We start from the raw sequence: 54724 nt of genomic DNA on the forward strand, positions 1-54724 counted from the left end.
TATTAATTACGCATGGCAAAATGGTAAAATCACAAATGCTAGCGGCAAGGAAAAAAACGACTTTGATATACCAAAACATTTGTTACATACCGGCATTGAGTATAATAAAAACAAATTCAATGCTATTTTAGACGCACAATATGTCAGCGAACGGCAAGCCCCTGATACAAGTACGGGAGAATACGGCTCAGAGGATGCTTTCTTCGTGATGAATACTTACTTCAATTATAAAGTAACACCTAATACGACATTACAATTTAGTATCCAAAACCTTTTTGACAAGGAATTTTATGCTAGTGAAGCAACCTCTGGAAGAACGTATAGCGTAAGTGTGCGCTATCAATTTTAATGTTCTTAAAAGTTAGTACGATGAGTTACGATAAGATAGGCATCAAATTGATGTCAGTTAGCAGCGTCGTCCACTCATATAAAAGGTAGACGACTTTCTTGTGGATAAACCTGTTAATAACATGTGAATGGTTGTTGATAACTTTCATTGCGTTCCTCTCGCGTTATAAACAGCTCATTTAAAGTTTTATGAGATTATAAGTAAAGAGTGAATATTAACAAAAAAATAAGCCATGCATAGGATGTTTCTTCCTAAACATAGCTTCAAGACATATTGTTATACATCAATACATTCATTTAATCATGGAATCCTGTTTTCTGCATGATTTCGCCCTGTCGTTTTAATTCTTCAATAATGAAAGCACCTATTTTCTTTAATATTGTCATAATTATCACTCCTTTAGTTTTACCAGTTATTATTCTTGATGTAAATATATTTCAATCAATAATCATTGTCAATTAAAAAGTTTATTCTATTAAAAAACGCAATTATGTAAATTATAAATATTAAATATTGCTGGAATTGTTTGTAAATACTAAAATCGTCTCACCCGAAGGCAAGACGATTAAATTTCTTCATCCCCTTAAAACACAATTGGAAAGTCTTTCTTTAGTCGCTTTACCTTTAATTCATCTACAGCAGTGTATTTTTCTTCGGCTACTTCTCGAATCTTTTCCTCGATTACCAATTGAAAAAGAGCAGATTCTACATCTTCATGCTCACTTCCCAATACTGAGTTTATTTCTTCTGCTGTCATTTCGCCGTAGTCATATAATAAACATAGGATATCAGCTTGTAGAAATTCTAGATACTCCATAAAATCTCTCCTGCTCAATTATTTATTATTTAGTATATCCCAATTCATCTATCAATAAATATGGCTTAAAATACGGAATGAGAAACACCTCAAAATGTATCTGAAATCTAACAAATCCTTAAGCACTTAGGCCTAAGGAATTATTTTACACACTCTCCCTTACGAAATTATAATGGAACCAATTGAACTTATTTCATTTATATTGATTGCAATCAGTTCTCCCACGACATACGATCCAACAGCAATTGTTAATTGGATAAACAGAAATTGCAGGCCAGGTCCATTAGTATCATTACAATGACGCACCTCTAAAGAGTTCCTACGTATACTACACCTGAGTTCGTAATAACCGACACGATGGCCCCCAAAGGAAATGTAAATGAATCAATATTAGACATTGATTTCTTCTCCTTCCTTTCTGCTGAATATAACTATCCGCATATTATTTTATGCATGATCACCATTAAAGGTTACATAGCGTGTTAATCTCTCTATCAGAATAAAAATCACCAATATGACGCCCAATCAACTTCGACAACTATTCCGCTCATATAAAGCATAAGATAATTTGCATAAAAAAAATAACCAGAACTAAAAAATCCTGGTCATAAGAAAATATAAAAATATGAAAACAACGCCTTCGTCTCATTTAAAATTATAACTACAATATGCCTCTTATTATTTTACTTTCACATTTTTTAACTCTTCGCAAAAAGCAGGTCTGCGCATGTATTCGAACATCAAGTGCTTAACCAAATCAGCCGCAATATGATTGCCGCCGATTTTTACTAATAATCGTAAATGAGAACAGACATTTTTGTAATGAGATCGTTTCGAACTACGAGCTGCGTCCTGAAGGATCTCTTCTTTAAAGAGCTCATAGACCTGCTCCGGGTATTTTGCTAGTAACGGACGGTAGAAATCCACAATACGATGGGGATTCTTTTGAACATACTCTAAAAGCTTTTCCCATTCCTGCTCTTCAATAATAGCAGACGTATAATTGTGCATATATCCGGATTGTTTTGCAAACTCCACCAAAATACCAGGATAAATTTGCGCCCACTCAGCCGAATCATACATAGTCTTTAATTTCTGATAGTAGGTAAATTCACCGGATAATGCCAACTCACGGCTCACTTCCCGCATTTTATCCAATTGCTTAGTTAGTCTATACACCTCAACGCGAAACTCTTTCCACTTTTTTATCAGCCCTGGCAACTTGTGATCGTGCTCTTCACCTTCCAATGCTAACATCTCTACCCTATCATAATCTTGTACTGCCAGTGCCTCCTGTATCGCTAATTCTCGAAAGCGGGAAAAATTTCGATGTGCATAAAGAAAATCTACAGCAGCTTTTTTACCATCAAATTTATCAATCAGTTCATATTGCAAAAGGGCAATCGCTTCAGATTCATATTCGTGAAAAAAAGCGTCTTGATCCTTTTCTTCCATTTCCAGAGAAATTTTCCTCAGGTATTGTTCGAATTGCTCTCGCTGCCTAGGATTTGTGATCACCGCAATGCAAAAATGCAGCAAGTCCATTCTCCATTCGGACCAGTCATGATAACGTCTTTGACCCGCTTCGTGAAGAATTTTGAGAAAGCACTTTTCTGCCTTTGGTCCTGGGGGAACCGTATCAGTAATTTGCACTAATACATCCTGTACTTCATAGATAATTGTGCCCACATCTCCTGCTGAATCATCAGCAAACTGCAGCATACCAGTCATTTCACCCATCACACATAATGCCAAATCCGCAGCAAGTTCATATTCTTGTTCATCACATGCTCTCCGTGCCCGCGCCACCACTTTGTAAGCTCCTTCAACAGCACGCTGGCAATTCCGGTAACTAATAAAACCATTATCATCTTTTGCTTCCTCAATATAGCGCCGCATTAAGCGAATCCACTTTTCTTTTTCGTCACTTCCAGAGTTAAACTCTGCTTTGATCTCATCGGCAATGGTCAAATCATTTTCCGCTATGTCCAGAAGTAAATTAATGAGTTTTTCCTTCGGTTGGCGAGACAGGCTGCTTTTAAGCTGTTCCCTAAGACTTGTCTTCACTGGTAAAACGGTTCCTGTTTTTTTCTCAGAGCTTACCTTTTTAGCAGCCACAGTGTGCACTTCTTCTTTGCGCAATGCTAAAAGGGCAGCTACCATATGCTTGCAGTACGGGCCTCCAGTATAAGGGCAGTTGCACCCTACTTCTACTATTGTTTCTTGCTCATCCAGCTGTACGGCAACCAAATAATCGTCACTGCCGGTGACAGCAACCACATATCGATGATCCTGTTGGTTCTCAATAATCCCAGTTCTTTTCTCTTGATAATACTGCCGCCCACGCTCCATAATAATGTCATCCACATATTGCTCAAAATCATTTAATTTCATCAATGCACCTCTGATCTCAATTATTCCTATATAAAGCTGTCCTCATTTTAATCTCATCGGCAATTTCCTTAGGCAGTTCCTCATACGCAATAATATTCTTATACAACGCATAAGGTAAAACCAGCTCTGGTGATAACATTGTGTACCGTTTATAAAGCTCTCTCGCTGCACCATTATGAAACTGATGGATTGCCTCTTCCAAGTCCCAAATACCCAGTTCATTCTCCTGCCATAGTGTAAATTTCCCTGCTAAATTCTCCAATTCTTTTCTCAGCTCTCGCTCATAAGCTTGATTGGACAATTCTCTCATTTTCTTAGAAATTCCTTTTGTATGTCGCAAAAAAATCACTCCCACTTGAATGTAATGTTTGGCAAATTCTTGCGAGTTATTTGGTATATATTGTGTTTATTTACTATTAAAACACAATCTCCTGCAAAAAGTAAATCCACTTTGCAAAACCTAAAGAAGATACCCCTAGTCATAAACTAGATTAGGGGTATCTTCGCTTTATTGAGAGTATTGTAAACATGATTTTACCAATACAGGGGTATGTGAGTGAAAATCAAGCTTATATCTTTTTAACAAATTCAGATTTTAATTTCATGGCCCCAAAACCTTCAATTTGACAATCAATATTATGATCGCCATCAACCAAACGTATATTTTTTACTTTTGTACCTATTTTTAAAGCCGATGAGCTTCCTTTTACCTTAAGGTCCTTAATAATTGTTACAGAATCACCATCGTTTAAAGCATTTCCGTTTGCATCTTTGATAATCTTTTTTTCTTCACTGTTTTCGCCTTCTAAAGTCCACTCATGACTGCATTCTGGACAGATCAGAAGACTTCCATCTTCATAAGTATACTCTGAATTACATTTTGGGCAATTTGGCAAATCCATCATAATTTCATTTCTCCATTCATTATTGCTCATGTATTGATATAAGAATTACTTTTAATTTTCTTTTTATTTCGTAAAAATAGCAATTACGAGTTTGTAAATTTATGAAAACGTAGCAATCTCCTTATACGCAAATATACTATCATAGTTTTCTGGGATTGACAAACCTTCCTATCGTCTTTTTTGAAACGCGAAGACGGAAAGGAGTCTATTTGTTAAATCTTTTTCTATACCCGCATTTTCTGCACAGTTCTTCCACCACATGAGTATTGCAAAAACCAAGCCTTATATTTTCTGCTCTTTTTGCGTGTATAATATCAGAAAATTGATTTTCATGAATATTACCTAAGTTAATGGTCCCTTCCCCATCAAGACAGCAGGGTACTACTGTGCCATCAACTAAAATAGCAACTTGATTCCTTAAACCAAAGCAAGAGCCTGGTGTGAAATCCTCTTCCTCGTTTAAATCAGGCCATTTAAACTCATAATCCTGATTGAGATATACTCGCTCTCTTAATTTCAACGCTTTGGCTTCAGACAAATTTCCCTGTATTTTATAAGACAGTTTAAAATTCTCTTCAATTTTATAAAGGATCTCTACATTTCTTTTTCTTTGATCCGCTGTCAGCAACGCTTCATCCAAGTTCCATAATCGTAAGGATATAATTATGTTCGACTCTGCTGCTGCCTTGTTAGAAAAATTTAAAATGTTATCAATATACTCATCCTTCGATATGGACTTCTGATTTCCATCAAAACTATGAAGTGAAAAATTGATTTGTCTCACTGCAGGTTTTTGAATCAAGGTTTCTGCTACGGCAGCGATTAAAGTACCGTTTGTTGTAATGTTTACTTTAAACCCCTTTTCGTGACTTATATCGAGAAGACGTCCTAATTTAGGATGCAATAAAGGCTCCCCCATTACATGTAAGTAGATATAATCTGCAAAAGGTTTAATCTGATCCAGAATTTCTTTAAATGCAGCTTCTGACATACATTCAGGTTTCCTTTTGGTTTCAGGACAAAAATCACATGTTAGGTTACAAACATTTGTTATTTCTACATATATTCTTTTATATTTTTTCATAAGTTGTAAGCTCCAATTCTTTCTCAATGCAATCCAAGTAAATCACTAACGCTGTTAGATTATGACTAGTGTATCCTATTCACTATACTATAGTAAAGCTGAGTCTGTCATTTGATTTCTCCTGCAGCCTGTGGTGCAGCAAGCCGATTAGCCTGACGCATAATGTGTCAGGCTAATCGGCTTGCTTCTGCATCTAACTATTGATTTGACTGCATTTGGAAGATTTTAATATTCCTCCTTAGCTATTTTGACCACTAAGTGAGCTATTAATTAAGAAGTATGTACCTCATAATTATTTATCTAAATCTTACTTCAAAAATAGCGCTAGGTATATTCAGAATATCTTATAGATTGCATTAGTATTTTAAATACTTGCCGCTGATGATCCCTCTTGTATCATGCCAATCATTTCTTTAATCAAATCCCTCGCTAATAATGCATTCATTAGGTGATCTTGCGCATGGACTACTAACAAGTTCATTTCTTGCTTTTCACCTTTTGCTTCCGTTTGCAATAGATTCGTTTGCAAGGTATGTGCTTTTTGTAATTCTTTAGTTGACTCTTTGAGGCATTCAAAAGCCTCTTTATGTTTTCCGATTCGCGCAAAGCTTAGAGCCTCGAAACAATAGCTGCGTGCATTTCCTGCATGTAAGATAAGAGTGAAAGCAATGTGTTCCATTTCCACGCTGCACCTCCCATATTTGGTTATACCGAGAATCTAATTAAGAATATCATCTTGGTTTACTCAGAAAAATTAACCTCATTATCCTTATTTCGCGGCATTCCCATATGTACTTTATACCAAGCTGCATACATGGTCGGCAATACTAACAGTGTTAATATGGTAGCAACAAATAATCCAGCAGCAATCGCCACTGCCATTGGTCCCCAAAATACACTGGAGAACAGGGGAATCATTGCTAAGATTGCTGCTGCTGCCGTCAATAAGATAGGACGGCAGCGAATGACTGTCGCATCAATAACTGCATCCCACATGGATTCTCCATTTGAAACCAGTTGTTCAATTTGGTCTATCAAGATTACTGAATTACGCATAATAATCCCGGATAAGGACAAAATCCCCAGCTGGACAACAAAACCAATTGGATGTCCCGTAAGTAAAAGCCCCATAACTACACCAATGATGCCAAGAGGTGCTGTTAATAATGTCAGTACCATTTTAGGTATATTTTGCAATTGAATCATCAAGAGGATCATGATTGCTCCCACCATCATAGGTATGGGCTCAGACATAAATCTCGCCGCTTTTATACTATCTTCCAGTGATCCGTCTACTTCAATGGTGTAACCAAAAGGTAAATCAGCACGTAACTCTTTAAGAGTATCATAAACCTCTTGCGTAACGTCATTTCCCATAAATCCTGGGTTTACTTCTGCCTGGATGATAACCATAGACTTCAAACCTCGTCTCCACAGAATTCCATCTTCCGAATCATAACTTATTTTTGCTATTTGATCCACTGGGACATATTTTCCGTTACCGATATGAACATTTAAGTCTTTAATACGAGAAATGTCATTTCTATCTTGCAGGGCACCTTTAAATACCATACTAATGGTTCTATCCTCAACACGAAAATCTGCAATGGATGCACCAGATAATTGTGTTTGCAGCGAAGACGCTAATGACTGTGTATCGACTCCAAGTTTTCTTGCCTTATCCTGATCAATCTCAAAGTGTATAACTTTACTTTTCTCATCCCAGTTAAAGTTTATATTCCTTACACCTGGATGTGCTGCCATGGTATCTCGCATTTTCTGGGCTATTACTCTGACTTTTTCAGGATCATAGCCTCGAACTCGTATCATAACAGGATAGTCTGCCGAAGGGCCGTTGGCAATCACTTTCATATGCCCCCGTACGCTAGTCATCTTTTCATTTAATATAGTATTGACTTTCTGGGATAATGCCTCACGAGCCTTAGCATCTTTGGCAACAATAATAAACTCCGCAAAATTTGTTTTATTAAAAGTAGGTTCAAAGCTTAAGACAAAGCGAGGAGCGCCTTCACCTACATGATATGTATAGTAATCAATAGCAGGATCACCCTCTATGCGTTTGGCAAATTCTTCAGCAACTTCTTCCGTAGCTTTCAAAGAAGCTCCTTCCTGCAGCTTCATTTGAACAATTAGCTCTGGCCTGGTAGATGCAGGAAAGAACTCCTGTTTAATCAGACTCATTGCTAACACCGCACCAAGAAAGCACGCCACGGTTCCTAATAACACTTGTTTTTTATGATTTAAACACCAAATTAGAATTCCTTTAAAGTATCGGTAAAATTTAGTATCATAAATATCGTGTTCCTTTCCTTCGGCACCAGCTGATTCCACCTTAATGAACAGATAACCTAATAAAGGTGTTACTGTGCCGGCAGCGACCCAAGATAGCAATAATGCCAATACCACTACTGTGAAAATACTGCCGCAATACTCAGCGGCACTTCCTTTTGCAAAAGCAACAGGAACAAAACCGGCACAAGTAACCAGGGCACCTGTTAACCGAGGATAGGCTGTTGCAGTATAAGCATAGCAAGCAGCATTAAATCGTGTCCAGCCTTGTTCTAATTTTACAGACATCGTTTCAATTGTGATGATGGCATCATCAACTAAAAGCCCCAATGCAATAATGAGAGCACCTAGGGATATTTTCTGCAGATCAATCCCCATAAAATTCATAAAGGTAAAAACGGCTGCAATCACTAAGGGAATACAAAGAGCTACGATGACACCTGAACGCACCCCCAGGCTAAGAAAGCTTACAATTAATACAATAACCACTGCTTCTCCTAAGGATTTTACAAATTCATCAATGGATGTTTCTACAATCTTCGGCTGATTCACGGTCTGATTTAGCTCTAACCCCACTGGCAGCTCTTTTTTGATTTGTTCAATGGCATTTTCTAAATTCTTGCCTAGGGTCAGTATATTCCCTCCCGGCTCCATAGCCAAAGAAATTCCAATAGCAGGCTGTCCGTTATAAAACATTTTAGGGTCAGAAGGTTCTGCATAACTGCGTCTGATTTTGGCTATATCCCCTAAGCGAAACGTATTGCCATTAGCTTGAATCGGTACATTGCGAATGGCCTCCACATCTTCAAACATTCCTGTAACGCGTAAATAAACATTGTCGGAAGCTGTTTCATACATTCCTGAAGCAGTCATAGCATTTTGTGCTTGGAGCGTAGAAGCGATGATACTTGGATCAATTCCCAATTGAGACAGTTTGTTATTTTCTATCTCAATATATATTTTTTCGGTTTGCACTCCAAGGAGTACAATCTTTTTTACGCTAGGAATATCTAGGAGCAGGCGGCGAATCCTTTCTGCCTTTTGCCGCATTTCCTCATAGGTATAGCCATCACCTGTAAGAGTATAGACTACACCATATACTTCATCAAATCGATCATTAAAATTGGGAGCCAAAGCACCTTCAGGAAGGGTGCTTTTCATATCATTTATCATATTACGAGCTTCCAGCCATGTGGACCGGACATCTTTCTTGAGAACCGTATCTTTTAAAAATACGTAAGTAATGGTTTGCCCCGGAGTAGAATAGCTTTTTACATAGTCAAGGCCAGGCAAATCCTGCAGTTTTTTTTCAATTTTATCAGTGACCTGCTCTTCCATCTGACGAGCAGTAGCTCCTGGCCAACTCACTTGAACAATCATTTGTTTTATCGTAAAATCAGGATCTTCCATACGCCCCAGTTTGTTATAAGAGACGATCCCCATAATAAAGAATAAGACAATAAAGAAATAAATAAATTGCTTATGATGAAGAGACCATTCCGTAAGATTAAAATTCTTCATAACGTATCACCGCTAATACGAACTTTTTGCCCTTCTTTTAATTTATGCACTCCTGCTGTAACAATCACATCTCCATTTTGGAGACCTTCCAGTACTTGGACCTTTCCGTCACCAAAGGCACCAATTTTAATGTGACGCAACGTTACACTTTCATTATGTAGCACCCAAACTCCAGGAACATCACCATTTTGATAAATTGCGGTTAGGGGAATATAAACTGCGGCTTGCCGATTCCCCCCATTAGCTGCCGTTACCGTAGACGTCATCCCCAATTTTACTTCTTGAGGAGGATTCAGCAGACTTACCCGGACTTTATAGGTTCGAGATACAGCATCAGCCATAGGAGCAATTTCTCTAACAGCAGCATCGACACTAACGGCAGGCAATGCCCAAAAAGAAACGTTAAGCTGTCCCATGTTACGAAATTCATCAATACGATTTTCAGGAACACTAATTTCAACTTCCCGCTCTCCATCCTGTACGATAGTAACTACAGATTGTCCTGCTGCAACAACCTGCCCTGCTTCTGCTGTTATACTAGATATAACGCCTGCTTTATCAGCATATAAAACACTATAATCCAATTGATTAGACCCTTGAGCATATTGGGCAGAAGCCTGACGCAGGCTTGCAACAGCCACATCATAGGCACTTTTGTATTGATCAAGTTGAGCTGCACTAATCGCTCCACCTTCGTATAATTTTTGGTAGCGATTAAGATTACTTTCCGCCAACTTTACTTGAGACTCAGCGGAATAGACTTGCGCTGCATTACTGTTGACCGTCTGCTTAACATCTTTGGCGTCTATTTCCATAAGCACATCTCCAGCATTTACAACACTACCTAGCTGTACATGCCGTTTTACTATTTTCCCGCCAACTTGAAAAGACAGCTGACTTTCAAAGCGCCCCTTAACTTCACCGGAATAGATATAATTTTGAGCATCGACCGCAGCACCAACAACTGCAGTACGAACCAAGGCCACCTCTTCCATAACTACAGCAGATTTAGAATGTCCTTTGACCATAATTCCCGCTGCTACAGCTGCCAAAAGAATACCTGCAGCCAGACCATAATATGTTTTCTTACTTAACTTCTGCATCTTTCCACTCCTTTATATAAGTACAACTAAGGTTAAATATTATTTTAAATTAAACATTTATTTAATAAATTCTAAAAAAAAGAATTTATTAAAAGACTTTTTTTATGCATAGTTACTTAAAACACCTCTGAGAAACATTTCGATTGCTTCTGCTATGTAATATTCAGCCTTATCCTTTTTTGTCTCCAAAAATTCATCAGCAAGATGATTCGTCATAAAATAAAAATGTAAAAGGCTTCCTAACAGTACATTAGCGCAATCAGGCTTAACATCTGACCGGATTTGCCCATTATTTATTCCTTCTTGAATACATTCCGTTAAGAAATCATGATGGCGCAGAATGCCCGGCTTTACAATACTTTCATAGCAGTTTGTAGAATTTATGATTTCTCCATAAATTAGACGATGATTATAAGGATAGGATTTATGTAACTTTACAAATTTTTGTGAAAAACGTCTGATCTTTTCGATGGGACAATTTTCTTCATTGCGAATTGAAAATATTATATTATCTATTAAGTCAAACTGAGCTTCCAGTATAGCAGCATAAAGCTTCTCTTTTCCACCAAAATAATATGAAATTAGAGCAATATTTACTTCGGCAGCCTCTGCAAGTTCTTTTACAGATACTGCAGAAAATCCTTTTTGTGCGAACAAAGGAGCTGCTGCAGTCATTATTTTATGAACTGCTGGCTTATCTGTCATTATTTCCTTTTTCACTTTTTCCCCCATATTCTTTCAACTTCAATCCATATTAAATGATCATTTAATATGGATTATACTTCCTATTCATAAATTTGTCTAGTAAGAAAGTTTTTCTGGCATTGATATTAAATGCAGGAAATTTATAGTTATTTATGGAAGATAGCGTTTTACGATATTAAATTTTATACGGGGTGTAGCAGATGAGTAGTATTAAACCTCAAAAAACACATAAAATTATCGAACAAAAAATCGAGTTCTTAGTACCGGGCATGGAATTAGCTCGGGATGCCTGCACAAGTGACGGTAAAATATTAGCAAGTGAAAGCACGATTATTAGTAAAGCTTTAATAAAAAATCTACAAAACTGGGATATTGACAAGGTATCAATCATTGCTGAAATAACAGCAAATCCCATAACCGATCCTAATATTCAAAAATTCATGAACAGCTATAATCAATCCGTAACAACTGTTCAAAAGACTTTTGAAGACATTCGTCAAACGCAGGAAGTTCCCATTGAAACATTTACAAATACTGCTGATGATATTGTTGAAAATATATCTGCCACGGGCAATGCGATTGACCAATTATATAATTTACCCCAATGTGATGATTATACTTTTCGTCATAGTGTTAATGTAAGTGCAATTGCAGCCCTTATCGCCACATGGCTCAAATTTCCGCCTGAAAGCGTTAGTGCCATTGCTTTAGCTGGACTTCTGCATGATGTAGGAAAATCGCAGCTGCCGACAGAGATATTAAATAAATCCCATCGCCTTGCACCTAAGGACTATGAATTGTATAAAACTCATACTACCCTTGGATATGATCTAGTAAGCAAGATACCAAATATGGCACAAAGCGTACTTTCTGGTATATTAGATCATCATGAAAGAGAAGATGGTAATGGTTATCCCAATAAACTAACTTCAGAAGATATCCATCCTTATGCTAAGATTATAGCGGTTGCTGATTTATTTGATGAATCCTTGACGATTAATTGTGACACCCCTGGTGCGTTAAGCCCTTATTCCAGTTTGGATAAATTGCGCCAGGATATTTACTCCATTGATGCCAAAACATGTATTACTTTTACTGAAAATATGATGAACTTTCTCTCTGGTAATCTAGTCGCTCTCACAAATGGTGAACAGGCACGAGTCGTTTTCGTGAATAAAGATAAGCCTTCCAACTCAATTGTGCAGCAATCTGATGGTAATGTCATTGATTTATCTGAGACCGCTGATCTTTGCATTCATTACATTATCAGGTAGTTAGATTTCATACACGCCATGAAAAGCCATAAGCCAATTAGCCTGACGCATAATTATGTGTTGGACTAATCGGCTTTGTTTAAGTGATTATTTCTGCTAAACTACCGGTATAATAATTCCGCCGGACGGCTTCTTGCAAAAGGCCTATCAAATCTGCAAAAATAATAAAGTGCTCAAGAGATACTCAGTCTGTTTAATCCTGTATCTCACGGATCAACCTTTGGCGGCAATCCCCTCGCTTGCGCAGTTGCCATGGCCGCTATTGTCGATTGGGCATTGGAGCGCCTTATTGCCTGTTTTGTTAAATAACTCAACATTTCAAGTTAAGTGTTAAAGCGGTTCTATCAAGCAAGCGCCTATGCTTACATCATCAGAAAAATGAGCTGTCTCAAAATAGGTATTTTCGAACCTATGAGAGACAGCCCCATTCTATTTTAATCAAAAGCATCTGGCGTAGTAGTGCCTACCTCCTATTTCCAAACCCACTTTTTATAATTCACTAAGTTTTGAAAGATGGATATTTTCTCTTCCATACTGGCCAATGGATTCATGATTGAAATATACGCATCAATGGCCTGAGGAGATAGTACCAATGGCTTTAACGCAAGGGAATCCTGGCAGACTTGATCTGGAGCCAGGGTTTCATTACTTAACAAGTACGTCCAGTAATTATTTCGAGCAAACGCCAATTTAGAGTACAAATCAATACAATATCGATCAGTGGTTGTTGTATTTGCTACATTCAGAAACGCAGCGGGTTGAACGGAAGATTTTGCGTAAACGATAAGGGAACGAGCTAGATGAGCTACAACCAATGAAAGATGATTCCAGGGATTCTCTGAATTGGCGGTTAGTAAGTCACCGAGGCTTTTCTGAACCTGCCTATGCTTTAAATAACAAGCAGCCAACTCACTAAAGCCTTTTTTGATTTCCTCCAATTTATGGTGGCAAATTTCAAAAGCCACCAAGTCTAAGTTTAGAGCGTTGACCAGATCAAAAATTAGATGCTTCACGTCACCTTCCGGGTATTTTTGTACCCTTTGAATCACCCGATGGTAGGGCAATCCGTAAATGGGGCCATTCAGTATGTAGGTCAAGACGTAACGAATGGATGGAGATTGATATTGCCCCAGTTCATAAATGGCCTCTATAAAATTAAAATAACAGGTGTCCATTACCAGTAAATCGATAAAGTGCCCACCTTCTTGGCAGGCTAGGTGAATGGCCTGGCTCATTTCAGGCAGCCCCATCAGATAAGGTATCTCTTGACTGTAATCCGTCATAGAGCCAGCAAACTGGCAGCCGTGCCCACCAAGTACCAGCATAGTTTGCTGAGCAGGGTAGTGTTGCCTTCCCCATTTGATAAAATCATAGAGACTCAGGGGATCCGCCATATTTTGATTCCCCAAGTCCCCAAGTAAGATCGATTGATCTTTCATTAAAAAGTAACGTCTTACACCAACCCAATTTTCATTGGTGCCAGGTAATGGAATAAAGGGTCTTATGATTCCGACAAGGCTTCTTTCCGCTCTTCCGATCTGAATAATAACATTGGTATCATCATTAGAGCCGATACTTTGAGCCTCTAAAAAGGTTCGCCACATTTCCGGCTCCAGGTCATTGTTACCGTTGGCGTAGATTAAAATCGTCCACTTTTTTTGTATGTTCCCTTGCATCTCTCTCACCTGCCACGCCACCAAATTTGCTTATGAATATTTTTTCCTGCAAAGCTTTGAACTTGAAGGTAGCCTCTGTCTTAGTAAATTTCCTTCCTGTGACAACTTTCTACCACAAGGGGATCCCGCGCTGGGGTATGATTGCCGACACAGGAATGAAGCACGTAAATTGATCGGTGCCGCTTAATACTCCAATGCCAGCGTCTACATTTGTGATCACTCCACCTCGTATTGGCGCCGCCAAGATCGTAAAAGTCGCAGTCAACACTCTTGTTGACAAAGCGGGGATCGTCAATCCGGTCCAAATAATCAATACGTTGGTATCTGAGTATGGTCCGATCGGCGGCCCAATTAAGGAATTCACTGGATTCGTTGTTATACTGCTGATCTGCACATTCGCAGGTATGTTAATAGCATCCACTACTGTAACGCCGGTGGCATTGGTAGAAGCACTGTTAATAACCGCAAGAGTAATGGTTACGGTTTCTCCGACAGTGAAACTGGTGTTTGGAGGAGTGGGAGTGGGACATACCTTGATAAGGTTTAGCAAAACCCCAGTTGACACAGGGATGGTGCACGTGAATAGATTGGTGCCGCTTAAGACTTCAATGCCGGCATCCACATTTGTGATCACATTTCCTTGCGATGGGGCGGCCAAGATCGTAAAGGTCACAGTCAACACTTGCGATGAGAAAGCGGGTATGGTCAATCCGGTCCAGGTAATCAGTATGTCGGTATTCGAGTATGGCCCCGTAGGCGGGCTGATTAAGGCTGCTAATGGATTCGTTGTTAAACTGCTGATCTGCACATTCAAAGGTATGCGAATCTGATCCACGACCGTAACGCCAATGGCATCGGTAGATTCACTGTTGATAACCGTAAGATTAATGGTTACCGTGTCTCCGACAGTAAAGCTGGTGTTTGGAAAAATGGGAGCGGGGCATACCTTGGTAAGGCTCAGGAAAACCCCAGTTGACACAGGGATAGTGCACGCGAATAGATTGGTGCCGCTTAAGACTTCGATGCCTGCATCCAAATTTGTGATCACATTACCTAGCGATGGGGCGGCCAAGATCGTAAAAGTCACAGTCAACACTCTTGTTGAAAGAGCGGGTATGGTCAATCCCGTCCAGGTAATCAGTATGTCGGTATTCGAGTATGGTCCCGTAGGCGGGCTGATTAAGGTTGCCAATGGATTCGTTGTTAAACTGCTGATCTGCACATTTGCAGGTATGTGAATCTGATCTACGACCGTAACGCCGGTGGCATCGGTAGAGTCGGTGTTGGCAACAAAAAGATTAATGGTTACCGTGTCGCCGACAGTAAAGTGGGTGTTCGGAAGAATGGGAGTGGGGCATACCTTGGTAAGGCTCAGGAAAACCCCAGTTGACACAGGGATGGTGCACGTGAATAGATTGGTGCCGCTTAATCCTCCAATGCCTGCATCCAGATTTGTGATCACGTTACCTAGTGCCGGGGCGGCCAATATTGTAAAGGTCACAGTTAACACTTGCGATGAGAAAGCGGGTATGGTCAATCCGGTCCAGGTAATCAGTATGTCGGTATTCGAGTATGGCCCCGTAGGCGGGCTGATTAAGGTTGCCAATGGATTCGTTGTTAAACTGCTGATCTGCACATTTGCAGGTATGCGAATCTGATCCACGACCGTAACGCCGGTGGCAACAACAGCGTCGCTGTTGGTAACTGTAAGAGTAATAGTTACCGTGTCTCCGACAGTAAAGCTGGTATTTGGAGGAGTGGGAGTGGGGCATACTTTGGTAAGACTCAGGAAAACCCCGGTTGACACAGGAATGGTGCACGTAAATAGAGGGGTTCCACTTAATACTCCGATGCCGGCGTCCAAATTTGTGATCACGCCACCTAGCGTTGGGGCGGCCAAGATCGTAAAGGTCACAGTCAGCACTTGTGATGAAAAAGCGGGTATGGTCAATCCGGTCCAGGTAATCAGTATGTTGGTATTCGAGTATGGTCCTGCAGGCGGGGCAATTAAGGTTGCCAATGGATTCGTTGTTAAACTGCTGATCTGTACATTTGCAGGTATGTTAATCTGATCCAGGACCGTAACGTCGGTGGCAGCAGTAGAGCCGCTGTTGGTAACTGTAAGAGTGATGGTTACCGTATCCCCGACAGTAAAGCTGGTGTTTGGAGGAGTGGGAATGGGACATACCTTGGTAAGGCTCAGGGAAACTGCACATGTTGATATTGTGATAGTGTTAGTGTCCAATGTAACAGCACCAACGCTAGCCAGCAATCTACCATCCACTGTTGCGGCGGTCGTCGCTGTGATGGATGCCAAAGCCAGGATATTTCCCCTGAAGGTAGAGCCTGTTCCCAGAGTCGCAGAACTGCCAACTTGCCAAAATATATTGCAAGACTGGGCGCCATTGATGAGATTCACGCTGCTGCCCGATGCTGTGGTGAGTGTAGAACCCATCTGGAAGATGAAGACAGCATTAGGATCGCCCTGGGCATCGAGCGTGAGAATACCTGTTATCCCAAGTGAGGACGTAGATTTGTAGACTCCGGGGACAAGGGTTAACCCGCCAAGATCCCCGGCCACGACGATCGCAGGTATTCGTCCGGCAGCATCGTTATATGCGGTGGTCAAGTCAGTTTTTGCCTGCTGAGTGACAGCGTCCCCCCCATGGTTCGTACCGATCAATGTGACAGAGCCAAAGCCAGTTTCTGATGTAATTGGGAACGTACCCACATCGCCGATAATCGTGGTTGGACCAGTGTTGGTAATCCCAGCTCCGGCCAGAACTGCGAAACTGGTGGCCGTCCCAAGGTTTACTGATGGTTGAGGCATAGGAAAAGCACCCCCTTTTTAATCGTTACATTATCATATGCAAGTGGCATATAATTGTTACTGAAATATAATGACGAAACTGTACTCAGAAGATTTGTTTTAGAAGTGCACGCAGACCAATGTCCTTGATACCTCAACAGAAAAATCAAGGACATTGCAATTTAAACAGTATTCATGCTGAATTTTAACATTGGAGGATACCCATTAGTTGCATTTATAAGCAGTTACCTGCACGCTCACCTCAAATAATATCTAATAAAAAAAAGCTACCTCACTATTTTAAGAGTAAGGCAACCTTTGTGGATAGCTATATTATGCGGATGAATTGGATTTTAGCATGTAGTGCTGCAATCGTCTTCAAAGCCGCAGAACAACAAAAGAATAATAATTATGACGATGACAAACCAACAGCCGCCACTACCACCGCCAAATCCCATATTTATTCCTCCTTTTCAACATAATTGGTTTACATTATATTTTATGTTTTTTGAGGATTTTTGGTTACAGGTTGGATATTCAATAAATAAGAAAAAGAGCCGTCCACCTAATTTAAATGTCCCCTATAAAGTAGACTTTTTAATGTCTACTTTATAGGGGACATTTTAAATTGAGACAAGACAGTGTTTTCGTGTGGATAAAGCTGTTAGTAACACACATTTTTGTGGATAACTTTACCATATATGTAATATATATGCCATTTATTAAGATCCAAAACTATTGCAGATCATCGTCAAATGAGCGACCTAATCATCAAGAACATCAAATACTTACAAATTCACGTGTGCTCTTAGAATTCTTAAGAGTACTTATAAGAAATTGTACTATAAATGGCGGGTTGCCTTAGTCATGCTGATATTCTGGGAAACAGACCTATTAAAGATTATTATAAGAAATGACAAAATGCAGCATGGTTAAAGAGGAAGAGGGGTTGGCATATTTATGTGGACGATCCCCTTTGAAACGAATGGAATCGTAATCATCCAAATGATGAGCCTCGCCGTCTACTTCCACCGTCAATTGACCAGACATGACGGTAACAAATTCCATCACCCCCGGTTGGTGTGCCTCTGACAGATACTCCCCTCGAGGTTGTAAGTATCCCCGATAAAGCTCAATCAAACCATGGGAACGAAACAAAGGCTCAGCGACAAATACATCATTTGAACTGATCAGCTTCATCCCATCTTTCTTCCGACTGATGGAGACATCCGATTCGATAGACAATAGAGCGGTTATTGGGATTTTTAGGCCATTTGCGATTTTCCAAATTACGGACAACGTAGGATTGGCTTCTCCACGTTCGATATTGAGTAATGTTAATTTACTAACCCCGATTTGTTTGGCCAAAACATCTATACTAATTCCTTTATTCGCTCGGAACTGCCGCAGATTGATGCCAATATACTTCCCCACATCCCTTTCACCCCAAGGCTTTTCGATGTTCATTTTTTCCTCCCTCGATCAAAAGACCAGCTTTTTCTAAGTCTTTTTTATAATATAATAAACCAAAAGTAAAATTTAATATACCAATTCAATGTTTATTATATTATAATAATCTATATGTAAATTTTATTATACCATTTTAGTACCTATTTTACACCATTGCCTTTTTCGCTTTTGATCAGAGAGATCCCATTAGTATGAATTATTTTTATTCGAGCAGTTAATGTAATGCATGATAAAACAAGGAGCTGTTGTTAATATGGACGAAAAAAAAGTAACCATAAGAACTGGTTTTACCGAAGCTTTACCATTAGCAATCGCTATTGCAGCATATGGTTTATCTTATGGTGTGCTGGCAACTCAAGCTAATTTTAGTTTAGCGGGCACCGTAGCAATGTCCTTGTTAGTGTTTTCCGGCTCCGTACAAATGGTAGCGGTTGCAATGTTAACGACGGGTGCAAGTCTAGCCAGTGTGCTTTTCACCTCCATTTTGTTGAACTTGCGCAATTTGTTATACGGAGCTGCCCTAGCTGAAGGTCTTGCACCTGCTAAAAATTGGAAGTGGCTGTTAGCTTTTGGTGTTTCAGATGAACCTTTTGTTTTAGGAGTTTCAAGGTTTACAAAATATGGACCGGACCCTCTTTATTTTGGAACAATTACTGGTACTTTTTATGCAGCTTGGACCCTCTCTTCGCTCATAGGGGCTTTAATTGGAAACCAAATTGATCCTCAAAGATGGGGATTAGACTTAGCGTTTCCGATTACTTTTATCGCTCTTATTATCCCCAGTCTTAAAGGAAAACCGGTAATTGCAACAGCACTCACTGCAGTAGTAATAGCGTCTGGACTTGAATATTCAATGCCGGGTAATGAATTTACAATTATCATTACCGGTATTTTGTCACCACTTGCGGGTCTTTATTTAAATAGGAGGTCTCAAAATGCTTAATTACTGGATTCTTATCGGATTGTTAGCAGCTTCTACCTATATATCACGCATCATAGGCATCGAAATCATGGCAGGGCGAGAGATGAATGCTACCTTGCGATTATATTTTAATTATGTTCCTATTGGAATTATTTCAGCACTTATCATCAAACAAATCTTAGTACCAATGGATGGTCAACTAGTTATTTCATTTCCGGTTCTTATAGGGTGTCTTTCCACAGCAATAACAATTAAGGTACTAAAAATGTTTCTTCCCTCTGTTATGATTGGAGCAAGTCTTGGATGGTTAGCTCGTTATTGTATGAGTTAAATTGATTCGCCATCTTCAGCAGTATGTCGGAATTCCTGACATACTGCGTTTTCGTCAATTTCACCTGTCTCAAAAGTATTTTGCAGATATTCGGCAATTATACTGCACCCCTTTTTCAAAAAGAACGCTTGCATTCTTAGTTATTTTTTTCTCAAATTCTAAATTCCTTCTATAAAATGAATAGCAGTCTATCGCCCATTCCGGGCTGCAGACTGCTATTTCTTACTATTTTAAAATTCGCTGTTTGATCCAAACGGCGAATCTTTTACAGAATTGGCAAATTCATTGAATGGATCAGAGTAAAATTATGCGCCTTCCTTATAATGACTAATATAATATATAATACCACTGATTATAAGGGCGGCACTACTAAATTAGCTAAATGTAAGTGCCAAGGAGATAAGTATTACAGTCGTGTTCAAATCATTGGAAAGCGGCTCAAAGCCAATTCGACTATTTAATACGAAATTGATTTTGAAAAAAGAGCAAGGGAATATCATAAATCCTTTGCGTCTTTTTTCAAATGAAGAGCCCCCTATCGTAAAATGCTACGATTAGGGGGCTTGGTCTGTTATTTAATTGCTAATATTTGATATATCTTTCCAGGATGACACCAGTCTCCGGATTAATCTCCATTTCGCCACGAATCGAACCATTTGCAAATTTAACTTCATATTTCCGATATCCATCATCTGATTCCAGCTTTACCTGACCAATTTGTGAGCCGGGAAACTCACTCAGTACGATTGCTGCAACATCACTCTCATTCAGCTTTACGGTTAAGCTCCCCCTCTTAGTTTAGTTTTTACTTCTGCTACCATTGCAGTATTTTTATTGCTATTATTTGGAAACAACAACATATGATGTTGTAATTCTGGATTGGATGCTGCCCAAACTGGACGGAATTTCCCTGCTAAAAAAGCTTCGCCGGCAAAAAGAAAGTCCGCCAGTTCTTTTATTGACCGCTAAAGACAGCATTGAGAACCGGGTTGAAGGCCTGGATGCCGGTGCCGACGATTACCTGATAAAACCGTTTGCTTTTGAAGAACTGCTGGCAAGGCTGCGTGTACTAGTACGCCGGCAGACAGATATTCAATGTGATACTATCTCGGTTGCTGATCTAATTGTAAATTTCAGTACCCGCAAAGTAATCAGAGGTGGAAAACAAATCATTTTATCCGGCAGGGAATTCGCCATTCTGGAGTATATGCTTCACAACAAAGGTATCATTCTATCCCGGGATAAAATCGAGCAACACATCTGGAGCTACGATTTCGAAGGTGCTTCCAATGTAGTCAATGTATATATTCGTTATTTACGTCAAAAGATTGATGACGGCTTTGAGCAGAAGTTAATTCATACCGTACGCGGATCGGGTTATGTTCTGCAGGAGAACTTATGAAACCACTGTCAATTAAAACTAAAATCACTGTTTGGTATACGGGGCTGATTGTTTTAATTCTCTGCATTATCTTAGGCATTCTCGCATTTAGCACCGATAGAATTCTGGTTTTTGAATTGCAGCGTGAGCTAGAGGATGAAGTCTATGATATCGTTGAAGACATTCAGTATGTAAATGGAACCTTCGACTTCCATAAATTAAAATATTTTGATGACGGTATCAGCATCTCTATTTATAACAGGGAGCAAGTTCTAATTAAAGGATTATTACCGTCTGGATTTTCTTCATCTGTGCCATTGCACAACAACCAGATCCAAACCATTCAATCAGGTGAAGTCCATTGGCTGGTCTATGACCTTTACGTCAGTACTAACTGGCCGGAAGCATTATGGATCCGGGGAATCGTCTCTCTTAATGCAAGTTATGAGACACGCACTTATATTTTATTAATTTGCGTAATTCTATTTCCGTTTCTAGCCCTATTAGCTGCTTTTGGCGGCTGGCTGATTACCCAAAAAGCGTTTCAGCCAGTCAGCCTGATCAGAAAAACGGCAGCAGATATTGAGAATAGCGGCGACCTGTCCAAGCGCATCCAGCTAAGCGGCAGCAAAGACGAAATTGATGACCTAGCACAAACCTTTGACCATATGCTGGATCAGTTAGAGCTCTCTTTTCAAAAAGAACGTCAGTTTACCTCTGATGCTTCCCACGAACTCAGAACACCACTTTCTGTTATCCTGGCCCACACGGAATATGGCCTGACCCAGAGAGACAACCCCGCCGAAACAGCGGACGCCCTGCAGGTGATTCAACAGCAAGCAAAAAAAATGATGGCTTTAGTATCTTCTTTACTGTTACTCGCCCGTACAGACCATCAATCGGCACAGCTTGATTTTGAGACCGTCAACCTGAGTGAAATAGCCAATATGGTCATCGATGAACTCATGATAACTGCTCAATCAAAGAATATCACCATCCATACCGCAATTGACGACAACCTTATCATTGTTGCCGACCAAACCTCGATCATGCGTCTATTATTAATATTACAAAATGCCATACGTTACGGGCGGCAAAATGGCTGGATTAAAGTTGAGCTCCACCAGCTCAAAGAAGACGTGCTCGGCAGCATTGAAGATAATGGCATTGGCATTGCCTCTGATGACCTGCCTCAAATTTGGAACAGGTTCTATCAGGTTGATCCCTCCCGAAAAAGCGTGGAAGATACCAGTGCAGGGCTCGGCCTTTCTATCGTTAAATGGATTATCGAAAGTCATGGCGGCCAAATTTCTGTGGAAAGCCTTCCGGGACAGGGTACACTATTTCGCTTCTCACTGCCTAACCGGTCCAGACATTACACAAACAAGACTTTAAAACGCACTTAATATTTGTCCACTTTACATGAACAGCAGCTTGCCGCCTATTTCAGGTGGCAAGCTGCTGTTTCTTCCAGCAAAAAGACCTGCTCCGCTGCTTTTCACATGCTCTGCCGTCTCCTGGGTTTGATTCCTTGCTCTAACAATTCCTTATCTAATCGTGCATAGGTAATGTCTCTATATTCTTCGAATGAAATTTCGTGAACTATTTCAGTGATTTTTCCAACCAGTGAAAGATGATATATAGCATCTTCTTTTTGCTTCTTGACTATCACATACTCTTTCCCATCCAAATCTGTAATCAATTTAAACGTAATGTCAGTGCTCTCTGTTTCCACACCCATAATCGTGTCTTTCGTTGTTCTGTAGGTTCTGTACATTTACAGTATCCTCATTTTCCCAGGAATCGCGTCTTTTGCTTCGTAAATGGAACGAAGATCTCCCCTTCGTTGTGGCGAGGAGGAGTCCCCGCCACGCGCTGGTACGGTGCTTTTACCCCAACTGTATACTCTTGTCTTACCTTGGATTGCTACCAATTTATATCCCCCCATCTTCATCCTGTAGGAGGTTTCTTCTATCCGCAGTTCAGGATAGAAGAAACCAGCATACAGTTTGTTTCAGGGGAAATTAAAAAAACGCATATGCGAGGTCTTTTCAACCTACACATGCGCTTTGCTTCGTCTTGACTGCGCGCAGACGCTAAGCCTCTGCCAAAACTCACAATATTACTATTCCGAATAATGCATCCCTTGTTTTCAAGGAAAGATCACGGTATAATAAATTGTCGTCGTAGACAGCTAGCTGTTACGTGTAGGTGCTACCACACCTGCTCGTGCCTGGGAGTGCTTGCAACACTCTCAGGACACGGCGACTTTTTTAATTTCCACCTATTCCTAATTATATTACTTTTTTTAGGGATTGCAAGCAAAAGTAAAGTGAAAAATGAGTTCTGATTTCATTTTTTTTGCTTCGTCATATCCCTATTCGATTCATTTAGTTCTTTTGAAAATGGTTCCGAACCTTCCTGCGCTTTTAGTCTTAACGGCGCTTCAATTCTTCGTAGATTATCTCAAAACCCTTGTTAATAGCAGCTTTATTGGTACGCGCAATGCTCAGTCGGATTCCTTTTTCACGCCAAGAGTTATCGATGTAAAAAGAGTAATTACTTCCGCCAGCGATGAGAATATGACGCTTTTTTAGATTCTCAATAAACCGATTCTCATTTATATAATCTGGCAGCTTCAAATAAGAATAATAGCCCGTTTTGCCACCGATACATTCTATATTATAGGTAGCCAAGTTACGAAAATTGTTATCTAGACATTTCAATCTCTCGGAGAGCTCTTTTTTTATTGATTGGACATGTTTTTTTAGTATATTACTGCGAATATAAATTTCTAACGTGGCTTGTGATATCAAAGAAGCTGAAAAATAGGAATAATAATAGGAGAAACGTGTATGTTCTGTAAAGATATTTAAAAGATCAGTGGGGATAACTACAATTCCCACTCGAATCCAGGGGAGTATTTTAGAAAAATTTTTCAAGTAGATGTGATGATGATGGTCACCATACGCATAGATGGGATCGTATTTGGGATCGAAAGAGATATCTCCGAAATAGTCATCCTCCACAATATATACATCATATCGAGCGGCTAGTTCGGCAATGGCCTTTCGTTGTGCTTTTGGATAGGTTGTACCTAATGGATTGTGGTTACGAGGAACAGTATAAAAAAATTTGATAGGTTCTTTTTTGAAAAGTTCCTCCAATCGATTTAGATCAATTCCTTGCTCGTCTCTGCGAATTCCAAGCACCTGGGCACCAGAAAATTTCAGAAAGTCGATAAAGTATTTATAGGTTGGCTGTTCGATCAAGATCGCATTCTTGCCATTAGGAAAAGGCATTTGTGCCAAAATACTGAGTGCTGGTTGAATACCTAAATTAATAAAGACGTTATTCATCGGAGTAAATACTTGAAAATCAGCTAAGTACTTGACGGATAATTTTCGTAATGATTCTACACCATAGACAGTATGTGATAAGGATAGATCCTGGTATATATCCGTAGCTCTATTCAAGCAATGGTTAAGGTCAGGTATATGCATATCACGCATTAATAAATTACCTGTAGAGAAGTCTACGATCGCAGTATCAATGTTCTCAGTTTTAATGACATTCTCCACAATATAATAACCGCTTTGCGGTAGAGAATAGATGAGATGCTTATTTTTCAGTGTTTCATATGCCTTAATAACAGTACCTTGTGAGCAGCTGTATTTTTCAGACAAGTCTCTGACAGAGGGGAGTTTTTTATGGAGTTGATAGTCCCCGACCTGGATACTCTTTTCAATATCCATGGCTATTCGTACATAGATCGTATTCATACTAACACCCTTTCAACTGTACTAGTGCAGTTCTATTTTATCACAATTGCACCGCTCTTTCGTATGAATATATAATGAATTATGCAAAGAAGAAAGTTCGCATGGTGAAGAGAGTGAAATGAAATTTTGCTCCGAGGAATGAATGCCTTTAAGTATATTGAAAAATATAAATACACTTCTAAATATAAAAAGGAGAATAACGTATATGAGATTTCCTAAAGATTTTCTGTTTGGAGCAGCTTCCGCATCGTATCAGGTTGAAGGCGCATGGAATGAAGATGGTAAAGGAGTATCCAATTGGGACTTGTTTTCTAAAATTCCCGGCAAGACATTTGAGGCAACGAATGGTGATGTAGCAGTAGATCACTATCATCGGTATAAAGAAGATGTAAAACTCATGGCAGAAATGGGATTGGAATCGTATCGTTTTTCAGTATCATGGGCAAGAATTATTCCCGACGGTGATGGTGAAATCAATCCCAAAGGTATCGAATTCTATAATAATCTGATTGATGAATGTTTACATTATGGGATTGTCCCCTTTGTAACCTTGTATCACTGGGATTTACCCCAACCCCTAGAAGCGAATGGGGGCTGGACGAATAAACGGACAACGGATGCATTTGTAAAGTATGCCAATGTTTGTTTCAAAGCATTTGGCGATAGGGTAAAGCACTGGATTACTTTCAATGAAACAGTAATATTTTGTGGTCATGGCTATCTGTTAGGAGCACATCCACCAGGGATATTGAGCGATCCTAAGAAATATTTTCAAGCGACGCATAATGTCTTTACAGCTCATGCTAGAGCGGTCAGTGATTATAAGAAAATGAAGCAATTTGGTGAAATCGGTATTACGCATGTATTTAATCCAGCATTCAGCATCGACAATAATGCTGAAAACGAAAAAGCTACCTATCATGCTAATCAATATTCCACGGCTTGGTATTATGACCCTATTTTGCTAGGAACGTATCCAGAGTATGTTGTAAAGCAATTGGCAGAGAAGGGGTGGACCCCAGAATGGACAGCAGAAGAATTAGATATCCTAAAGGTCGCTGCACCACAAAATGATTTTATTGGACTGAATTATTACCAACCACAGAGAGTCGCGAAGAATGATGTGCAGGAAGACTCCACGCCTAAAAGTCGAGAACAGTCAACAGGTGCACCTGGTAATGCATCTTTTGATGGTGTGTATAAAACCGTAAAAATGGCGGATAAAGTATATACTAAATGGGGTTGGGAAATTTCCGCTGAAGGCTTTTTAGAGGGACTACGGATGTTAAAAGTGGCATACGGTGATGTTAAAATGTATATTACTGAAAATGGTATAGGTGATGAGGATCCGATTATTCAAGATGAAATTGTCGATATACCTAGAATTAAGTATATTGAAGAACATTTAAAAGCTGTAAAAAAAGGTATTTTAGAAGGCATTAATCTGAAAGGTTATTATGCTTGGTCAGTCATTGATTTATTGAGCTGGTTGAATGGCTATAAGAAACAATATGGTTTTATTTATGTAGATCATACTAATAATTTAGCACGAAAGAAAAAATTATCTTTCCATTGGTATAAGCAAATGATTGCTACTCGGGGAGAAGAATTGTAAGCAGGCTAATTGCCAAGGCTCTGCCAAACAGCTATTTAGTGGTGTTTGATACTGCTGGGCGCACTAAACCAAAGCACTATTTGTCAGTAAAATGACAAATAGTGCTTATTTATACTTAATAGAAATTTATTCCGGATTCACTTCAAGTATTTCTTGATTGTAAGTTGCTGTGTCAATCTCATTCATTATTTTACTAGTAGCAACGCCAGCGACCATGGCTCCACTTACGTTCAGCGCAGTTCTTCCCATATCAATTAACGGTTCAATGGCTATCAGCAAACCGACGATCCCCACTGGCAAACCCATTGTGGAAAGCACGATCAGAGCTGCAAAGGTAGCACCGCCGCCAACACCAGCAATTCCAAAAGAACCGATAGCAACAATAATCACAAGCTTAACCAGGAAAGCGAGATCAAGAGGATTAATTCCCACTGTAGGAGCAACCATCACTGCCAGCATTGCTGGGTATATGCCAGCACAGCCATTCTGCCCAATGCTTACTCCGAAAGAAGCCGATAAATTTGCATAACCTGAAGGAACCCCCAACTTATTGATCAGTGCTTGGATAGTCAGCGGAAGTGTCCCCGCACTTGTCCGTGATGTAAAGGCAAAAACCAGCACAGGTAGGACCTTTTTGACATAAGTAACGGGATTGAATCCCATTAAAGAGAGTATTATCAGATGCACTATAAACATAATAATAAGTGCTACATAAGAAGCAATTACAAACTGAATTAATTGGTAAATATCGGCATAATTACTTGTAGATACAAATTTAGTCATCAACGCCAACACTCCATAGGGCGTCAATATCAATACAAAATCTACAAGCTGCATCACGATATCATTCGCTGTCTTTATCGCATTCACAAAAAATTCCGCTGATTGAGGCTTCGCTTTCTTAATGGCCAACACAGCAATACCAATCAAGGTTGAGAAGAAAACTACCGATAATGTATCCGCACTGCCTTGACCTGTCATAGCATAAAAAGGATTAGTCGGAATGATTTCTATCAACTGCTGCTGCACAGGTTTTGTCTTAAATGAGGTAAATTTTCCTTCGACGCTTTTCGTAGCCCCCAGCTCAGCTTCACCTACCTGCAACCCCTCCGCCGTCAAATGAAATGCTAAGGAAGACCCTGCTCCAATAGCACCCGCAATAGCAGTGGTGAATAACAGTATCCCGATGATTAGCCCTCCGGCTTTACTAAGGATTTTAATATCCTTCAGGTTCGTGATAGCCGATGTGATCGAAACGATAATCAACGGCATAACAATCATCTTGAGCAACCGTACATAACCCGATCCTATTACATCAAACCAACTATTTGATTGTTTGATAACGTCTGATGAACCACCAAAAGTATTCTGCAATACACCGCCAAATAGAACGCCAAATATAAGTCCTGCCATGACTCGTACCCCAAAACTCACATGCTTACGTTGCATATAATATAAGATATACACGATTCCAAGTATTGCTAAGATATTGATGCTTACTGCTAAATAATTACTCATATTTCTCCTACCTTTCGTAAATAATACATCCGCGATTAAATTAGATTTCGCAATGACTTTTTAAAATACTATTGTTGATACGTATCTTTCATGCATAGATAACAACTAATTTGCTCTTTTCCCCTTCGATTATCTACCTTCTCCGTAAAAAGAAAAATAAAAAGGCCAAGGAAACGCTTAAGCGTTTTTTCCTTAGCCTTCAGTTTTCTGATCAGCCAATATATATTTTACTCACGTAGTATAACATAATCTTTTATCTATGCCAATATTTTGAGGGGAACTTTTTTGTGTTTAGCTTTAAAGCTCAACCTTTATTACCATCATGTGAATTCAAAATTAAAAAGGCCTTAATCCCTGATCTTTCAAGGATTAAGGCCCTTTTTTGCCATTACCAATGATATAGTTCTCCGTATCATTTATAGCTGCTAAAGCTTTAATTTAAAGTTTTGGAGGACAAACTCCTTTTCTTTTACCACAACGACCGAGCAGCAACATTTGCTAGCTCAGCTAATGGCCCAGGGTATATACCAATAAACAATGTTGCAATCAAACTAATCAGAGCCACAATACGCAGTGATACACTAGCAGTAAACTCCTGCTCATTCTTTGCTTCCTTACTGTACATCACTTTGACCACAAGCATGTAATAATACACCGAAACCATCGACATTACAAGCCCTAACATAGCAATCCAGAAGTAACCTTTATCTGTAATTGCCATAAATATATACATCTTACCGACGAAACCTGCCATTGGCGGAAGGCCTGCCATAGACAACAATGATACCGTCATAACCACCGCCAAGAACGGCGACTTTTGGGACAACCCAGAAAGATCGTCAATCTTATCTGAACCGTATTGGTTATTAACGGCAGTAGTGACAGCAAAGGCACCAACATTGGCCACCATATACAGCACAGCATAAAATAACATTCCCTTGACTCCGGCTGCATCAGCAGCCAAGAGACCCGATAAAATGTAACCAGCTTGCGCTACGGAGGAATAGGCCAACATTCGCTTGGTATTAGTCTGCCATATCGCGACTATAATACCTACAATCATACTTAGGCCAGCCAATAGACTGACAATAGTCAACCAATAGGCTTGTAAATCAGCAAATGCTACTAAGAAAACCCGCAGTAATACCGCAACTCCAGCAGCTTTTGATGCCATCGCCAACATGGCAGTAACAGGAATCGGCGCACCTTCATAAACATCGGGAGCCCACATATGAAAAGGAACAATAGACAATTTAAAACAGAAACCGGCAAGCATAAGTCCTAATCCCAGCAACATAGCCGGACTAGCAGTAAGATGAGCAGCGATTTCACTCAGCACAATGCTACCGGTAAAGCCATATACCCAGCTCATACCATACAGTAAAACTGCGCTTGCTGCCGAACCAAGAATCAAATACTTTGTGCCAGCTTCACTTGACTTACTACTTCTTAAATCAAAGCCAACTAGAATATAAAAAATAATGGTCATCAATTCCAAGCCAACAAACACCGTTAATAAATCATTTGCGGACGCCATAACCATCATACCCACTAAACTTAAGAGTAATAATGCATAAAATTCTCCAGTATTGTGAGTCAGTCCTTCTATATAATCAAAGGAAAACAACAGTGTTAAGATCGTCGCCACGATGAACAACTGCTTGAAAAACAAAGCAAATTTATCGACGACAAAAAAACCATGATACACCGTAGCTGAAGCTCCATGTTGGTTAAAAGTATAAACTAGAATCCCCAATAGACCACAAACTGCAAAATACCCTAAACTACGGCGAGCTTCTTGACGCGGCATCAATAAATCAAAGACGATGATGAGCAAAGCAAGAATTACAACGGCTATCTCACTGGTCAACAGCGCAATATTCATTGAAAAACACCTCCCAGCAAGGTCGGCGTAACATGCAGCTTAACTAGTAACGCCATTACCGGCTCCATGCCACTATTAACCATACCCATTAATAATTGTGGGAAAACACCAACTACTACTAAAACAGTCCCCAGTAATACAAGGGATACTAATTCAACTCCAGAAGCATCACGGCAAGTATCAAATTCTTCACGCCGCGGACCAAATAGCACATTTGCCAGCACGCGCAATATATAAAGCGCAGTGAAAACAATACCGGAAATGGCCAGAAGAGTATGAAGCGGGTAAACTTTAAATGCACCCACAAAGGTCGTAAACTCGGGGATGAATCCGGCTAACCCCGGAAGCCCTAACGAGCTCATACCAGCTAACATAAAGCCAGTAGCTACACGTGGCATTTGATGTGCTAACCCACCAAGACTTAGAACCTGCCGAGTATTTGTTTTGTCATAAACAAGACCAATCATTGCAAAAAATAAGGCGCTCATTATCCCATGGGCAAACATATTTGCAATCGCACCATCAATGCTGATAACATTTAAAGCTGCAAAGCCAATCAGTATATATCCCATATGGGATATTGACGAATACCCCACAATATATTTTAAGTCTTTTTGCGCTATGGTAACAAACGCAGCATACAAAACATTAACCACCGCAAAAAATGCAATAAACGGCGCCCAGAATTTAACCCCTAGCGGTAAAATGAGCAACCCAATTCGAATCAAACCATAGCCGCCGATTTTCTTTAACACTCCAGCATGGAGCATAGATACTCCTGTCGGAGCTGCCGCATAACCGTCCGGTGCCCAACTATAAAAGGGCCACATTGATAAAGTAGAACCAAAGCCAAGCAGCAATAAGAAAAATGTGAAGACTTGAACATCTTCTGATAAATTCCCCATCATATGAGCCTGAGCTAGAACTTGCATACTGAATGTTCGCATCCCTGCCGGAAACGCATTCACATATAACGCGATAACCCCGGCAAGCATGAAGGCTGAACCTAATAACAAGTAAATTGTCAGCTTCATCGCCGCATATTCTTTACTCACTCTTTCCGAAGAACCCCAAACAACTACCATAATGTAACTTGGTATGATCCCTAGTTCGTAAAACAATAAGAATATGAACAAATCCTGGGATACAAACGTTCCGATTGCACCGACTACCAAGAGCAGCAATTGAATAAAGAATTCTTTAGAGCGATTCTCCACATTCCAAGAAACAAAGATAGTGGAAAAACCAACCAGCATAGTTAATAGCAGCAGCGGCAAGGAAATTCCATCCACACCTAAAGCGTACGATACTCCAAGCTCGGTAATCCAAGGGACATTCTCTATATATTGCAGCCCGCCCAAGCTAACATCATAGGCCCAGTAAGCATACAAAGTTAAGCCGAGAGCGATTGCCATCGTTACAGCTGATATCATTTTTATCGTTTTGTCAGCTTCACGCGGCATAAAGGACAATACCAGTATCCCCCAGATAGGCGTTAGTAAAATTGCCGTTAATAATGGAAAATCAACCATTTTAGTAATCACCTCCCGATAAAACACCCTTAAATAGTGGGCTAAGCATTACTAACCATACTACAACGATTAGCATCGCTCCAAACATGATTAAGCCGTATCGCTGCAGCTTACCAGTCTGGCCTTTGCGCACTAAATCGCCAAGCCCAACGGGTAAACCAGCTATTCCATTTACAATACCTTCAACAAAATGAAGCTCCAACCAATACAAAATCTTGCCTAAGCCATCAACAAAGGTGTGATTGAGCCACAGGTAAAACTCATCAATATAATATTTGTGGAAACTCAGCTTATATAAAGTGCTGAAACGTCTGGACAGTTTATGAGGTGAAACCTTGCCCGAACCGTATATAAACCAAGCCAAGGAAATCGCTAGTATAGACAATACCGTCGACGTTGCTGCGATACCCCAATGTAAACCTTCGTGTGAGGCCGAACCGAAACGAACCCATTCACCAAAGTGGTTAGCATAAGGTATATACCCGCCAACAACAGCAAGAACGCCAAGCACTACCAATGGTATTCGCATGGACATTGATGCCTCATGGGGATGGTTGTCTGGTTTTTCCGATCCACAAAAGACGACAATCAGCAATCTTGCCATATAAAACGCTGTCATAAAGGAAGTCACTACGGCAATGGTGTATAACGGCATACTAACCTGGGAAACCGCCAATAGAATTTCATCCTTTGAAAAGAATCCAGCAAATGGCGGAATACCAGATATAGCGAGTACCCCAATCGTCATAGCGGCAAAAGTAACTGGCATTTTATGACGCAAGCCGCCCATCTCAAAAATGTCATTTTTATTTGGCAAACCGTGCAATACCGCGCCGGCTGCTAAGAACATCAATGCTTTGAAAAAGGCATGTGTCATAAGATGAAACATGGAGGCCGTAACACTGCCTACCCCAAGCGCTAACATCATATAACCTAACTGGCTGACAGTAGAATACGCTAAAATGCGTTTAATGTCCCGCTGGGTAAAGGCGATACTAGCAGCAAAGCAAGCTGTAAACGCCCCGATCCAGGCTATTACCTCCATTGCATTTGGCAAAACACTGAATAAGAAAAAAGCTCTAGCTACCAAATACACCCCAGCTACTACCATAGTAGCGGCATGAATGAGGGCTGATACCGGTGTCGGACCCTCCATCGCATCAGGCAGCCACACATGCAGCGGAAATTGTCCAGATTTTCCAATAGGACCAAGGAATAAGAGGAGTGCTACTATCGTCAGCAAATTTGTGCCATGCTCTGCAACATATGGAGGCACATTCGATGCTATCTGCTGAAAATCCAACGTACCAAATAAAATCTGCAAAAACAAGATTCCGACCAGCAACCCGAAATCACCAATGCGCGTAGTAATGAAGGCTTTTTTAGCAGCTTCCCGCGCAGAAACTTTGTGGAAATAGTAGCCAATTAAAAGATAAGAACATAACCCAACTAATTCCCAAAAAACAAACAACTGTACAAAGTTAACCGCAATCACTAATCCTAACATAGCAGATGCAAATAATGACAAGTACGCAAAAAAACGTCCAAATCCGGCATCACCACGCATATATCCAATAGAATAGATTTGCACCATCAGGGCTACCAATGTAACTATGAACAGCATCATAGCCGATATAGGATCAATATATACCCCCATATCAACAGTGAGTCCCGATATAGAAAACCAAGGTATTCTTTGAATCAACGGATTATCCACCGTGATATTATGAGTTATCACACCATACCCTACCCCTAAGGACAAGGCAAAGCTGATTAAGCTCATGCAAACAGACACCGTCGCCGCCAATACAGGGAGACGGCGCAGAAAGAATCCCACTATTATAAAGCTTATTGCCGGTAACAACGGAATAAGCACAGCATGAGACAATGCATATTGGTTAAACAAATTCTTCACCTACTCTCTAATGCAATTTTACCAGCGCATCTCATCAAGTCTCGCAGCATGCACCGTGTTCCGATCATAATATACTCGAAAGATCATTGCCATTCCAACTGCTACTTCAGCAGCCGCTACTGTAATCGTAAATATGGCAAATATTTGTCCGGTTAAAACCTCCGGTGTTATAAAGCGTGAAAAGGCAATTAAATTTATATTAACCGCATTCAGCATCAGCTCAATGCTCATTAAAATACCGACGATCGTTCTCTTGCTCAATACCCCATACAAACCAATCGCAAATACGATCGCTGCTACTGTTAAAAAATGAACCAATCCAATCATTCTTCCACTCCCTTTGCCAAAACAATTGCACCAATCATAGCTGCCAGCAAGAGCACTGCCGCTGCTTCCATTACCACCATATAATCGGTCAGTATTAACTGAGCAAGGAGCGACGGGGTATCTTCAACAATCACACTGCTGGAATAATGCCAGGGTGTGGTAGCTATGACTCCCAAGGTAACAACGACAAACAAGCCGCTTACCAGTGTAACTACGCGGGACGGAATATTTACTTCCGTATCATTCGTCCCATGCCTCTGACTACGCCTAGTAAGCATCGTCCCAAGAACAAAAACAATAGCAATTGCCCCATTGTAGATCAGAATTTGGACTGCTGCCAAAAAGTCCGCCTGCAAGAGCACATACAAACCGCTTACGCCGATAAAACATAAAGCCAGCAGTAATGCACTGTGTACAAGATTGCTTTTTGTCACAACTCCAAAGGCAGCTGCTACTGTAATCGCTGCAAATATATAAAACGCGACAGTGTAGATCAGCTCATTCATTCCTGCTCCCTCCTCGTAAGGGTATCCTCTTGCTCAGCATTGGACTTGTCCGTTTGGGCTACGTCTACTGTTGTCAACCCTGACTTTTGCTTTGCAATCGCTAAACAATCAACATCCAATTCATCTTTAAAATACCGTGAATTCTCATAATTTTTGTCCCAGCAAATAGCGTTTGTCGGACATGCTTCAATACAAAAGTTACAATACAGGCACAATCCTGAATGATATAGATATGACTTTAAGTGCCGTTTTTTCTGCTCATCAATGCCTGTAGTCATCTCAATAACATGATTAGGGCATGCCCTTGCGCACAGTCCGCACGCGATGCATTTTTTATTGTCTAACTCCAGCTCACCGCCACGAAAACGATCGGGCATGGTTAGCTTTATTTCGGGATACTGCAGCGTTTCCTTTTTGTTAAAAAAAGCTTTTAAGGTTACGCGCATGCCTTCTAATAATCCTTTACCAACCATAGCTTCCCCTCCTAACTAAAAAACTCGTAAATATACATGCCAATACCGGTAACAATGATGTTAAGTAGCGCCAATGGTAGTAACACTTTCCATCCGAAAGACATAAGTTGATCAATGCGCAGCCTGGGAAACGTCCAGCGAAACCACATAAATAGGAAAATCATTCCGCCGACTTTAAGAAAAAACCATACCCAGCCCGGAAGCCATGGTCCACTCCAACCACCCAAAAACAATGTGGTTGCAATCGCTGAAACCGCCAATAGATTTGCATATTCCGCCAAAAAGAACAGAGCCCATCGCATGCCAGTATATTCGGTAAATGGCCCAGCAACAATCTCTGACTCACCTTCGACTAAGTCAAATGGCGCTCGATTAATTTCTGCTGTTGCCGTAATAACATAAACCACAAAGGCAATAGGTTGTAAAAGGATAAACCAAGTATTCTGTTGCGCGGCTACTATCGAGCTCATCCGCATCGAGCCCGCCAGCATCACGACTCCTAGAATCGAAAGCACCATTGGAACCTCATAACTAAGCATTTGGGCGACCGTCCTCATACCGCCTACCAAAGAATACTTGTTATTAGAGGCCCACCCTGCCATCAAAAACGGTAAAACCGACTGGGAGGACATCGCTATAAAATAAAAAATACCAATATTTAAATCCGCAAAAATAGCCTTATTATCAAAGGGAAACACTACAAAAACTAGAGCTGCGGGGATAAACAAGAGCATCGGCGCCAAAACCCACATCCATTTGTCAGCGCCAGCTGGCATAATATCCTCTTTTGCCATTAGCTTAATCATATCCGCTACCGACTGCAGCGTACCCCCTGGACCGACGCGGTTAGGACCTGACCGTCTCTGCATGAAGGCACTTACCTTTCGTTCCGTGTAAACCAATACAACTGCCGTCAAGGAAATAATCGTGAAAATAGCCCCAATATTTATTAAACTCATGCAGATATCTACTAACTGTGGGTTAGGTAGAAAGCGTCCTAAAATATCTCTTAGTATTTCTGCAATTTTAAACAATCCTGTTATCTCTTGCATGCGTTATGACTCCTCTTAACAAAGTTTTAGCAATCCACTTCCCCCATCAATGAATCTAATGTCGCCAGTACAGCTACAACATCACCGATAAGCAAGCCTTGGCAGGTTTCATTCAGTACCTGCAGATTAATAAAGGAAGGGCGACGCACATGAAGGCGATAGGGGGTAGTTCCGCCATCGCTAACGATATAATACCCAAGCTCGCCGCGCGGGTTTTCAATAGAGTGATACACCTCACCAGCCGGTGGCTTCAACACTTTAGGAATAGTAGCCATAACCGTACCCTCAGGCATTTGCTCCAGCGCCTGCGTAACAATACTGGCGCTCTGCTTCATTTCTTCCATTCGGACGATATAGCGGTCCCAGCAATCACCAACTTGGCCTAGTGGCACACTAAAATCAAAACGGTCATAAATACCATATGGCTCCACTTTTCGAATATCATAGTCAACGCCTGAGGCCCGCAAGGCAGGTCCAGTCAAACCAATTTCTAATGCTCTTTGACCACTAATCACGCCAGTATTTTTTAAACGGTGATACAGAATTTCATTGCCTGTCAATAAACGGTGATATTCATCAAGCATAGCAGGAAAATCTGCCAAAAATTGCTGTAGTGCTGGGATAAATTCTGACGGTATATCAGCTGAGACACCGCCAAATCGTATATAGGTATAGGTCTGCCTAGCACCGCAGGCCATATCAAACAAATCCAAAATCCGCTCACGACTGCGAAAACCAAACATCATTCCGGTAGAAGCGCCAAGGTCAATTGCCAGCGACCCCATAAAAATCAGATGACTGGCAATTCGATTTAATTCAGTCATTATGATTCGCAAGTATTCCGCACGTTCGGGTACCGTAATGCCCATCATCTTTTCTACCGTCTGACAATATCCTAAGTTATTTCCCATGGATGAAACATAGTCCAAACGATCCGTATAGGGGATAAATTGGGCATAAGTTCGACTTTCCGCCAGCTTTTCAATACCACGATGCAGATAACCCATATTCGGAATCGCTTGCACTACTGTTTCGCCATCCAATTCCAGTACGACTTGTAATACACCATGCGTACTAGGATGCTGCGGTCCCATATTCAAAGTAAAGGTTTCTGTCTTTAACATGAACTCTTACCTCCTTCCCCTGCATTACCAGTATTGTACGTTTTGCGCAATGGATGTCCATCAAACTCATCCCGCAGTAAAATACGCCGCAAATCAGGATGCCCGGTAAATCTTACGCCTAGCAAATCATAAATTTCCCGCTCCTGAAAATTTGCAGAAGGCCAAATAACGGTGGCTGATGGAATTTGAGAATCTTCCATATCACAACGGGTCTTTACTGTAATCGCCTGCCGCAGCGGCAAGGAATATAAATGATAAACAACTTCTATATATTCCAAATAATCGACTGCCGTCAGATTACGCAGCATGTTACATTGATACAACTCGTTCGTTTTAAGAAACTCGAGTATATCTAGCAAACGATGTGGCTCTACAAGTAAAGCTGTCTGCGCTTCCTCGCCAATAATTTTTACGTCCTCTACATATCGAGCTTGTAGCTCAGCCAATGAATTATTTATGTCTCGGCTGCTCATGACTTTCTCCTCGCAATCTCGGGATTCTTAATCTTGCGCTTTAATTCCAACATTCCGTGAATCAAAGCCTCCGGCCGGGGCGGGCAACCGGGAATATACACATCGACTGGTAAAATCTTGTCCACTCCGGGAACAACCGAATATGAATCGGCAAAGGGGCCTCCAGAATTTGCACAACTGCCCATGGCGATGACATATTTGGGTTCAGGCATCTGCTCATACAAACGCTTTAATGGACCAGCCATCGCCCAAGTCACGGTACCCGCCACAATGAGCAAATCAGCTTGTCTTGGTGAAGCACGGAAAACCTCATACCCAAACCTTGACAAATCAAACCGCGCAGCGGCAGCCGACATCATTTCTATTGCACAACAAGCAAGCCCCGAGGACAATGGCCACAGTGAATTGCTTCGCGCCCATTTTAATACGGTATCCAAACTTGTTAAAATTATATTTTTCTGCAACAAATCATTGTCTTGCTCTTCTTGTGACTCTAGTTTAGTTACTTCCATTCCAATGCTCCTTTCTTCCAGGCATAGCCTAGCCCTACCAATAAAATGCTAAGGAAAATAAACATTTCAATAAAGGCAAACTTCCCTAACTGCTGAAACTTAATCGCCCAAAGATATAGAAAAACAGTTTCAATATCAAAAGCGACAAATACTAAAGCATACAAAAAATAACTTGCCCTAAATTGCACCCAAGTCTCGCCAACCGTATCTACACCACACTCATAGGGCAAAGATTTCTCTATGCCATGCTGGCGAGGACGAGGACGAATAAAAAATGCAGTCCCTAACGCTAATAGGGGAAAAACTAAAGCAACGAGCAGTAACAAACCAATATTTCCAAAATCCTGCAACATATTATCTCTCCTCCTTCGATAAAGAATTACTTTTTTTGACTTACTTACAATAGTAGTCTGCCACTCACACCCGACATCATACTTTCTTTTGGCAGACTTTTTTATACTAAAACGCTTAAAGCACCGACTATTATAGTCATCTATTTCTTTATTCCATTCGTTCCAAAATCATATCCGCTTGTTTTTCTCCCCCACTCCTCAGCGCATTTACTACTTTTGAATACAGAATACAGAATACAAAATACAAGATATAAGTTAAGTATGCACATCAACCTTATCTCTCAATTAATGTTTTTATCTATTTTTGACGATTGTATCATAAAAAAGGAATAATTAAATTGATTAATATCACAGTCTATAAATACTTTCACAAAATTACAACGTTCGTTACAATGTATATAATCCCTTCATTTATCTATAGTTTTTTTAATTTTTTATTTTTTTTATTATTACTATTAATAACTTTCTCCGTACCTTAATCCAGCCCCAATACTTTGTAGCCTTGTTTATCCACACATTGGACGATCCTATGACCCCAAGCAAAAAATAGTACTCATCCTAATATAACACAAAAATCTTCTTCCAAATCTATACATAAATTTGGAAGAAGATTTTTTTCACACTACATGTGTCTATGGCATTATAGTTTCTTTATAAACTTGCTTGCCATCTTTCATTTCGATAATGACTACACCTCTAATGGCATCATGAGTAGAACTCAGATTCATACTTCCGCTTACACTTTTAAAATCTTTCGTTGCAACCAGTGCCTCACGTATTTTAGCAGACTCTACACTATTAGCCCGCTTGATTGCATCAACCAGCAAATAAACAGCGTCATATCCCATGGCAGCCATAGAATCGGGCATTTGACCATACTCTTTCTTGTATGCTTCAACAAAGGCTTGAGATGCGGGATTGGTATCTTGTACTGAATAAAAATTAGTAAAATATGTATTATTCAATGCTTGTGGGCCGCCGAGTTCAACCAGTCTAGGTGAATCCCAAGCATCACCACCAAGAATAGGTACTGTAATACCTAGTTCACGAGCCTGCTTGATAATCTTACCTACATCATCATAATAACCAGGAAGATATATTATTTCTGGATTTTGGGCCTTGATTTTAGTCAAAATAGATTTAAAATCCTGATCTTTTTGGAGGTATGCCTCTTCAGCAACGACTCGGCCCCCTCCTTTAATAAATACGTCTTTAAAGATCTGCGCTAAACCCTTGCTATAGTCGCTAGAATTATCAATCATAATAGCGCTATTTGATTTTTTGAGGCTGTTTAAAGCGAAATTGGCACTTACTGTACCTTGAAAAGAGTCAATAAAGCAGGCACGAAATGTGTAATCCTTTACCTTGCCGGTTCTTTCGTCAACTGTTACTCTTGGGTTGACGGTAGCTGCAGCTACAAGGGGAATCTTATTGTCTTCAGCAACAGCTGAACCAGCAATCCCACAGGAACTAACAGTAAAACCAGTCACAGCGATTACTTTGTCCTGGGTAATAACTTTCGTCATAGCATTAGCAGATTCAGAAGGCTCACCTTTATTATCAGCTGTAACTATTTTAATTTGTTTTCCCAAAACTCCACCGTTAGCATTTATTTCTTTAAAGGCTAATTTTGCACCATCAGCGGCCGAAGTACCATAAGATGCAGTGTTTCCTGTTAACTCATATACCATACCGATTTTAATATCTTTGCTTGCACTATCTGTGCAACCAGAAAGTAGACCTGTCATCAAAATAAGAACCAGTAATAGACAATACTTTTTCGAAGATACCTTCACTATGTACATCCTCCTATTAAATTACACATCATTTTTCCTTTGCTTATTGTGATATATTTTATTGTAAATCTGCTATATTGGCAAGGTTTATCATCATACATCAAAAAATTATACTTATATCATAATTCTGGCACTCTTCTCAATATTGAAAATCAGGCCCCTAACGAATAAGACATGAAATTATTGATGCTATGAATTGCTATACAGACCCACAGAGACTCCGTTTTCTTTAACACGTATCCTTGCACAATACTAAAAATAAAGACAAAGGCAAACAATGCTATCTTTAGAAATGCCCCCTCTGGCAATGCATTTAAAGCCATCCATCCAGGGAAATGAATTAACAAAAACAACAACGAGGTAATTAAATTGGCAGATCCAAATTTTGTATAAATCAATATTTTTTGCAGAAGAAAGCCTCTGAATAATATTTCTTCTGTAAATCCGACCAATAAAACACCTTTAATCCATTTATTAGCATCAAAAAATATATTAAACTTGATTGGCTCTGATATTACCATTTTCCCAATAAATTGGTAGGCAATAAAAACCAAGCTAATGAGAATCGCCCACTTCGCACCAGTCTTTGTAACCGTTCTCAATTTTAGATAGGTTAGTGCATCTGCGTTTTCATATTTTAAATAAGCGAAAACTGGCAAAGTCCATATTAGCAGCTTAAATACGTCAAATAAATAAAACTCTGGATATCGTATTTTTAGGAATGGCAAAACTTTAAAAGCAGATAGAGTCCATAATATAAAAAATATGCCAAAATAACCTATCAGATATACTAAAGGTGTTCTGTTCTCTTCATCGAACTTCTCACTAAAATACATTTGTATCATAACTCCTCTCTTAAAAACGTGACTAGTATCACTGCGGTAAAGTTCATGCTGCTTGCCATTTCAGCAATTATTCGGATTTCCGCTTCTATCGATCATCACATCATTGCTGAAAAGGTCGTTATAGACCAAGCTTCGGCTGATGCTAAGTATAGACTCTTTTAGCTCTTTCTTATAATCAACTTTGCCAAACACAAAATTTATTGCCAAGTGTATCCTACAAGAAATAATTTCTAATTTTCCCTCTGACCATCTATGAAATCAATTGTCTTCGCAAACAATTTTTCGCCTGCTTCTTTACAGTATCTCCTAGACCAAGGATCTGCAAAACCATGTAGCGCATTAGCCTTGACTACACGAACATTTTTATTAACGACTACATCTTGCATTAACAAATCAACATCAAAATTCTCTTCCGTTTTGGGAAAGAAAAGTAATACCGGACATTTAGGTTTTATTGCCTTATAATCCCTTATACGGGAACCATAGAAGCCTACTATTCCACATACACCTTTGCTTTGGCTACATAACCAGGCTATGGTAGCTCCGATACTATAGCCTACTATAAAGCAATAGCGATACTGCTCCCGAATACGTAATACTAACTCCTCAACTTGTTGTTGTGCCAAAATAAATCCTACATTTTGGATAAAGTAATGATAAGCCATTGGTTCTTCATTGTAGTTAAATGGTGCCTGCCGATTGGTTAGTAAATTGGGACACAGCACATCATATTCTTCTTCTGCAAATCTATTGCAAACTCCTATAATATGGTCATTAATCCCATATATTTCATGAACTACAATGATTACTGTATCCGAATTGTTTTGAATATGTATCATAATAATCCATCCTCCCCCTTTTGTGTCTCAAACATTACCACTCTTTTGAATATACTGTTTCAAGTAAATCCGATTCAAACATGTCACCGGGAGAGATTACAATCTCATTTAAGGGAATATTGTCACCATATCTTTCGATAAGTTTGTTTTTTACGATGGCATTATTTAAATCAAACTCTTTTAAGGTTTTTAAATTTCCTATTTCAATGCCCATGGATCTACTATAGATTTTCCAAACTAATTTTCGAACAATATATTTTGTCATCCGACCACCCAAAATAGAGATCGTAATCTTTGCCTTTAAGCTCATTTACCTTCTAAATAATACCAATTAGTTTTCATTGTTATATTACAATATTCTCAACACCAGATGCAGATCGAGTAGCCCATGCTTCACAACCCGGGCAAGACGCGGAGATGGTGGTTATATATTGTTAACTTCGCACACTTTAGCAAGGCACTACCACTGTCCATGTACAGCTAAACGAGGAAATAATCAAGAATGTGTTTAAAGAACTCATTTACGGTTATTTTAAATAAGACGCTCACGTAATCACCTCTTTATGTCGCATATAATTTCAGAATGTTAGATTGAATAGTTATAATCCATGATTGCTAAATCATACTCTCCTCTTTACAGATAGAAATTAACAGTAATTCACGGGTTCTAATCCGTTTCCAATTTGCAATTTTTATTATTCATTGGATTAAACTTCAGTCATGTACCAGTAAATAACACTTCCTACACCAGTCAGCAGTAAAGGAATAAAGAGATATTTCCCAGCTCGCTCGCTTATGCGTTCAATAAACACAATAGAAATAAGCGATGCAAATCCTAGTGCCATAGGAACCGACTTGTTGTTATAACAGGAAATATGCCCGTTATATTATTATCTTTCAATGTAAAACACCTCTTTAAAACTTTATCAGGAGAATTTAATTTCATTAATATCTTGCCAAGTATATCCCACAAGAACAATGTCTTTACCATCAAAAGAATGTTTTTTCTCTTCGCGAGCTAAACCACCTAGAATTTCGTAAAATTTTCTATCTCTATTATCTCTAAACGTCCAGATTATCATTGATTTGTACTGATTTCTTTTATGTTCCTCGATTAATTCTTGAAACAGCCGTTTTCCATAACCCATTTTTTGATAATCAGGCAATATGTATATCACTACCAGCTCACAACCATAAATTCCCGAACGGTCTTGCCCTCCAGAAACCACACCGACTATCTGATTTTTATGATTCTCCAGCACAAATATTGTTTCTGTTTTATTTGCAATATTTTTTCTAAACAATTCTTCATGTTTTTCTGTTGTTAACGAATCCAGAAAACTATCAGGTACAATTCCCCGATAAGCAACTTTCCATGTATCGATAATAACGCCTGCAATACTCTGTTCATCTCCGACCTGTGCAGTTCTTATCTTCATCTTATAATTTCGCCCTTTCCATTCGTTTCTTTCAACAAGTATATTATCTTGTCTCGCTTTTAATATTTTCATAAGTAAAGTCTGCCGAAAATGTGACTGCTTTTTTAGTTATACTTTCACAAAGATGAGGAAGATTATCAAAGTCAAGCCCTGCGGTCTTAATTCTTTACACAATAAACTGCCAAAACATGCCTGAAATTCACTACAAAACTTATGGCATAAATCCGTGATTTTTTCTTTATTAACACTGTTCTGGCTTCCATATACTCCAAAAAATAGTAACGCTCCCTCAACCAATCCACATTGAGAGCCCCATCTGCCTGCATTTAATCCAAAGGCAGCTATAATTTGAGGATGCAGCTCAAGATAATACAATTCAGAAAGAATTTTTAAAGTTCTCACTGCACAACTAAAGTCTATAATAATCATGTACTTTGACATTTATTAGCTCTCGCAACAGAATCTACCCCTATCGTTTTTTTCCAAAAAGGAAAACATCTGTAGTGTTACTCCCATCCAGCTCTGAATAATCTTGCCGTATACTACGAAAACGATCGATTCCATTCTCTTTAAGAAATTCTTCGATTTTAGTTTCTTGAAAATAATTAAAATATAGAGGCTGTGAAGAAAAACTGGTCGTCTCAAAACCAGGCTGCTTCCCTTCCATAAAGCTTAAATAAAGATAACCACCACTCCGCAACCATTTTACGGCATTAGCTAATACCTCATTTGCCTCGTCATCATCCAAGTGAACAATACTAAAGGAAAGTACTACCGCATCAAAATATTCTGACGAAAAACTTGCTTTGCGAGAATCTTGAAGATGAAAAATTCCATCTGGAACATTGACTCTAGCTATTTCCAACATTTCAGAAGAGAGATCGATTCCAGTAATCTTTAACCTCTTTACTGCACATAATTGTTTAGCCACGTTTCCAGGTCCACATCCAATATCCAATACTTTAAAATCATCTTCTAATAAACCCGCAAATTCGATAACATGCATAGCATAAGGACTATAATTCATAAATTTATCAGTGTAACCAGAAAAGTTTTTGTTATATGCATCAATTGTCAACTTTGTTTTATCTTGCAATTTACAAAACACCCCTTCACTCCTCATCAGTTTCCCAGAAAACGTAAGACTATCTATAAAGCTCCTACAAAGCTAAGATTATTTAATATCAACTATTTACCATAAAATACAAAACTCCTGCAAGAAATTCTTGTTCAAATTTCTTGCAGAAGTTTTCGCCGTTAGAGGTGATACGGTTCTGTGTATCACCTCTAACGGCGAAATTTATTTTACGTCAGATAAGTCAATCCGAATCCCACTCATCCCTTTTACTTCTTGACAGGAATCCAAATCTCACATTTGTAATCTGGAGAATACATATCACCTTTAGGATAAACCTCAATCTCTGGTGCGCAATCATGCTGATATCCTGTAGCAGGCATCCACTCTGTAAATATCCTTCGAATAAGATCATGTGTAGCTTCAGGCAGTGCTCCGACTGATTCAAATATCGCCCAGGTCGTTGCTGGTATATTTGTCGAAACATATCCTTTCGGAAGAGTATCCTTGATTTTTTCAACTCCTATCATATAAATAAATCCATCTTTATATTTATCGAAATCCTTAGATACACCTAGGACACCAAGTTCGCCTGCTTTTGAGCAAATCCACTCATATGAACCATCCTTCATACAATCGTTCCAAAATTCAGGTACCTGTTTGAAATTTTCTCCGTCTACCATACTTATCCTTCTTTGCTTACCTACTACTGTAAAGCTTCCTTTATCAATAATCTTATAATTCATATTTTTATCTCCTTTTATTGAAATGTGAAAGGAGAGTTTCGGATATGCCTTGAGATTTGCTCCCGGCTTGCGCGCAGCCGAAGGGCTCATTCCATGCATTTTCCCAAAGGCTTTTGTGAATGCTTCGGGCGTTTCATAGCCATACTTATAAGCCACATTAATGATCTTTTCACCGGATATAATATCCTGTGCAGCAAGTGTAAGCTTTCTTCTGCGTATATATTCAGCTATTGTAACACCGGTTATCATATGGTACATACGCTGGAAGTGAAACGTAGATGATAAGGCAATTTTCGCCACCTTCTCAATATCAAGTTTTTCAGTAATGTTAGCCTCCAAATATTCTATTGCCTTGTTCATTGCATCAAGCCAATCCATAAAACCATCCCTCTCTATTTCTATATTAAATGTTTTCTACTTATTTTTCCGGTCTTTAAATGCTATCTAATGACAGGTTTGAAAAAACCTTTTCCTAAATGCATTTATTAATTATTTTCCATAAAAATACTCCTACCATTTTTCTCGCAAAATTTGGTAGGAGTTTATTCGTTATTACAAATGATACGGTTCTCCCCGATTAATCTTAAATGCCCGATATATCTGCTCGACTAATAGCAACCGTATCATTTGGTGAGTAAATGTCATCTTGGAAAAAGATAATCTTTCGTTTGCAACTTTCAGCAGCTCGGGGGAAAGACCGAAGGCGCCTCCGATGATGAAGGTAATATCACTTTTTCCAGAAACGCCTAGATCACTTATTTTTTCTGCAAGCTCTTCTGAGGAAGCTTGCTTGCCAATAACATCAAGGATGATAAGATGGCTGCTGTCTTTAACATATCTTAGCATACGCTCCCCTTCTTTAAGTAATACTTTCGCCTTTTCAGCATCAGAAGGATGTTCTGGCATACGTTCTTCGTCAACTTCGATGATAGACAAGCGGCAATAAGGCGTGAGACGCTTGACGAATTCGGCAATGCCCATGGTTAGATATTTTTCTTTAATTTTACCAACAGCAATAATTGTAATTCTCATTTACTGCTGAGTTGGCATTTCTTCTAAAAGTACGTTCACAGTTTGCTGATTGCCTTTACGAAGAATCGTAACACTAACAGTATTGCCAACTGCCTGTTCATCGACTGCTCCTCTTAGATCAGCCACACTATTCACTTCAGTATCTCCTATCTTCAAGATAACATCACCTTCTCGAAGACCAGCCTTAGCTGCTGGTCCTCCTTTTGCGATTTGCAGCAAATAGACTCCTTTATCAATGGTAAGCTCATATCCATAGGTCGCGGCTGTATTACGATCAAGTATGCCTACTCCTAGGTAAGCTCTTACTACACGTCCTTTTTCAATAAGAGATTGTAAAATAGGTCTGGCAGTATTAATCGGAATCGAAAAACCGATACCTTCTACACCTGCAACTGCTATTTTTGCACTGTTAATCCCAACGACCAGACCATCAGCATTTACCAATGCTCCACCCGAATTTCCCGGATTAATTGCAGCATCCGTTTGAATCAGTTTAAATTTTCGTTCTCCAATCTCAATAGAGCGATTCAGCGCACTAATAACCCCAGCAGTCACACTTCCCTTAAACTCCAAACCAAGGGGATTACCAATGGCAAGCGCCGGTTCACCAATTAATAAACTGTCTGAATCTCCAAGAACAGCTGTGGGTAAACCAGTGGCATCTACTTTTACGACGGCTAGGTCAGTAGCAGGATCAGCTCCTAATACTCGCCCAGCGAGCACCCGTCCATCTGCTAGGGATACTGTAATTTCCTGAGCATTTTCTACAACATGATTATTGGTGGCAATATATCCATTCCCATCAAAAATGACTCCTGAACCTACACCTTGCTCTACAAGTTCTTTACGATTAAAAGAGTTTCGAGCATAGGCTTTATTCGTAATCCCCACAACTGCTGGACCAACAGTCTGTGCGGCTCTCACTAAAGGCGTATTGCGTGCTTCAGACACTTGCGCTTGCGCTGCAGGTTCCTGTAGTAAACTTTGCATCGGCGTCATATTTTGCGGTGTGGATTTCGATAAAAACCTGCCGCCATAACCTAATACTAAGCTGCCGCCAATCAGTGCTCCGACCACTGCAATTAAAAATATCTGTCCAATTTTTCTATTCATTATCCTGCCCCCTTAGAAGTTACTACTCACTGTACGATCAGGATAGGTAACATGTAATTCAATTTCTGAGCCGAGCTTTAAGCCCTGCTCTTCTAATATAGCACTTACGGTGCTTTTTGCCAATTCAGGATTATTATTTTCCTTACTCATATGAGCTAAAAAAACTTGCATTGTCGGCTTCCTTTTTAACCGAGCTAACGTCCACGCAGCATCTACATTGGACAAATGCCCACGATTGCTCTTAATGCGCCGCTTTAAATGCCACGGATACGCCCCATTTTCCAGCATGTCTAAATCATGATTACATTCTAAAACTAATACATCACTTAATGCAATCGCATCTTTCACTGCATCGGTAACAAAACCAATATCAGTAACCACACTACATTTACTGCTTCCATGATAAAAACGAAAGCCAACTGGATCTGCTGCATCATGAGAAATACTAAATGGCTCCACTCTGACTTGTCCAATAGTAACTTTTTCCGATAAATTCTGGCAGCAAAGATCAGGTATAACATCACGGCAGTACATCGCCCGCCAAGTATAAGGGCTGGCATATACAGGCAAATTGTACTTTTTAGTCATAGTTGGCAAGCCGCTAATATGATCTCTATGCTCATGAGTAATAAATACCCCATCCAACTCTTCGATATCCGTACCTAATGCAGCTAAGCTTTGTTTAATACGCCTTGTGCTGATCCCTGCGTCCACTAATATTTTAGTATGTTTAAAATCTAAAAAAATGGCATTTCCCGTACTGCCACTCGCTAAAACATGAACTTGCATATATTCTCCTTTAGTTATACTCTATATACAACTTTGAGTATTTCTATGACACTACTTGTAAATTTTCATTAAAAACTATATAGTATTATATCAGAAAAGTTCTTATGATTTAACCTTTAATTCTATATAAAGAGGAATTCTATATAATGAATGATCAACGTAAATCAAAAAAACAGCTGATTGAGGAATTGATTTCATTACGCCAGCAGCTTGCAAAATGGAACGCTGCACCAACTCCCTCCTGCCCTCATCGTAGTATGGATGAGCCACAGCGTAGTTCTGCCCTTCCCCTAACACCACATACTTGTTTATGGGAAGGGGAATTTAAATCCTTAGTAGAAAATTCCCCTGATGCGATTATTCGCTTTGATAAAGATTTGCGATTTTTATATGCAAACAAAGTTGCTCTTAAAGTAATGGGAATACCATTAGCATCCTGCCTAGGAAAAACTGTCTCTGAATTAAAGTTGCCTAGAAAATACTATAAATTGTGGAAAACACAGGTTGAGACCATATTTACAACCAAACAACAAGCAAAATTTGAAGCGGAATTTACCATTAGTAAGGAACATCACTTTTACTATCATGCTCGTCTTGTTCCTGAATTTTGTCCAGATGGTTCTGTTGTATCCGTTTTGTGTACCTTACGTAATATTGATGAATTTAAAAAAACAGAATTAGAACTACGAGCCAGTGAGTTTCGTAATCACAAACTGTTATCGTCTCTGCCCGATTTCTTATTTTATCTCACAAATGAAGGAGTTTATTTAGATTATCATGTAACCAATCCCAATTTATTATATAAGCCTCACAACAGCCGTATCGGCAAACATTTAACAGAAGTGCTCCCAGCCAAACAAGCTCAGCAATTTATATCTGAAATTAAACGCGCCATTAAAAGTGGAAAAATGGAGAGTATTGAGTACCAGCTGCCCATTAATGATACGATCTGCTCGATGGAGGCGCGTATCATGACCTATGATAAAAACAGTGTCTTGGTTATTGTCAGAGATATTACGGAACTCAAGCATCTGCGACAAGAGCTTACCCGCCTTGATCAGCTAAATCTAGTGGGAGAGATGGCCGCCACAATTGGTCATGAAGTACGAAACCCGATGACGAGCGTCCGAGGTTTTTTACAGTTTCTTAGTTATAAGGAAGAATGTCATAACTTTAAAAACTATTTTCAACTTATGATGGAAGAATTAGATCGTGCTAATTCTATTATTAGTGATTTTTTATCTTTGGCTAAGAATAAGCAAGTCAAATTAGAAATTCAAAATCTAAATACGATTATTAAGACCATTGCTCCTTTACTACAGTCCAATGCGATCATATCTAATAAATCCCTTCATCTAGACTTAAACCCCATACCGGATTTGCCTCTTGACTCTAAGGAAATCCGTCAGCTTCTCTTAAATTTAGTGAATAATGCGTTAGATGCCATGCCGCCCCATCGAAATATCACTATAAAATCCTTTATGGAAAAAGGTCAGGTCATACTAGCCGTCCAGGATGAGGGCACCGGCATCCCGCCAGAATTGATCGAAAAGTTAGGAACCCCCTTCTTAACCACTAAAGAAAAAGGGACCGGCTTAGGATTAGCCGTCTGCTATCGAATTGTAGCCAGACACAAAGCAATCATTGAAATTGATACTTGCTCTCATGGCACTACCTTTTTTATAAAATTTAATCAATAACTACTTATCCGATGACCAATTTGCTCTAAGACTCCCATCTTCTATCTCGTTAACAGCCTGTAATACCCTTCCCTCTGGTCAGGATAACAGTCTGTAGAACTCGAACTAAGTTCGCTCTAAGGGTCTTCGGACCCAAGGCTCACTTATATAAGTGGAAGCTCCAGAGCAACTAAGTCCCTGGATAAGTGCGACTAAGATTCAGATGGAGTTAAAACTCCACCTGAATCAAGTCTTCTTTATATTGCGGTGGTAATGCATTCATTACCGCCGTTTTTATATTTTCAGGCAAGGCGCATAACAATGTGTCAATAATCTCCCGCAAGCGTTTTGCTGACTTGGATTCGAAACGCAAAGTAAATAACGGCTCTGTAACAGAGGCGCGAATCATCCCCCAACCATCTTGAAATTCAATTCGCACACCATCAATACGGTTCGGTTTATACGCCGCTAATTTTTCGGCCACAGCATCTAAAACTGCTTCTTTATCCGTTCCCTTATACGTAATCCGGATATCAGGGGTAAGAATGTAATTAGGAATTTCATCCACAAGTTTCGCCAGGGAACCATGAGCAGCAACAAATTCACATACCTTTAATCCCGCAAACATACCATCATCGTAGCCCAGTTCACGAAAGAAGAAGTGTCCACTGATTTCCCCAGCAAATAACGCCTTCTCTTGTATAAAAGCAGCTTTACTAAAGGTATGCCCTGCTCTTGCCATGACAGGTCTGCCACCAGCTTTACTAATTTCCTCTGGTGCCACCATAGAACATTTTGCATCATAAATAATCGTTCCTGGCTGTTTCTCAAGATAATATTGAGCGATCAGGACAATTATATCATCATTATCAACGGCACGTCCGTTTTCATCAACAAAAGCGACTCGATCTCCATCACCATCAAAGGCTACACCTAGGTTTGCACGACTTTCTCGAACCTTTTCTCCAAGTCCCTGCAAATTTTCAGCCAAGGCTGGATTAGGAGAACGATTTGGAAAATTGCCATCGGGCTGACAATATAATTCGATTACATCATAACCTAACTGCTTGAATAATTGTGGTGCAATCTGAGAGGTTGCTCCATTACCAGCATCGACCACCACTCGCAATTTACTTTTTTGAGCTAAAAGTGCAGTAGATGCAATATACTCATCCACAATGGGCAATGCGATCATTGTGCCTTCACCGACGACACTCACACCCTCTTCCACCATTTGTTTTATTTCTAAGATATCTTCTTCTGTTACAGGCTGATCACCAAATACCAGTTTAAAGCCATTGTAAGGAGCAGGATTATGAGAAGCAGTAACCATAACCCCTCCCATTGCCTGCATCACTTTTTGCGCATAATAAAAAACAGGAGTGGCTACCGTCCCAATATCAATAACTTCGCAACCTGATCCCACCAGCGCTTTGATTAGAATATCTTTTAAAGTTGGCGTGGATAAACGAACATCACCGCCTACTATTACTTTTTTACCAGCTAATTTAACGCCCACTGCCAAGCCGATTTTGTATGCGATCTCCTCTGTCAATTCAATACCTGCAATTCCCCGAATATCACATGCATGGAAAATTTTCATAAAATCAAGTATTCTCCCTTCAGAACATTATTATGGCTATTGTAGCATTTAAGGACAAGTAAGTACAATCTACAGTCACTTTTTTCTATCTTTTAACATAGGATATATAAAGAAGATTTAACTAAAACAGTAGGGGGAATCAGATTGGCTAGTCCTGAAAAGATGATTAAAATGCTACTAGAGGAAATCCATCAAATTACAATACCGTTAGCTACCATCATAAAGAATCAGGAAATCCTCATTATTCAAAACAAGCAGGTCATCGAATTATTAGAGCAAATTCGCATTTCTAGAAACGAAGACGAAGACGAAGAATAATAAAAACTCGCCTTACAACTATAGTAAAGATAGAAAAATAGCAAGCGATATCTTAATTTTGATCGCTTGCTATTTTTCTGTTTTTTTATTCATATGAACTACAGCCCACTGCTTCCACGAATTTTCAAAGGTAGCATAATCCATGCCTGCATTTTTACTGATAGCCTTCTCTAGGCTATCGCCAGTTCTTAAACTCTTAACAACGTCTTGCAGCGTATCATCTCCATACACCTCGGCAATATAACGTACAGCAGCTAGTGATTGACGATATGCCAGCGACTGATTGGACAGTTCATCAAAGCTGTCCTCCAGCTCTCTCATAGTGTACATCCTATCATCCAATACATTATCAGCAGTAATCCATTCATAATGATTTGCACGATACTCCACATACTGGGCCAGACCTTCTGTAAACCAGCGAGGATAATTCCCATTGGTTATATGATCAAACACCAAATGAGTATACTCATGCACCATCGGACCTGAATGAATAAATTCTTCTACGGACTCTCCATCATTTAACCATACATGAGGTGATAGCAGCTGAATGGTTCCACCCCAGTACACCCCCATAGCACTTTCATTACCAGACCAGCCAAAAGCCTGACGCAGCTGATTCTTATTCGAATGAATAAGAATTAATGTTTTACCAGAAGGCGCATACTGCAGCGTTTCAACTACTGGCTGATATGCAGCCTCAGCAGCCTGTCCTATCATACTTACTGTGTCAGCATCTACTGGAGCGTATTTGATCCTAAAATGCGCAGTTTCGTAAGTTGCCATATCCCTTGCTTCATAATTAACCTTTATCTGTACCGCTTGACGTACCAGAGGATAAAGCCACATACGAGGTTTGGTAGGCATAGCAAAAACCAGCATTAGAATAAAGAGCAATCCAGCAACCATTATAAAGGTATTCACTTCGCCTATTAGTACTTTACGCATAAGGCACCCTCCTCTCCTTCTAAGAGTTACAGGTGCTCATTATAGCATAGGCTCAATACACTTTCTATCGGTATTTTATGTAAACTAGCTTACAATTGTGATCCCTTTACTGGTTCCGATCCGCGTGGCTCCAGCAGCAATCATAGCTGCGGCCTCTTCGGAGGTACGAATCCCACCTGATGCTTTAATCCCAATTCGATCTCCGATAATGGACTTAAACAACCTGATATCTGCAATAGTGGCACCACCTTCTACAAATCCTGTAGATGTTTTGATAAACTGAGCGCCACTTTCTAAAACAATATGGCAAACCCGTTCCTTTTCTTCCTCTGTCAGCAGCGCGGTTTCTACAATCACCTTGACAATACGTCCTTGCCCTTCTGCTATGACCTGTTGAATATCATACAGTACAGCCTCCCAGAGACCTAATTTGGCTGCACCAACATTAATCACCATATCTAATTCATCAGCACCATGCAAAACAGCTTGCTTAGCTTCAAAAGCCTTGACGATAGACAAATTTGCTCCCAAGGGAAAACCAATAACAGTAGCTACCTTCACACCCGTACCCGCTAATAAACTGACTGCCAAATCTACATAACATGGATTAATACATACAGCAGCAAATTTATATTCTGCCGCTTCTCTACATAAGCAACGAATGTCATGAGGCGTTGCATCTGGTTTTAAAAGCGTATGATCAATATAGGTATTCAATTTCAATTCTCCTTTATATGTGAAATATGATTCCCTTCCTAATTTATACATATTTCACACTACATCACAAAATACCTTTAAGCTAAAAATGATTTCAACATAATATAAAAAGACCTAGCTTTCGCCAAGTCTTTACTATTTTTGCAAATTATGATTTAATTGCTATTTTTACGTTGACAAGTAGGACAGATTCCATGAAAATAGAACTGTTGTCCCATAATCTGATATTTAGTGCCTTGAGAGACTTCACTGACAAATGCATCAATATTAATATCATAAACATCTTCGACTTTACCGCATTCCGTGCATCTCACATGAGGATGATTCGTCATAACAGCATCATAACGAAAACTATCTTCACCTGCATTTAATACTTGCACTAAACCGATTTCTTTAAGAATTTCCATCGTTTTATAAACAGTAGCTAAACTCATCGTTGGGTACATCGCTTGCAGTTCATTAAAAATCATCTCTGCATTAGGGTGAGACTTTGTAGAAGATAACATATTATAGATAGCTAGCCGTTGAGGGGTAACCTTAAATCCTTTGTCTCTCAACAAAGAAGTGATACAGACTTCCATATATTCACCACCAATTCTAATTTATTTTTTATAGAAAACAATTATCGAGTAGTTTTATCTCTATTTTAATATATACTAAAAACTGTTGTCAAGGAAAATCTCTATCTTAAATAAAAGCTAAATGGAAGAGCCTCTGCGATACTTCCCAGAGACTCTTCCATTTACGTAAAGGCTGCTTACTTTAACTGCTAAATTTGCTTTGGGCTTTGTTGATCTGCTGAGCAGTTGCATTTTCCACATTGTAAAAGCCTTTTTGCTGCATCACATCAAAAATTTGTTTTTGCTGACTATATACATCCCCAAGAACATTCATGTAATCCTTGCGAAGCTGTTCATTGGCAGCTTCCAGAATGTATGAATTAATTGATTCTGCAAGATGTTTGCTTTCATTTAACGCCAATTGCAGTATATCCTGATCAGCAAACTGGCTGCCTTGTCCATTCATTCGTCCTTGTTGTTGGTTCTGTTGACCTGCTTGTGCCACAATATCACCCCTATCCCTTATTGTAATGTTTGACTTATATTCAAATGCTTACTAAGAGTTTGAAAGTGTTGCTGATTTTTTTGTGCCATTTGTTGAAAAAGTTGTTTGGTTTCTTTGCACTGAATGGTGCTAGCAAAGTGGTTCAGGCATTGCACTGAATTCTGCTCCATTCCTAGAAAATCTTCCAATTGCATTACTTCTTTGGATGACAACATGACCATCCCTCCTTTCTCCTATGTAAAATAAGTTGGCTATCGGCGAAATATATAGTTGCATCTAACCCTCGCTGCCTATAGCATGCACCATAAAAATACCAACTATACGTCCTTTAAAACATATAAAACGGAAGGAATCACGAAGATACAAAGACTATGAACCGGTCTAACCCCCTATTTTTAGACATGAGCCTTAACATATCTCATTCAATCGCATAAATGCTACTAATTACAATTCAACTACCTTTAAATGCAATTGATTCTTTAAAAAGAGTTGATAACACTCCGACGGCGTCCTATATTTCAAGCTAGAATGAATACGGACTTCATTATAGAACCGAATGTGATCATGAACCACTTCATAAGCTTCTGCAAATGTTAGGAATTCAT

56 protein-coding genes and 1 pseudogene (1 of these 57 only partly in view) are annotated in these 54724 nt (G+C 39.6%); 11 read left to right on the plus strand and 46 right to left on the minus strand.

Annotation, left to right across the window (positions count from 1 at the left end; genetic code table 11):
* Nucleotides 1-349, plus strand: partial view of a TonB-dependent receptor gene (locus tag LMF89_RS01140; RefSeq protein WP_229533496.1) — the 3' portion only. The gene continues 1889 nt to the left of window position 1, outside the view; only the last 349 of its 2238 coding nucleotides appear in the window; the start codon falls outside the window, past its left edge; its stop codon occupies nt 347-349.
* Nucleotides 350-932: 583 nt separating this feature from the next.
* On the opposite strand, the gene LMF89_RS01145 is transcribed toward LMF89_RS01140, so the two are convergent.
* The 9 genes from LMF89_RS01145 to LMF89_RS01185 all read right to left on the minus strand — a co-directional run bounded on the left by LMF89_RS01145 (nt 933) and on the right by LMF89_RS01185 (nt 11203).
* The gene (locus LMF89_RS01145) at nt 933-1166 is read right to left on the minus strand and encodes a hypothetical protein (protein WP_229533497.1); all 234 of its coding nucleotides are present in this window, start codon (nt 1164-1166) and stop codon (nt 933-935) included.
* A 678-nt stretch (nt 1167-1844) separates the two neighbouring features.
* On the minus strand, nt 1845-3560 hold the full coding sequence (locus LMF89_RS01150; protein WP_229533498.1) for an SWIM zinc finger family protein: 1716 nt from the start codon (nt 3558-3560) through the stop codon (nt 1845-1847).
* A gap of 16 nt (nt 3561-3576) precedes the next feature.
* A complete protein-coding gene (locus LMF89_RS01155; protein ID WP_229533499.1) occupies nt 3577-3900 on the minus strand; it encodes a hypothetical protein in 324 nt (107 codons plus the stop codon).
* Nucleotides 3901-4129: 229 nt separating this feature from the next.
* Nucleotides 4130-4465: a zinc ribbon domain-containing protein YjdM gene (locus LMF89_RS01160; RefSeq protein ID WP_007932966.1), complete on the minus strand. Its 336-nt coding sequence runs from the start codon at nt 4463-4465 to the stop codon at nt 4130-4132.
* Nucleotides 4466-4670: 205 nt separating this feature from the next.
* Nucleotides 4671-5549: a radical SAM/SPASM domain-containing protein gene (locus LMF89_RS01165; RefSeq protein ID WP_229533500.1), complete on the minus strand. Its 879-nt coding sequence runs from the start codon at nt 5547-5549 to the stop codon at nt 4671-4673.
* Between the two features lie 364 nt (nt 5550-5913).
* Entirely contained in the window at nt 5914-6228 is a 315-nt protein-coding gene (locus LMF89_RS01170; protein WP_229533549.1) for a PTS sugar transporter subunit IIA, read from the minus strand.
* A 62-nt stretch (nt 6229-6290) separates the two neighbouring features.
* Nucleotides 6291-9380, minus strand: coding sequence for an efflux RND transporter permease subunit (locus LMF89_RS01175; protein ID WP_229533501.1), 3090 nt, complete (start codon nt 9378-9380; stop codon nt 6291-6293).
* A complete protein-coding gene (locus LMF89_RS01180) occupies nt 9377-10483 on the minus strand; it encodes an efflux RND transporter periplasmic adaptor subunit (protein WP_229533502.1) in 1107 nt (368 codons plus the stop codon). The genes LMF89_RS01175 and LMF89_RS01180 overlap by 4 nt, the downstream gene beginning before the upstream one ends.
* A 102-nt stretch (nt 10484-10585) precedes the next feature.
* Nucleotides 10586-11203 carry a TetR/AcrR family transcriptional regulator gene (locus LMF89_RS01185; protein ID WP_229533503.1) on the minus strand — a complete coding sequence of 206 codons (618 nt, stop codon included), beginning with the start codon at nt 11201-11203 and terminating at the stop codon, nt 10586-10588.
* 185 nt (nt 11204-11388) lie between these two features.
* Between LMF89_RS01185 and LMF89_RS01190 the strand changes: the two genes are divergently transcribed.
* Together LMF89_RS01190 and LMF89_RS26100 are read left to right on the plus strand one after the other, a co-directional pair.
* Nucleotides 11389-12462: an HD-GYP domain-containing protein gene (locus LMF89_RS01190; RefSeq protein ID WP_229533504.1), complete on the plus strand. Its 1074-nt coding sequence runs from the start codon at nt 11389-11391 to the stop codon at nt 12460-12462.
* Between the two features lie 180 nt (nt 12463-12642).
* A complete protein-coding gene (locus LMF89_RS26100; protein WP_369412552.1) occupies nt 12643-12771 on the plus strand; it encodes an aminotransferase class III-fold pyridoxal phosphate-dependent enzyme in 129 nt (42 codons plus the stop codon).
* Between the two features lie 161 nt (nt 12772-12932).
* Here LMF89_RS26100 and LMF89_RS01200 read toward each other — a convergent pair whose 3' ends face one another.
* Both LMF89_RS01200 and LMF89_RS01205 read right to left on the minus strand, forming a co-directional pair.
* Nucleotides 12933-14138 (minus strand): clostripain-related cysteine peptidase, encoded by a 1206-nt coding sequence (locus LMF89_RS01200; RefSeq protein ID WP_229533550.1) that lies wholly within the window; start codon nt 14136-14138, stop codon nt 12933-12935.
* A 109-nt stretch (nt 14139-14247) separates the two neighbouring features.
* The gene (locus LMF89_RS01205; RefSeq protein WP_229533505.1) at nt 14248-14973 is read right to left on the minus strand and encodes a DUF11 domain-containing protein; all 726 of its coding nucleotides are present in this window, start codon (nt 14971-14973) and stop codon (nt 14248-14250) included.
* A 34-nt stretch (nt 14974-15007) separates the two neighbouring features.
* On the opposite strand from LMF89_RS01205, the gene LMF89_RS01210 reads away from it, so the two are divergent.
* Entirely contained in the window at nt 15008-15376 is a 369-nt protein-coding gene (locus LMF89_RS01210; RefSeq protein ID WP_229533506.1) for a hypothetical protein, read from the plus strand.
* Between the two features lie 281 nt (nt 15377-15657).
* Here the strand turns inward: LMF89_RS01210 and LMF89_RS26105 are convergent.
* Both LMF89_RS26105 and LMF89_RS01230 read right to left on the minus strand, forming a co-directional pair.
* Nucleotides 15658-16968, minus strand: a pseudogene (locus tag LMF89_RS26105) (ice-binding family protein); the annotation flags it as partial.
* A gap of 873 nt (nt 16969-17841) precedes the next feature.
* Nucleotides 17842-18414 (minus strand): helix-turn-helix domain-containing protein, encoded by a 573-nt coding sequence (locus LMF89_RS01230; protein WP_229533510.1) that lies wholly within the window; start codon nt 18412-18414, stop codon nt 17842-17844.
* Between the two features lie 256 nt (nt 18415-18670).
* On the opposite strand from LMF89_RS01230, the gene LMF89_RS01235 reads away from it, so the two are divergent.
* On the plus strand, nt 18671-19360 hold the full coding sequence (locus LMF89_RS01235; protein WP_229533511.1) for an AzlC family ABC transporter permease: 690 nt from the start codon (nt 18671-18673) through the stop codon (nt 19358-19360).
* Nucleotides 19353-19670, plus strand: coding sequence for an AzlD domain-containing protein (locus LMF89_RS01240; RefSeq protein ID WP_229533512.1), 318 nt, complete (start codon nt 19353-19355; stop codon nt 19668-19670). The genes LMF89_RS01235 and LMF89_RS01240 overlap by 8 nt, the downstream gene beginning before the upstream one ends.
* Before the next feature lie 582 nt (nt 19671-20252).
* Here LMF89_RS01240 and LMF89_RS26110 read toward each other — a convergent pair.
* Nucleotides 20253-20441, minus strand: a complete 189-nt coding sequence (locus LMF89_RS26110; RefSeq protein ID WP_369412553.1) for a PepSY domain-containing protein — start codon at nt 20439-20441, stop codon at nt 20253-20255.
* Between the two features lie 49 nt (nt 20442-20490).
* Between LMF89_RS26110 and LMF89_RS01245 the strand changes: the two genes are divergently transcribed.
* Both LMF89_RS01245 and LMF89_RS01250 read left to right on the plus strand, forming a co-directional pair.
* Nucleotides 20491-21072, plus strand: a complete 582-nt coding sequence (locus LMF89_RS01245) for a winged helix-turn-helix domain-containing protein (RefSeq protein ID WP_229533513.1) — start codon at nt 20491-20493, stop codon at nt 21070-21072.
* Nucleotides 21069-22457 carry a sensor histidine kinase gene (locus tag LMF89_RS01250; protein WP_229533514.1) on the plus strand — a complete coding sequence of 463 codons (1389 nt, stop codon included), beginning with the start codon at nt 21069-21071 and terminating at the stop codon, nt 22455-22457. The genes LMF89_RS01245 and LMF89_RS01250 overlap by 4 nt, the downstream gene beginning before the upstream one ends.
* A 92-nt stretch (nt 22458-22549) precedes the next feature.
* Here the strand turns inward: LMF89_RS01250 and LMF89_RS01255 are convergent, their stop codons facing one another.
* Nucleotides 22550-22828 carry a hypothetical protein gene (locus LMF89_RS01255; RefSeq protein WP_229533515.1) on the minus strand — a complete coding sequence of 93 codons (279 nt, stop codon included), beginning with the start codon at nt 22826-22828 and terminating at the stop codon, nt 22550-22552.
* Nucleotides 22829-23486: 658 nt separating this feature from the next.
* On the minus strand, nt 23487-24833 hold the full coding sequence (locus LMF89_RS01260) for an aminotransferase-like domain-containing protein (protein ID WP_229533516.1): 1347 nt from the start codon (nt 24831-24833) through the stop codon (nt 23487-23489).
* A gap of 205 nt (nt 24834-25038) precedes the next feature.
* Between LMF89_RS01260 and LMF89_RS01265 the strand changes: the two genes are divergently transcribed.
* Entirely contained in the window at nt 25039-26448 is a 1410-nt protein-coding gene (locus LMF89_RS01265; RefSeq protein WP_229533517.1) for a glycoside hydrolase family 1 protein, read from the plus strand.
* A 126-nt stretch (nt 26449-26574) separates the two neighbouring features.
* Here the strand turns inward: LMF89_RS01265 and LMF89_RS01270 are convergent, their stop codons facing one another.
* The 23 genes from LMF89_RS01270 to LMF89_RS01380 all read right to left on the minus strand — a co-directional run bounded on the left by LMF89_RS01270 (nt 26575) and on the right by LMF89_RS01380 (nt 47792).
* On the minus strand, nt 26575-27966 hold the full coding sequence (locus tag LMF89_RS01270; RefSeq protein WP_229533518.1) for an L-cystine transporter: 1392 nt from the start codon (nt 27964-27966) through the stop codon (nt 26575-26577).
* Nucleotides 27967-28435: 469 nt separating this feature from the next.
* A complete protein-coding gene (locus LMF89_RS01275) occupies nt 28436-29851 on the minus strand; it encodes an NADH-quinone oxidoreductase subunit N (protein WP_229533519.1) in 1416 nt (471 codons plus the stop codon).
* Complete coding sequence (locus LMF89_RS01280) at nt 29848-31383, minus strand: complex I subunit 4 family protein (protein ID WP_229533520.1); 1536 nt, start codon at nt 31381-31383, stop codon at nt 29848-29850. The genes LMF89_RS01275 and LMF89_RS01280 overlap by 4 nt, the downstream gene beginning before the upstream one ends.
* 1 nt (nt 31384) lies before the next feature.
* Complete coding sequence (gene nuoL / locus LMF89_RS01285) at nt 31385-33289, minus strand: NADH-quinone oxidoreductase subunit L (protein ID WP_229533521.1); 1905 nt, start codon at nt 33287-33289, stop codon at nt 31385-31387.
* Nucleotides 33290-33316: 27 nt separating this feature from the next.
* On the minus strand, nt 33317-33625 hold the full coding sequence (gene nuoK, locus LMF89_RS01290) for an NADH-quinone oxidoreductase subunit NuoK (protein WP_007960082.1): 309 nt from the start codon (nt 33623-33625) through the stop codon (nt 33317-33319).
* Complete coding sequence (locus LMF89_RS01295) at nt 33622-34131, minus strand: NADH-quinone oxidoreductase subunit J family protein (RefSeq protein ID WP_229533522.1); 510 nt, start codon at nt 34129-34131, stop codon at nt 33622-33624. The genes nuoK and LMF89_RS01295 overlap by 4 nt, the downstream gene beginning before the upstream one ends.
* Nucleotides 34128-34604 carry a NuoI/complex I 23 kDa subunit family protein gene (locus LMF89_RS01300; protein WP_229533523.1) on the minus strand — a complete coding sequence of 159 codons (477 nt, stop codon included), beginning with the start codon at nt 34602-34604 and terminating at the stop codon, nt 34128-34130. The genes LMF89_RS01295 and LMF89_RS01300 overlap by 4 nt, the downstream gene beginning before the upstream one ends.
* Nucleotides 34605-34615: 11 nt before the next feature.
* On the minus strand, nt 34616-35656 hold the full coding sequence (gene nuoH / locus LMF89_RS01305) for an NADH-quinone oxidoreductase subunit NuoH (RefSeq protein WP_229533524.1): 1041 nt from the start codon (nt 35654-35656) through the stop codon (nt 34616-34618).
* 26 nt (nt 35657-35682) lie between these two features.
* Entirely contained in the window at nt 35683-36780 is a 1098-nt protein-coding gene (locus LMF89_RS01310) for an NADH-quinone oxidoreductase subunit D (RefSeq protein WP_229533525.1), read from the minus strand.
* Entirely contained in the window at nt 36774-37253 is a 480-nt protein-coding gene (locus LMF89_RS01315; protein WP_229533526.1) for an NADH-quinone oxidoreductase subunit C, read from the minus strand. The genes LMF89_RS01310 and LMF89_RS01315 overlap by 7 nt, the downstream gene beginning before the upstream one ends.
* Complete coding sequence (locus tag LMF89_RS01320; RefSeq protein WP_229533527.1) at nt 37250-37765, minus strand: NADH-quinone oxidoreductase subunit B; 516 nt, start codon at nt 37763-37765, stop codon at nt 37250-37252. The genes LMF89_RS01315 and LMF89_RS01320 overlap by 4 nt, the downstream gene beginning before the upstream one ends.
* Nucleotides 37756-38118, minus strand: a complete 363-nt coding sequence (locus tag LMF89_RS01325) for an NADH-quinone oxidoreductase subunit A (protein WP_229533528.1) — start codon at nt 38116-38118, stop codon at nt 37756-37758. The genes LMF89_RS01320 and LMF89_RS01325 overlap by 10 nt, the downstream gene beginning before the upstream one ends.
* A gap of 632 nt (nt 38119-38750) precedes the next feature.
* Nucleotides 38751-39866 (minus strand): ABC transporter substrate-binding protein, encoded by a 1116-nt coding sequence (locus LMF89_RS01330; RefSeq protein WP_229533551.1) that lies wholly within the window; start codon nt 39864-39866, stop codon nt 38751-38753.
* Nucleotides 39867-40066: 200 nt separating this feature from the next.
* The gene (locus tag LMF89_RS01335) at nt 40067-40759 is read right to left on the minus strand and encodes a CPBP family intramembrane glutamic endopeptidase (protein ID WP_229533529.1); all 693 of its coding nucleotides are present in this window, start codon (nt 40757-40759) and stop codon (nt 40067-40069) included.
* A 230-nt stretch (nt 40760-40989) separates the two neighbouring features.
* Nucleotides 40990-41598, minus strand: coding sequence for a dienelactone hydrolase family protein (locus LMF89_RS01340; RefSeq protein WP_229533530.1), 609 nt, complete (start codon nt 41596-41598; stop codon nt 40990-40992).
* Nucleotides 41599-41632: 34 nt separating this feature from the next.
* A complete protein-coding gene (locus LMF89_RS01345; RefSeq protein ID WP_229533531.1) occupies nt 41633-41908 on the minus strand; it encodes a C40 family peptidase in 276 nt (91 codons plus the stop codon).
* Between the two features lie 616 nt (nt 41909-42524).
* A complete protein-coding gene (locus tag LMF89_RS01350) occupies nt 42525-43109 on the minus strand; it encodes a GNAT family N-acetyltransferase (RefSeq protein ID WP_229533532.1) in 585 nt (194 codons plus the stop codon).
* Between the two features lie 36 nt (nt 43110-43145).
* A complete protein-coding gene (locus LMF89_RS01355) occupies nt 43146-43478 on the minus strand; it encodes a C-GCAxxG-C-C family protein (protein WP_229533533.1) in 333 nt (110 codons plus the stop codon).
* Nucleotides 43479-43506: 28 nt separating this feature from the next.
* Nucleotides 43507-44145, minus strand: coding sequence for a class I SAM-dependent methyltransferase (locus tag LMF89_RS01360; RefSeq protein ID WP_229533534.1), 639 nt, complete (start codon nt 44143-44145; stop codon nt 43507-43509).
* A gap of 236 nt (nt 44146-44381) precedes the next feature.
* On the minus strand, nt 44382-45236 hold the full coding sequence (locus tag LMF89_RS01365) for an AraC family transcriptional regulator (protein ID WP_229533535.1): 855 nt from the start codon (nt 45234-45236) through the stop codon (nt 44382-44384).
* A gap of 174 nt (nt 45237-45410) precedes the next feature.
* Complete coding sequence (gene rlmH, locus LMF89_RS01370) at nt 45411-45890, minus strand: 23S rRNA (pseudouridine(1915)-N(3))-methyltransferase RlmH (protein WP_229533536.1); 480 nt, start codon at nt 45888-45890, stop codon at nt 45411-45413.
* Nucleotides 45891-47003 (minus strand): S1C family serine protease, encoded by a 1113-nt coding sequence (locus LMF89_RS01375; RefSeq protein WP_229533537.1) that lies wholly within the window; start codon nt 47001-47003, stop codon nt 45891-45893.
* A gap of 12 nt (nt 47004-47015) precedes the next feature.
* A complete protein-coding gene (locus tag LMF89_RS01380) occupies nt 47016-47792 on the minus strand; it encodes an MBL fold metallo-hydrolase (RefSeq protein ID WP_007960041.1) in 777 nt (258 codons plus the stop codon).
* Nucleotides 47793-47938: 146 nt separating this feature from the next.
* On the opposite strand from LMF89_RS01380, the gene LMF89_RS01385 reads away from it, so the two are divergent.
* On the plus strand, nt 47939-49492 hold the full coding sequence (locus LMF89_RS01385; protein ID WP_229533538.1) for a PAS domain-containing protein: 1554 nt from the start codon (nt 47939-47941) through the stop codon (nt 49490-49492).
* 208 nt (nt 49493-49700) lie between these two features.
* Here the strand turns inward: LMF89_RS01385 and LMF89_RS01390 are convergent, their stop codons facing one another.
* On the minus strand, nt 49701-51074 hold the full coding sequence (locus LMF89_RS01390; protein WP_229533539.1) for a phosphomannomutase/phosphoglucomutase: 1374 nt from the start codon (nt 51072-51074) through the stop codon (nt 49701-49703).
* A gap of 144 nt (nt 51075-51218) precedes the next feature.
* On the opposite strand from LMF89_RS01390, the gene LMF89_RS01395 reads away from it, so the two are divergent.
* Complete coding sequence (locus tag LMF89_RS01395) at nt 51219-51392, plus strand: hypothetical protein (protein ID WP_229533540.1); 174 nt, start codon at nt 51219-51221, stop codon at nt 51390-51392.
* Between the two features lie 69 nt (nt 51393-51461).
* Here the strand turns inward: LMF89_RS01395 and LMF89_RS01400 are convergent, their stop codons facing one another.
* The 6 genes from LMF89_RS01400 to LMF89_RS26115 all read right to left on the minus strand — a co-directional run.
* Nucleotides 51462-52337: a peptidase MA family metallohydrolase gene (locus LMF89_RS01400; protein WP_229533541.1), complete on the minus strand. Its 876-nt coding sequence runs from the start codon at nt 52335-52337 to the stop codon at nt 51462-51464.
* 84 nt (nt 52338-52421) lie between these two features.
* Nucleotides 52422-53054 carry a deoxyribose-phosphate aldolase gene (gene deoC, locus LMF89_RS01405; protein ID WP_229533542.1) on the minus strand — a complete coding sequence of 211 codons (633 nt, stop codon included), beginning with the start codon at nt 53052-53054 and terminating at the stop codon, nt 52422-52424.
* 155 nt (nt 53055-53209) lie between these two features.
* The gene (perR, locus tag LMF89_RS01410) at nt 53210-53635 is read right to left on the minus strand and encodes a transcriptional regulator PerR (RefSeq protein ID WP_229533543.1); all 426 of its coding nucleotides are present in this window, start codon (nt 53633-53635) and stop codon (nt 53210-53212) included.
* A 181-nt stretch (nt 53636-53816) separates the two neighbouring features.
* Complete coding sequence (locus LMF89_RS01415; protein ID WP_229533544.1) at nt 53817-54119, minus strand: spore coat protein; 303 nt, start codon at nt 54117-54119, stop codon at nt 53817-53819.
* Nucleotides 54120-54136: 17 nt separating this feature from the next.
* The gene (locus LMF89_RS01420) at nt 54137-54334 is read right to left on the minus strand and encodes a ferritin-like domain-containing protein (protein WP_007960029.1); all 198 of its coding nucleotides are present in this window, start codon (nt 54332-54334) and stop codon (nt 54137-54139) included.
* 229 nt (nt 54335-54563) lie between these two features.
* A partial coding sequence (locus tag LMF89_RS26115; protein ID WP_369412554.1) for an integrase core domain-containing protein occupies nt 54564-54724 on the minus strand: 161 nt, incomplete at its 5' end.

This window comes from Pelosinus baikalensis, from assembly GCF_020819555.1.
Lineage (GTDB): Bacteria > Bacillota > Negativicutes > DSM-13327 > DSM-13327 > Pelosinus > Pelosinus baikalensis.

Bases quoted from the DNA above. Each gene is read 5' to 3' on its own strand.
- LMF89_RS01145 (WP_229533497.1), bottom strand. From the start codon at position 1,166: ATGGAGTATCTAGAATTTCTACAAGCTGATATCCTATGTTTATTATAT.
- LMF89_RS01150 (WP_229533498.1), bottom strand. From the start codon at position 3,560: ATGAAATTAAATGATTTTGAGCAATATGTGGATGACATTATTATGGAG.
- LMF89_RS01160 (WP_007932966.1), bottom strand. From the start codon at position 4,465: ATGATGGATTTGCCAAATTGCCCAAAATGTAATTCAGAGTATACTTAT.
- LMF89_RS01165 (WP_229533500.1), bottom strand. From the start codon at position 5,549: ATGAAAAAATATAAAAGAATATATGTAGAAATAACAAATGTTTGTAAC.
- LMF89_RS01170 (WP_229533549.1), bottom strand. From the start codon at position 6,228: ATGGAACACATTGCTTTCACTCTTATCTTACATGCAGGAAATGCACGC.
- LMF89_RS01175 (WP_229533501.1), bottom strand. From the start codon at position 9,380: ATGAAGAATTTTAATCTTACGGAATGGTCTCTTCATCATAAGCAATTT.
- LMF89_RS01180 (WP_229533502.1), bottom strand. From the start codon at position 10,483: ATGCAGAAGTTAAGTAAGAAAACATATTATGGTCTGGCTGCAGGTATT.
- LMF89_RS01190 (WP_229533504.1), top strand. From the start codon at position 11,389: ATGAGTAGTATTAAACCTCAAAAAACACATAAAATTATCGAACAAAAA.
- LMF89_RS01200 (WP_229533550.1), bottom strand. From the start codon at position 14,138: ATGCAAGGGAACATACAAAAAAAGTGGACGATTTTAATCTACGCCAAC.
- LMF89_RS01230 (WP_229533510.1), bottom strand. From the start codon at position 18,414: ATGAACATCGAAAAGCCTTGGGGTGAAAGGGATGTGGGGAAGTATATT.
- LMF89_RS01235 (WP_229533511.1), top strand. From the start codon at position 18,671: ATGGACGAAAAAAAAGTAACCATAAGAACTGGTTTTACCGAAGCTTTA.
- LMF89_RS01240 (WP_229533512.1), top strand. From the start codon at position 19,353: ATGCTTAATTACTGGATTCTTATCGGATTGTTAGCAGCTTCTACCTAT.
- LMF89_RS01250 (WP_229533514.1), top strand. From the start codon at position 21,069: ATGAAACCACTGTCAATTAAAACTAAAATCACTGTTTGGTATACGGGG.
- LMF89_RS01255 (WP_229533515.1), bottom strand. From the start codon at position 22,828: ATGTACAGAACCTACAGAACAACGAAAGACACGATTATGGGTGTGGAA.
- LMF89_RS01260 (WP_229533516.1), bottom strand. From the start codon at position 24,833: ATGAATACGATCTATGTACGAATAGCCATGGATATTGAAAAGAGTATC.
- LMF89_RS01265 (WP_229533517.1), top strand. From the start codon at position 25,039: ATGAGATTTCCTAAAGATTTTCTGTTTGGAGCAGCTTCCGCATCGTAT.
- LMF89_RS01270 (WP_229533518.1), bottom strand. From the start codon at position 27,966: ATGAGTAATTATTTAGCAGTAAGCATCAATATCTTAGCAATACTTGGA.
- LMF89_RS01275 (WP_229533519.1), bottom strand. From the start codon at position 29,851: ATGAATATTGCGCTGTTGACCAGTGAGATAGCCGTTGTAATTCTTGCT.
- LMF89_RS01280 (WP_229533520.1), bottom strand. From the start codon at position 31,383: ATGGTTGATTTTCCATTATTAACGGCAATTTTACTAACGCCTATCTGG.
- nuoK (WP_007960082.1), bottom strand. From the start codon at position 33,625: ATGATTGGATTGGTTCATTTTTTAACAGTAGCAGCGATCGTATTTGCG.
- LMF89_RS01295 (WP_229533522.1), bottom strand. From the start codon at position 34,131: ATGAATGAGCTGATCTACACTGTCGCGTTTTATATATTTGCAGCGATT.
- LMF89_RS01300 (WP_229533523.1), bottom strand. From the start codon at position 34,604: ATGGTTGGTAAAGGATTATTAGAAGGCATGCGCGTAACCTTAAAAGCT.
- nuoH (WP_229533524.1), bottom strand. From the start codon at position 35,656: ATGCAAGAGATAACAGGATTGTTTAAAATTGCAGAAATACTAAGAGAT.
- LMF89_RS01310 (WP_229533525.1), bottom strand. From the start codon at position 36,780: ATGTTAAAGACAGAAACCTTTACTTTGAATATGGGACCGCAGCATCCT.
- LMF89_RS01315 (WP_229533526.1), bottom strand. From the start codon at position 37,253: ATGAGCAGCCGAGACATAAATAATTCATTGGCTGAGCTACAAGCTCGA.
- LMF89_RS01320 (WP_229533527.1), bottom strand. From the start codon at position 37,765: ATGGAAGTAACTAAACTAGAGTCACAAGAAGAGCAAGACAATGATTTG.
- LMF89_RS01325 (WP_229533528.1), bottom strand. From the start codon at position 38,118: ATGTTGCAGGATTTTGGAAATATTGGTTTGTTACTGCTCGTTGCTTTA.
- LMF89_RS01330 (WP_229533551.1), bottom strand. From the start codon at position 39,866: ATGACAGGTCTACTTTCTGGTTGCACAGATAGTGCAAGCAAAGATATT.
- LMF89_RS01335 (WP_229533529.1), bottom strand. From the start codon at position 40,759: ATGATACAAATGTATTTTAGTGAGAAGTTCGATGAAGAGAACAGAACA.
- LMF89_RS01340 (WP_229533530.1), bottom strand. From the start codon at position 41,598: ATGATACATATTCAAAACAATTCGGATACAGTAATCATTGTAGTTCAT.
- LMF89_RS01345 (WP_229533531.1), bottom strand. From the start codon at position 41,908: ATGAGCTTAAAGGCAAAGATTACGATCTCTATTTTGGGTGGTCGGATG.
- LMF89_RS01350 (WP_229533532.1), bottom strand. From the start codon at position 43,109: ATGAAAATATTAAAAGCGAGACAAGATAATATACTTGTTGAAAGAAAC.
- LMF89_RS01355 (WP_229533533.1), bottom strand. From the start codon at position 43,478: ATGTCAAAGTACATGATTATTATAGACTTTAGTTGTGCAGTGAGAACT.
- LMF89_RS01365 (WP_229533535.1), bottom strand. From the start codon at position 45,236: ATGGATTGGCTTGATGCAATGAACAAGGCAATAGAATATTTGGAGGCT.
- rlmH (WP_229533536.1), bottom strand. From the start codon at position 45,890: ATGAGAATTACAATTATTGCTGTTGGTAAAATTAAAGAAAAATATCTA.
- LMF89_RS01375 (WP_229533537.1), bottom strand. From the start codon at position 47,003: ATGAATAGAAAAATTGGACAGATATTTTTAATTGCAGTGGTCGGAGCA.
- LMF89_RS01380 (WP_007960041.1), bottom strand. From the start codon at position 47,792: ATGCAAGTTCATGTTTTAGCGAGTGGCAGTACGGGAAATGCCATTTTT.
- LMF89_RS01385 (WP_229533538.1), top strand. From the start codon at position 47,939: ATGAATGATCAACGTAAATCAAAAAAACAGCTGATTGAGGAATTGATT.
- LMF89_RS01390 (WP_229533539.1), bottom strand. From the start codon at position 51,074: ATGAAAATTTTCCATGCATGTGATATTCGGGGAATTGCAGGTATTGAA.
- LMF89_RS01400 (WP_229533541.1), bottom strand. From the start codon at position 52,337: ATGCGTAAAGTACTAATAGGCGAAGTGAATACCTTTATAATGGTTGCT.
- perR (WP_229533543.1), bottom strand. From the start codon at position 53,635: ATGGAAGTCTGTATCACTTCTTTGTTGAGAGACAAAGGATTTAAGGTT.
- LMF89_RS01420 (WP_007960029.1), bottom strand. From the start codon at position 54,334: ATGTTGTCATCCAAAGAAGTAATGCAATTGGAAGATTTTCTAGGAATG.